This window comes from Mesorhizobium kowhaii, from assembly GCF_003253745.1.
Classification (GTDB): Bacteria; Pseudomonadota; Alphaproteobacteria; order Rhizobiales; family Rhizobiaceae; genus Mesorhizobium; species Mesorhizobium kowhaii.
Genome location: NZ_MZXV01000001.1, coordinates 1 through 55188, shown reverse-complemented (window position 1 = coordinate 55188; position 55188 = coordinate 1). Strand labels below are relative to the sequence as shown.

General features: G+C 61.1%; 58 protein-coding genes and 4 pseudogenes. 44 read left to right on the top strand and 18 right to left on the bottom strand.

Annotated features, from left to right (window positions below):
• Nucleotides 1-39: 39 nt before the first annotated feature.
• Together B5V02_RS00325 and rffA are read right to left on the bottom strand one after the other, a co-directional pair.
• A complete protein-coding gene (locus tag B5V02_RS00325) occupies nucleotides 40-2100 on the bottom strand; it encodes a hypothetical protein (RefSeq protein ID WP_111542301.1) in 2061 nt (686 codons plus the stop codon).
• 12 nt (nucleotides 2101-2112) lie between these two features.
• On the bottom strand, nucleotides 2113-3258 hold the full coding sequence (gene rffA / locus B5V02_RS00320; protein ID WP_111542300.1) for a dTDP-4-amino-4,6-dideoxygalactose transaminase: 1146 nt from the start codon (nucleotides 3256-3258) through the stop codon (nucleotides 2113-2115).
• Between the two features lie 249 nt (nucleotides 3259-3507).
• On the opposite strand from rffA, the gene B5V02_RS00315 reads away from it, so the two are divergent.
• Nucleotides 3508-4494, top strand: coding sequence for a glycosyltransferase family 2 protein (locus B5V02_RS00315; RefSeq protein WP_111542299.1), 987 nt, complete (start codon nucleotides 3508-3510; stop codon nucleotides 4492-4494).
• Nucleotides 4495-4584: 90 nt separating this feature from the next.
• On the opposite strand, the gene B5V02_RS00305 is transcribed toward B5V02_RS00315, so the two are convergent.
• Nucleotides 4585-5607 carry a class I SAM-dependent methyltransferase gene (locus tag B5V02_RS00305; RefSeq protein ID WP_167458308.1) on the bottom strand — a complete coding sequence of 341 codons (1023 nt, stop codon included), beginning with the start codon at nucleotides 5605-5607 and terminating at the stop codon, nucleotides 4585-4587.
• A gap of 83 nt (nucleotides 5608-5690) precedes the next feature.
• Here B5V02_RS00305 and B5V02_RS00300 point away from each other — a divergent pair, with 83 nt between their 5' ends.
• The 5 genes from B5V02_RS00300 (at nucleotide 5691) to B5V02_RS00280 (ending at nucleotide 9614) form a co-directional block, all read left to right on the top strand.
• Complete coding sequence (locus tag B5V02_RS00300; protein WP_111542297.1) at nucleotides 5691-6302, top strand: class I SAM-dependent methyltransferase; 612 nt, start codon at nucleotides 5691-5693, stop codon at nucleotides 6300-6302.
• On the top strand, nucleotides 6299-6964 hold the full coding sequence (locus tag B5V02_RS00295) for an acetyltransferase (RefSeq protein ID WP_111542296.1): 666 nt from the start codon (nucleotides 6299-6301) through the stop codon (nucleotides 6962-6964). Before B5V02_RS00300 ends, B5V02_RS00295 begins: the two co-directional genes overlap by 4 nt.
• Nucleotides 6965-6968: 4 nt before the next feature.
• Entirely contained in the window at nucleotides 6969-7871 is a 903-nt protein-coding gene (locus tag B5V02_RS00290; RefSeq protein WP_111542295.1) for a glycoside hydrolase family protein, read from the top strand.
• 129 nt (nucleotides 7872-8000) lie between these two features.
• On the top strand, nucleotides 8001-8756 hold the full coding sequence (locus tag B5V02_RS00285) for a class I SAM-dependent methyltransferase (RefSeq protein ID WP_245445555.1): 756 nt from the start codon (nucleotides 8001-8003) through the stop codon (nucleotides 8754-8756).
• A gap of 90 nt (nucleotides 8757-8846) precedes the next feature.
• Complete coding sequence (locus tag B5V02_RS00280) at nucleotides 8847-9614, top strand: WbqC family protein (protein ID WP_111542293.1); 768 nt, start codon at nucleotides 8847-8849, stop codon at nucleotides 9612-9614.
• A 71-nt stretch (nucleotides 9615-9685) separates the two neighbouring features.
• Here B5V02_RS00280 and B5V02_RS00275 read toward each other — a convergent pair whose 3' ends face one another.
• Nucleotides 9686-10069: a DMT family transporter gene (locus B5V02_RS00275; RefSeq protein WP_111542292.1), complete on the bottom strand. Its 384-nt coding sequence runs from the start codon at nucleotides 10067-10069 to the stop codon at nucleotides 9686-9688.
• Between the two features lie 405 nt (nucleotides 10070-10474).
• Entirely contained in the window at nucleotides 10475-10678 is a 204-nt protein-coding gene (locus tag B5V02_RS41275) for a plasmid partitioning protein RepB C-terminal domain-containing protein (RefSeq protein ID WP_245445554.1), read from the bottom strand.
• Between the two features lie 30 nt (nucleotides 10679-10708).
• On the opposite strand from B5V02_RS41275, the pseudogene B5V02_RS40360 reads away from it, so the two are divergent.
• Nucleotides 10709-11959, top strand: a pseudogene (locus tag B5V02_RS40360) (chromosome partitioning protein ParB); the annotation flags it as partial.
• A 229-nt stretch (nucleotides 11960-12188) separates the two neighbouring features.
• Here B5V02_RS40360 and B5V02_RS00260 read toward each other — a convergent pair.
• Entirely contained in the window at nucleotides 12189-12470 is a 282-nt protein-coding gene (locus tag B5V02_RS00260) for an HU family DNA-binding protein (protein WP_111542337.1), read from the bottom strand.
• A gap of 872 nt (nucleotides 12471-13342) precedes the next feature.
• Between B5V02_RS00260 and B5V02_RS00250 the strand changes: the two genes are divergently transcribed.
• Nucleotides 13343-13654, top strand: coding sequence for a DUF736 domain-containing protein (locus B5V02_RS00250; RefSeq protein WP_111542289.1), 312 nt, complete (start codon nucleotides 13343-13345; stop codon nucleotides 13652-13654).
• Nucleotides 13655-13742: 88 nt separating this feature from the next.
• On the opposite strand, the gene B5V02_RS00245 is transcribed toward B5V02_RS00250, so the two are convergent.
• Complete coding sequence (locus tag B5V02_RS00245) at nucleotides 13743-14276, bottom strand: Ros/MucR family transcriptional regulator (protein ID WP_111542288.1); 534 nt, start codon at nucleotides 14274-14276, stop codon at nucleotides 13743-13745.
• A gap of 412 nt (nucleotides 14277-14688) precedes the next feature.
• Between B5V02_RS00245 and B5V02_RS00240 the strand changes: the two genes are divergently transcribed.
• From B5V02_RS00240 to B5V02_RS00110, 26 genes are all read left to right on the top strand, one after another.
• Nucleotides 14689-15894 (top strand): DUF932 domain-containing protein, encoded by a 1206-nt coding sequence (locus tag B5V02_RS00240; protein ID WP_208647014.1) that lies wholly within the window; start codon nucleotides 14689-14691, stop codon nucleotides 15892-15894.
• Nucleotides 15895-16222: 328 nt separating this feature from the next.
• The gene (locus tag B5V02_RS42170; protein WP_281004875.1) at nucleotides 16223-16345 is read left to right on the top strand and encodes a hypothetical protein; all 123 of its coding nucleotides are present in this window, start codon (nucleotides 16223-16225) and stop codon (nucleotides 16343-16345) included.
• A 249-nt stretch (nucleotides 16346-16594) separates the two neighbouring features.
• Nucleotides 16595-16855 (top strand): DNA -binding domain-containing protein, encoded by a 261-nt coding sequence (locus tag B5V02_RS00230; RefSeq protein ID WP_111542286.1) that lies wholly within the window; start codon nucleotides 16595-16597, stop codon nucleotides 16853-16855.
• A 124-nt stretch (nucleotides 16856-16979) separates the two neighbouring features.
• Nucleotides 16980-17189 (top strand): transcriptional regulator domain-containing protein, encoded by a 210-nt coding sequence (locus B5V02_RS00225; RefSeq protein ID WP_111542285.1) that lies wholly within the window; start codon nucleotides 16980-16982, stop codon nucleotides 17187-17189.
• A gap of 169 nt (nucleotides 17190-17358) precedes the next feature.
• On the top strand, nucleotides 17359-17745 hold the full coding sequence (locus tag B5V02_RS00220; RefSeq protein WP_342633840.1) for a DUF2285 domain-containing protein: 387 nt from the start codon (nucleotides 17359-17361) through the stop codon (nucleotides 17743-17745).
• Nucleotides 17746-17872: 127 nt separating this feature from the next.
• Nucleotides 17873-18154: a helix-turn-helix transcriptional regulator gene (locus B5V02_RS00215; RefSeq protein WP_111542284.1), complete on the top strand. Its 282-nt coding sequence runs from the start codon at nucleotides 17873-17875 to the stop codon at nucleotides 18152-18154.
• Nucleotides 18155-18250: 96 nt separating this feature from the next.
• Entirely contained in the window at nucleotides 18251-18769 is a 519-nt protein-coding gene (locus tag B5V02_RS00210) for a DUF2840 domain-containing protein (RefSeq protein WP_245445552.1), read from the top strand.
• Nucleotides 18766-19311, top strand: a complete 546-nt coding sequence (locus B5V02_RS00205) for a S26 family signal peptidase (RefSeq protein ID WP_111542282.1) — start codon at nucleotides 18766-18768, stop codon at nucleotides 19309-19311. The genes B5V02_RS00210 and B5V02_RS00205 overlap by 4 nt, the downstream gene beginning before the upstream one ends.
• Nucleotides 19312-19381: 70 nt before the next feature.
• On the top strand, nucleotides 19382-19717 hold the full coding sequence (locus B5V02_RS00200) for a DUF736 domain-containing protein (RefSeq protein WP_111542281.1): 336 nt from the start codon (nucleotides 19382-19384) through the stop codon (nucleotides 19715-19717).
• A gap of 3 nt (nucleotides 19718-19720) precedes the next feature.
• Nucleotides 19721-20491 (top strand): lytic transglycosylase domain-containing protein, encoded by a 771-nt coding sequence (locus tag B5V02_RS00195; protein WP_111542280.1) that lies wholly within the window; start codon nucleotides 19721-19723, stop codon nucleotides 20489-20491.
• A 243-nt stretch (nucleotides 20492-20734) separates the two neighbouring features.
• Nucleotides 20735-22474 carry a relaxase/mobilization nuclease domain-containing protein gene (locus B5V02_RS00190; protein ID WP_111542279.1) on the top strand — a complete coding sequence of 580 codons (1740 nt, stop codon included), beginning with the start codon at nucleotides 20735-20737 and terminating at the stop codon, nucleotides 22472-22474.
• A 21-nt stretch (nucleotides 22475-22495) separates the two neighbouring features.
• Nucleotides 22496-24484, top strand: a complete 1989-nt coding sequence (locus tag B5V02_RS00185) for a conjugal transfer protein TraG (RefSeq protein ID WP_111542278.1) — start codon at nucleotides 22496-22498, stop codon at nucleotides 24482-24484.
• Between the two features lie 5 nt (nucleotides 24485-24489).
• Nucleotides 24490-24933: a CopG family transcriptional regulator gene (locus B5V02_RS00180; protein ID WP_111542277.1), complete on the top strand. Its 444-nt coding sequence runs from the start codon at nucleotides 24490-24492 to the stop codon at nucleotides 24931-24933.
• 169 nt (nucleotides 24934-25102) lie between these two features.
• Nucleotides 25103-25378 (top strand): type II toxin-antitoxin system TacA family antitoxin, encoded by a 276-nt coding sequence (locus tag B5V02_RS00175; protein WP_111542276.1) that lies wholly within the window; start codon nucleotides 25103-25105, stop codon nucleotides 25376-25378.
• On the top strand, nucleotides 25375-25893 hold the full coding sequence (locus B5V02_RS00170; protein ID WP_111542275.1) for a GNAT family N-acetyltransferase: 519 nt from the start codon (nucleotides 25375-25377) through the stop codon (nucleotides 25891-25893). Before B5V02_RS00175 ends, B5V02_RS00170 begins: the two co-directional genes overlap by 4 nt.
• A 386-nt stretch (nucleotides 25894-26279) precedes the next feature.
• Nucleotides 26280-27263 carry a P-type conjugative transfer ATPase TrbB gene (gene trbB / locus B5V02_RS00160; protein WP_111542273.1) on the top strand — a complete coding sequence of 328 codons (984 nt, stop codon included), beginning with the start codon at nucleotides 26280-26282 and terminating at the stop codon, nucleotides 27261-27263.
• On the top strand, nucleotides 27260-27592 hold the full coding sequence (locus tag B5V02_RS00155; protein ID WP_111542272.1) for a TrbC/VirB2 family type IV secretion system protein: 333 nt from the start codon (nucleotides 27260-27262) through the stop codon (nucleotides 27590-27592). The genes trbB and B5V02_RS00155 overlap by 4 nt, the downstream gene beginning before the upstream one ends.
• A complete protein-coding gene (locus tag B5V02_RS00150) occupies nucleotides 27592-27873 on the top strand; it encodes a VirB3 family type IV secretion system protein (RefSeq protein WP_111542271.1) in 282 nt (93 codons plus the stop codon). Before B5V02_RS00155 ends, B5V02_RS00150 begins: the two co-directional genes overlap by 1 nt.
• A 10-nt stretch (nucleotides 27874-27883) precedes the next feature.
• Nucleotides 27884-30331 (top strand): conjugal transfer protein TrbE, encoded by a 2448-nt coding sequence (gene trbE / locus B5V02_RS00145; RefSeq protein ID WP_111542270.1) that lies wholly within the window; start codon nucleotides 27884-27886, stop codon nucleotides 30329-30331.
• Nucleotides 30328-31086, top strand: a complete 759-nt coding sequence (gene trbJ, locus B5V02_RS00140) for a P-type conjugative transfer protein TrbJ (protein ID WP_111542269.1) — start codon at nucleotides 30328-30330, stop codon at nucleotides 31084-31086. The genes trbE and trbJ overlap by 4 nt, the downstream gene beginning before the upstream one ends.
• A gap of 10 nt (nucleotides 31087-31096) precedes the next feature.
• Nucleotides 31097-31423: a putative entry exclusion protein TrbK-alt gene (trbK-alt, locus tag B5V02_RS00135; protein ID WP_111542268.1), complete on the top strand. Its 327-nt coding sequence runs from the start codon at nucleotides 31097-31099 to the stop codon at nucleotides 31421-31423.
• A 1-nt stretch (nucleotide 31424) separates the two neighbouring features.
• Nucleotides 31425-32771: a P-type conjugative transfer protein TrbL gene (gene trbL, locus B5V02_RS00130; protein ID WP_111542267.1), complete on the top strand. Its 1347-nt coding sequence runs from the start codon at nucleotides 31425-31427 to the stop codon at nucleotides 32769-32771.
• Between the two features lie 2 nt (nucleotides 32772-32773).
• Nucleotides 32774-33463 (top strand): conjugal transfer protein TrbF, encoded by a 690-nt coding sequence (gene trbF, locus B5V02_RS00125; protein ID WP_111542266.1) that lies wholly within the window; start codon nucleotides 32774-32776, stop codon nucleotides 33461-33463.
• On the top strand, nucleotides 33460-34515 hold the full coding sequence (gene trbG, locus B5V02_RS00120) for a P-type conjugative transfer protein TrbG (protein ID WP_111542265.1): 1056 nt from the start codon (nucleotides 33460-33462) through the stop codon (nucleotides 34513-34515). The genes trbF and trbG overlap by 4 nt, the downstream gene beginning before the upstream one ends.
• On the top strand, nucleotides 34512-35666 hold the full coding sequence (locus B5V02_RS00115) for a TraB/TrbI/VirB10 family type IV secretion system protein (RefSeq protein ID WP_111542264.1): 1155 nt from the start codon (nucleotides 34512-34514) through the stop codon (nucleotides 35664-35666). The genes trbG and B5V02_RS00115 overlap by 4 nt, the downstream gene beginning before the upstream one ends.
• A 1-nt stretch (nucleotide 35667) precedes the next feature.
• A complete protein-coding gene (locus B5V02_RS00110; protein ID WP_111542263.1) occupies nucleotides 35668-35892 on the top strand; it encodes a DUF2274 domain-containing protein in 225 nt (74 codons plus the stop codon).
• 82 nt (nucleotides 35893-35974) lie between these two features.
• Here B5V02_RS00110 and B5V02_RS00105 read toward each other — a convergent pair whose 3' ends face one another.
• A complete protein-coding gene (locus tag B5V02_RS00105; protein ID WP_111542262.1) occupies nucleotides 35975-36892 on the bottom strand; it encodes a LysR family transcriptional regulator in 918 nt (305 codons plus the stop codon).
• Between the two features lie 234 nt (nucleotides 36893-37126).
• On the opposite strand from B5V02_RS00105, the gene B5V02_RS00100 reads away from it, so the two are divergent.
• The 6 genes from B5V02_RS00100 (at nucleotide 37127) to B5V02_RS00075 (ending at nucleotide 41879) form a co-directional block, all read left to right on the top strand.
• Entirely contained in the window at nucleotides 37127-37345 is a 219-nt protein-coding gene (locus B5V02_RS00100) for a helix-turn-helix domain-containing protein (protein WP_111542261.1), read from the top strand.
• 354 nt (nucleotides 37346-37699) lie between these two features.
• Nucleotides 37700-38359: an ABC transporter permease subunit gene (locus B5V02_RS00095; RefSeq protein WP_111542260.1), complete on the top strand. Its 660-nt coding sequence runs from the start codon at nucleotides 37700-37702 to the stop codon at nucleotides 38357-38359.
• Nucleotides 38360-38369: 10 nt separating this feature from the next.
• Entirely contained in the window at nucleotides 38370-39119 is a 750-nt protein-coding gene (locus B5V02_RS00090) for an ABC transporter permease (protein ID WP_111542259.1), read from the top strand.
• Between the two features lie 92 nt (nucleotides 39120-39211).
• The gene (locus tag B5V02_RS00085) at nucleotides 39212-40018 is read left to right on the top strand and encodes a transporter substrate-binding domain-containing protein (RefSeq protein ID WP_245445551.1); all 807 of its coding nucleotides are present in this window, start codon (nucleotides 39212-39214) and stop codon (nucleotides 40016-40018) included.
• 81 nt (nucleotides 40019-40099) lie between these two features.
• Nucleotides 40100-41353: a CapA family protein gene (locus B5V02_RS00080; RefSeq protein WP_111542257.1), complete on the top strand. Its 1254-nt coding sequence runs from the start codon at nucleotides 40100-40102 to the stop codon at nucleotides 41351-41353.
• A 40-nt stretch (nucleotides 41354-41393) separates the two neighbouring features.
• A complete protein-coding gene (locus tag B5V02_RS00075; protein ID WP_111542256.1) occupies nucleotides 41394-41879 on the top strand; it encodes a helix-turn-helix domain-containing protein in 486 nt (161 codons plus the stop codon).
• A gap of 257 nt (nucleotides 41880-42136) precedes the next feature.
• Here the strand turns inward: B5V02_RS00075 and B5V02_RS00070 are convergent, their stop codons facing one another.
• The 6 genes from B5V02_RS00070 to B5V02_RS00045 all read right to left on the bottom strand — a co-directional run bounded on the left by B5V02_RS00070 (nucleotide 42137) and on the right by B5V02_RS00045 (nucleotide 45678).
• Nucleotides 42137-42640 (bottom strand): DoxX family protein, encoded by a 504-nt coding sequence (locus B5V02_RS00070; protein ID WP_111542335.1) that lies wholly within the window; start codon nucleotides 42638-42640, stop codon nucleotides 42137-42139.
• Nucleotides 42641-42691: 51 nt separating this feature from the next.
• Nucleotides 42692-43171 (bottom strand): tetratricopeptide repeat protein, encoded by a 480-nt coding sequence (locus tag B5V02_RS00065; protein WP_111542255.1) that lies wholly within the window; start codon nucleotides 43169-43171, stop codon nucleotides 42692-42694.
• Between the two features lie 28 nt (nucleotides 43172-43199).
• The gene (locus B5V02_RS00060; protein WP_111542254.1) at nucleotides 43200-44171 is read right to left on the bottom strand and encodes an MBL fold metallo-hydrolase; all 972 of its coding nucleotides are present in this window, start codon (nucleotides 44169-44171) and stop codon (nucleotides 43200-43202) included.
• A gap of 98 nt (nucleotides 44172-44269) precedes the next feature.
• Nucleotides 44270-44497, bottom strand: coding sequence for a DUF680 domain-containing protein (locus B5V02_RS00055; protein ID WP_111542253.1), 228 nt, complete (start codon nucleotides 44495-44497; stop codon nucleotides 44270-44272).
• Between the two features lie 55 nt (nucleotides 44498-44552).
• The gene (locus B5V02_RS00050; RefSeq protein WP_111542252.1) at nucleotides 44553-44798 is read right to left on the bottom strand and encodes a DUF680 domain-containing protein; all 246 of its coding nucleotides are present in this window, start codon (nucleotides 44796-44798) and stop codon (nucleotides 44553-44555) included.
• 397 nt (nucleotides 44799-45195) lie between these two features.
• Nucleotides 45196-45678: an anti-sigma factor family protein gene (locus B5V02_RS00045; protein WP_245445549.1), complete on the bottom strand. Its 483-nt coding sequence runs from the start codon at nucleotides 45676-45678 to the stop codon at nucleotides 45196-45198.
• Between the two features lie 23 nt (nucleotides 45679-45701).
• Between B5V02_RS00045 and B5V02_RS00040 the strand changes: the two are divergent.
• Nucleotides 45702-45866 (top strand): annotated as a pseudogene (locus tag B5V02_RS00040) (L-glyceraldehyde 3-phosphate reductase); the annotation flags it as partial.
• 366 nt (nucleotides 45867-46232) lie between these two features.
• On the opposite strand, the gene B5V02_RS00035 reads toward B5V02_RS00040, so the two are convergent.
• The 4 genes from B5V02_RS00035 to B5V02_RS00020 all read right to left on the bottom strand — a co-directional run bounded on the left by B5V02_RS00035 (nucleotide 46233) and on the right by B5V02_RS00020 (nucleotide 52148).
• Nucleotides 46233-47927, bottom strand: coding sequence for an adenylate/guanylate cyclase domain-containing protein (locus tag B5V02_RS00035; RefSeq protein ID WP_111542251.1), 1695 nt, complete (start codon nucleotides 47925-47927; stop codon nucleotides 46233-46235).
• A 788-nt stretch (nucleotides 47928-48715) separates the two neighbouring features.
• Nucleotides 48716-50116, bottom strand: a complete 1401-nt coding sequence (locus tag B5V02_RS00030) for a hypothetical protein (RefSeq protein ID WP_146605979.1) — start codon at nucleotides 50114-50116, stop codon at nucleotides 48716-48718.
• 1 nt (nucleotide 50117) lies between these two features.
• Nucleotides 50118-51326 carry an MFS transporter gene (locus tag B5V02_RS00025; protein ID WP_245445563.1) on the bottom strand — a complete coding sequence of 403 codons (1209 nt, stop codon included), beginning with the start codon at nucleotides 51324-51326 and terminating at the stop codon, nucleotides 50118-50120.
• A 96-nt stretch (nucleotides 51327-51422) separates the two neighbouring features.
• Complete coding sequence (locus tag B5V02_RS00020) at nucleotides 51423-52148, bottom strand: helix-turn-helix domain-containing protein (protein WP_245445548.1); 726 nt, start codon at nucleotides 52146-52148, stop codon at nucleotides 51423-51425.
• Nucleotides 52149-52590: 442 nt separating this feature from the next.
• Here B5V02_RS00020 and B5V02_RS00015 point away from each other — a divergent pair, with 442 nt between their 5' ends.
• From B5V02_RS00015 to B5V02_RS41265, 3 genes and pseudogenes are all read left to right on the top strand, one after another.
• Nucleotides 52591-53586, top strand: a complete 996-nt coding sequence (locus B5V02_RS00015) for a class I SAM-dependent methyltransferase (protein ID WP_111542248.1) — start codon at nucleotides 52591-52593, stop codon at nucleotides 53584-53586.
• Between the two features lie 109 nt (nucleotides 53587-53695).
• Nucleotides 53696-54481, top strand: a pseudogene (locus tag B5V02_RS41270) (LysR family transcriptional regulator); the annotation flags it as partial.
• Nucleotides 54482-54615: 134 nt separating this feature from the next.
• Nucleotides 54616-54807 (top strand): annotated as a pseudogene (locus B5V02_RS41265) (DUF1236 domain-containing protein); the annotation flags it as partial.
• Nucleotides 54808-55188: the final 381 nt, after the last annotated feature.

The following is a 55188-nucleotide window of genomic DNA, read 5'->3' as shown; positions in this document are numbered from 1 at the left end:
CCATGAAATTGTAGCTCGGTGACGCCTCGCGACACAACGTTATGGATTCGCGTTGTTCGACACGGCAGGCGGCAGGCTGAAGTCGCCAAGGCTAAGCGCCAACGTCTGGTCTTGCCATCCGGGATAGAGGACGGCGCTGAATGCCATGGGGAGTTGGGTTGGCTTTTCCAACTTTTGAATGCTCAGCAGGCAATCGGCAAAGGCGGACGGCAATGAAATCCCGGAAATGTTCTGCGTCGCGCGATAGTAGACCGAAACCAGCACCTCTATCCGCTGTTGCGGCTCGCCCGAGGTTGACAGCGCGATACTGCGATCGAACGGCTGCCACGCATCCCGCTTGGCGTAGTCGAGGGCGAGATCGAAGTCTCCCTTGCGGCATTGTGCGCCGCCCAAGGTAAGGAGCAAGCGATCCGCAGCCGCGCGAACGTTCCATTCCACCGCAACCGGCAGAGTCTGGCCGACCATGCTGTCCGGCTGCGCGGCGAGCAAGGGCTGGTATTGCGTCGGGATCGGGATTGGAAAAACCGTCCGTCCCGCTTCAGGAACAGAGACAACGGGTACTATCTGTCTGGAGCCGGCCCGCAGACCAACAAGTTCACGACGCAACGACGCTGTCTGCAATCCGATCAACCCGGCGTAGGTTGTCGCCAACGCTACGCCCAGCGCCACCGTCCAGGTCAGGAATCTCGGCAACGCGGGCCTTAATCGCCTTGCCTCCAAGACGGCATGGACGAGTGCCAGGATGACCAGAACCCAGAAGAATTCCAGTTGGAATACATGGCGCGCCGCGAATTGCAGTCCCGAGTAGCCAAGAAGCACACCAAAAACGACGACCAGCCCGATCGCCTCGCGCGGCCTGTATGCGCTTTGACGCCAGAAGAAGGCGAGCATGCCGACGATGCCTACATAGGGGAGCCAGGGATGACCAACCAAACTGTAAAGGCCGCGCAGCGAGCGATTGATTTCGGAATGTGTGTCTGCCTCACCGCCGGGATTTTGCTGTAGCCGTTGCAGATCCATGACGGCCGGAAAGCCGACAATCCAGGCAGCCGATTTCAGGGCGCGCGTCGCCATGTCGCCAGCAACGAATTTGAAGCGCTGCGCAACATATCCGGAAGAAGAGGTGATGGACTGCGACATTCCATAGATCGGGGTCGGCTCATTGTCGTCCCACCTGCCGGGGTCGGTGGAACGAAGGTCAGCGGCAATCGAGGACAAGGTGAATTCGTCCGAGTAAGCCGCACCGAACGAATAAGGGGCAGCGCCAAGCCCGAGATAGCGGCTGAAGGGATCTGCAGCACCCTTCATGAGCATCGCCCCCATGCCGCCGCCCTGGTTGCCTAAAAGCATCGGCCAGGCGCATAAAACAAGACATGCTGCGAAGACGATCGACGCGAGCGCGCGGCGCAGCCACATTCCGGGTCCGATAGCCAACAGCAGCAGGAACGGCCCGAGGGGTAACATGATGATGACGTCGGAGCGGAAGCCATAGCCGATTCCGACAACGGCGCCGGCAGCGGCGGCGTGGACGAGCGTCAACGCTTGGCGGTGCTGCCGCACCGCCGCCACGAGCAAGACAATCCCCCAGACCAAAAACGGCGCTTTGGCGAAATCTCTGGGGTACAGTAGCATGGTCAATGCCACCGGCGAGAATGCCAGGATGAGCCCACCCAGGACTGCCGACCAACGGGCAAAGAACAGTCGCAGCAACGCATAGCAGCCGGCCGTGTAGGCGCCGGCCAGCAGCGAAATCAAAGGCCATAGATTGTTGTAGTCTATCGAGGAAATCCGCCACAGAGCGGCCACCACGCTCATCAGATAGAGATGGGTCTGGGTAAAAATGCCGACCGGCCCGAGCGGCCCATCCTGGGGCAAGTCGGCACAGCTGAAGCTTGTCGACTGATCGCTCAGGAACACCAGCAGTTTGGGCAGCACTTGCGCCGGATGGCCAAAACCCCTGCCACAAGCCCAATAGACGATCTCGGGGGAAAAGAACTGATAGAAGAGGAGGTGGCCTGATGACAACAGGACGAGCGCGCCAAGAATGCCGCCCAACAACGCGAAGCCGCTGCCGAGCACGATATCTCCTCGATTCGGCATGCCGCTTGCTCCTCAGTTGTGAACGGTGCCCAGAACCGCTGCCACACGTTCCTGGGCGGCGATATCGAGGCCATGCCAGAGCGGCAATCTGATCAAGCGTTCCGCGGATTGCGTCGTAGCCCGCAGATCGCCATGAATGCGGCAGTAGCGTCGCCCCGCGGGCGATAAGTGGAGCGGAACGTAATGGAAAATGGCTGCAATGCCGTTTTGCCGGAACTTTGCGAGCACTCCTTGCCGATCCACTCCCTGCGGCATCAACACGTAGTAAAGATGGGCATTGTGTTCGCACTCGGCGGGAATGACAGGTCGGCGTAGCTGCCCGGTGCGCTCGAGTGGCGCCAACAACTCATGATAGCGGTTCCAGATGCGCAGCCGCTCGGCGGTGATCGATTCCGCATCCTCCAGTTGGGCGTAGAGAAAGGCCGCCAGCAGATCGCTGGGCAGATAGGACGAGCCGACCTCCTGCCAGGTGTATTTATCGACCTCGCCGCGGAAAAACCGGGTTCGGTCGGTGCCTTTTTCACGGATGATCTCGGCCCGCTGGCCAAGTCGACCGTCGTTGACCAGCAGAGCACCGCCTTCACCGGAAATAAGATTTTTGGTTTCATGAAAGCTCAGCGCTCCCAGATCGCCGATGCCACCGAGCGGACGGCCCTTGTAGCGCGCCATCGCACCCTGGGCGGCATCCTCGACCACTTTCAAACCGTGCCGGCGCGCGATATCAAGTATAGCGTCCATTTCGCAACCCACCCCGGCATAGTGGACGACCACGATCGCCCGCGTTCGCGGCGTTATCGCATCCTCGATCAGCCGCTCGTCGATGTTGAGGGTATCTTCGCGGATGTCGACGAAGACCGGCTGGGCGCCACGCAACACAAACGCATTCGCCGTCGACGCGAACGTGTATGACGGCATGATGATCTCATCACCAGCCGTGATGTCCAGAAGGAGAGCAGATATCTCAAGCGCCGCCGTGCACGAATGGGTCAACAATGCCTTGGCGCATCCCAGATGCTCCTCAAGCCAGGCATTGCAGCGCTTGGTAAAACCGCCATCACCAGACAAATGCTGAGCCGCTCTGGCCTCGGCGATGTAAAGCATCTCGCGACCAGTCAGGTGGGGACGGTTAAATGCTATGGGGAGTGATTTGGTGGTCATCAAAACCGAGTTCGAAGGACGGCCCGCGATTCTGCCAAGAACGGCGGTGCTCCAGTTTCGCGGGAACGAAGTATTCGCTATACTCGAAGGGTCACGCTTCCACCAGTGGCGCGTCAACCAGGGGCCGCTCCGAGATTCAAACGAACCTCGAACCAAGGAGGGGCAGGGTGACGACGCGACGTTTCCAAGAACAATCCGAGTTTAGAGTCATCGATCGCAGACTCATGGCATAATGGACACCGCTCCTTGATGAAGCTTTCCATCGTCAGCACACTCTACAAGTCCGAGGCTCACATCGATGAGTTCTGCGACCGGATATCGACCGTCGCGCATCGCTTGGTCGGAGACGATTTTGAGATCATTCTGGTGAACGATGGCTCGCCGGATCGCGGTCTGGATCTCGCGTTGGCCCGCAGCGCTGTCGATCGACACCTGACAATCATCGACCTGTCGCGGAATTTCGGCCACCATAAGGCCATCATGACCGGCCTGGCGCACGCAAAAGGCGAACGGGTCTTCCTCATCGATAGCGACCTTGAGGAAGAACCCGAATGGCTGCTGGCCTTTGCCGAGCAAATGTCGGAGCACGGGCTCGACGTGGTCTATGGGGTGCAGAAATCGCGCCGTGGCGGTCCCCTGGTGCGATGGACCGGCGCATTGTTCTTTACCATCAATAGCGCGTTGAGCGACCTCGAGCTGCCGCGCAACCTGGTGATAGCGCGCCTCATGACGCGTGCATATGTCACCGCCCTTGTCAGCCATCAGGATCATGAATTTCTTATCGCCCATCTGTTTCAGCTGACCGGCTTTCGACAGGCGCCGCAATTCGTTGTCAAACATGCCCAGTCCCCCACGACCTATTCGTTACGCCGTCGCATTCAAATGGCGGTGCGCTACTTGATGACGACGTCAACACGAATTCTATACATTGTTCTGTATTTCGGGATGTCGGTGTCCGTCCTTTCATTTCTGCTGATCCTTTTTTATATCGTGAGATACCTTGTATCAGGGATCGGTGTAACCGGATTTACCTCGCTGATCGTCTCTATCTGGTTTTTCGGCGGCATGACGATGCTCGTACTGGGCGTTCTCAGTGTTTACATCGCCAATATTCTGTCGGAGACGAAACGGCGGCCCTATACGATAATTCGAGACATCCATCACGGCCCCGGTGGGGTCGGCAACGATGCGCGAGAAAATCTTTCGTCCCCCGGCTCGCCCAGCGCCATCGACTAAAGCGCGTCGCGTATTCAGGCGCCGCGCTTTAAGTCTTTGTTTTTATGCATGTCGTTGCCCCAAAACCGGGCCACTTTTGGGCGATATACATTAGTCGTCGACAGATTCATGGACGGAATTCTGCACCGCGGTGCCCAGGGTCTTCTCCAGCCAGGCCACCACCGACACCCCTTCGGCAGCAGCCGCATCCAGCACCCTGTCGCGCAATTCGGGCGAAACCCCCTCCAGCTTGCCGAAATAGCGGGTTCGGTGTGAGCCGCCGCGCCGTCCAGGGAACTGGACGTCGAGATCGAGCGGCGGCTCGCCTTGGCCAACCACAAAGCTGATCAGATAGAAGGCCCCGTTCAATATCCATCGGCAGGTCACATCCCGCGCTGTGACCGGGATGCAGTCAAGCGGCGCACGATGGCGGAACAGGGGATTGGAGTTTTCGAGGATCCTGGCAAATTCGCTGTTCGCCAGCCAGGGTCCGATGCCTTCGTCACCGACGACCACCCGGCCGCCCGGCCGCACGACCCGCGTGATTTCCACCAAGGCCTTTGCTAGGTCTGGGAAAAGGTTCAGGCCGCCGAAATGATAGGCGGCGTCGAAGAATTGGTCTGCGAAAGGCAAATGCATCACGTCGGCGCAGAACAGCCGCACGCGCGAGGCGTCCTTTTGAGCGCGGCGCAAGCGATCCTGCCCTGTCAAAAGCATCTCGAGAGACAGATCGCCGGAAAATATTTCGATGGGCTGATCAAGCAGATGGACGGTATCGCGGCAATTCCCGCAGCCGATTTCGAGTAGCCTGTCACCCTTCCGAAGTCCAAGCTGGGCAATGATCTGGTTGCGGGTTTGCTCTTCGTCCGCTAGAAGCATGGCGAACATCGCCTCCATTCCCCGATCGTACTCGCTCGCCCTGTCACGGTAGTAGGCTTGGCTTTCGGAAGAGGCTTGCAATTGGCCTGAGCTGATGAGCAATTGCGGAATGCCGTCGACCAACGGGTAGCGCTCGCCTTGCTCGCCGAGCCATGCAGAACCGTCGGACGTTGTCGTCAACGGCTGGTGCGTCAATGGGGAAACAAAATCCAATTCCGGTATCATCCGCGTAGCCATCCAGTTGACGTAGAGCACGGTACACGGTTTCCTGCCGGTAGCGGTAGTCATGCCAACGGGCAACAACCACATATGACCTTACTAACGAAAAGAATGCGGTAATGCTCGTTGACGTCGCCCACTATTATGCAGCCAAGATGCGGGCGCACGGCCCCAGTCCCAAGGGTGTGGACTGGAATACGGAGGAAGGCCAGGCGCTGCGATTCGCGCAACTGACAGCGCTGATCGATCTGCCAGAAGGGTTCACGGTCAATGACTTGGGATGCGGCTACGGCGCCTTGTTTCCGTTCCTCGCCAGACGCTTCCCCGCCATCCAGTACCGTGGCTGCGATGTCGCGCCGGAAATGATCGAAGCAGCGGCGAAGCTTTTTGGCAATCACTCCAATGCGCACTTTACGGTCGGATCGGTGCCGCTGGAGGTCGCCGATTTCGGCTTTGCTAGCGGTATCTTCAATGTCAGGCTCACCCATCCGGACGAGGAATGGGCGGCCTATCTCGAGGCAACGCTGGACGTGCTCCATGCCACCAGCCGACGCGGTTTCGCCTTCAACTGTCTCACCTCCTATTCGGATCCCGACAAGCGAAGAGCCGATCTCTATTACGCCGATCCCCGGTATCTTTTCGACGTCTGTAAGACAAAATACGCGCAACGGGTGGCATTGCTGCACGACTACGGTCTCTACGAGTTTACCATCCTGGTCCGAAAGACATGAATCGCCCGATCATCATATTTGGGGCAGGGCCAATCGCTGAAGTCGCGCATTACTATTTCACGCACGATTCGCCGCATGACGTCGCCGCTTTCACCGTGGACAGAGCATTTCTGACCGCTGATCGACTGGCGGGGCTTCCCGTCGTGCCCTTCGACACCTTGGTCCGGGACTATCCGCCAGACGCATACGCGGCGTTTGTGGCGCTGAGCTACAGCCAATTGAATGAGGTTCGCCGCCAGAAATACCTGGCGGTCAAGGAGCTGGGCTATGAACTTGTCAGTTACGTCAGCTCGAAAGCCAGCCTGTTCAATGACGGCAAAATTGGCGAAAACTGCTTCATTCTCGAGCATAATACCATCCAGCCATTTGCATCCATCGGCAACAACGTGACGCTGTGGAGCGGCAATCATATCGGACATCATGCCCGCATTGCCGATCATTGCTTTCTCGCGTCGCAAATCGTGGTTTCGGGTGGGGTCGAGATCGGGGAGGCCTGCTTCGTGGGTGTCAACGCGACACTGCGCGATCATATCCGCATGGGCGAGAAGTGCGTGATCGGTGCCGGGGCGCTGATTCTGGGAGATGCGGCGGCCGGCGGCGTCTACCTCGGCAGTGCAACGGAACGGTCGAAAGTGCCGAGCTCCCGTCTCAGAAAGATATGACCCTATGCGGTGGGAGAAGCTCGGCCGCTTGTTCTGCCCGATGGGCGATGTCGAATGGATGCGCTCACACGCCACCATGCCCATGGCCGAGCACATTTCGGGTAATGTGTTCAAAATCTATTTTGGCTCCCGGGATGCGTTGCAACGCTCCCATACCAGCTATGTCGTCATCGACCTGTCGGCGCCCTCGCGCATCCTTGAGCTCGCTCGATCACCCGTCCTGGTGCCGGGCATTCTTGGCGAATTTGACGATAGCGGTGCGTTGGCGAGCTGGCTCACGGTCGTCGGACCGACCCGGTACCTTTACTACGTCGGCTGGAACCTGGGCGTGACCGTTCCCTTCCGCAACTCCGTAGGGCTCGCCACGGCCACATCCGAGGGCTCGTTTTCGCGGTTCGCCGCAGGCCCCCTAGTCGACCGCTCGATGACCGAGCCGCATTTTGTCGGAAGTTGCTGCGTGCTGAACGAGGCTGGCCTCTGGCACATGTGGTACGTGTCTTGCGTCGGCTGGACCCAGATGGCCGATGGACCACAGCATCGCTATCACATCAAATATGCGAGTTCGGACGACGGCATCAACTGGCGCCGCAACGGACGGGTTGCGATCGATTTCGCGAGCGAACAGGAATATGCGATATCCCGCCCGGCAGTTATGAGAGACGGCGCTCTATGGCGCATGTGGTATTCCTGTCGCGGCGACCGCTATCGCATTGGCTACGCCGAGTCCGGAGACGGCCTAAACTGGAGCCGGTTGGACCACGCGGTGGGCATAGCGAGTTCCGCATCGGGCTGGGATTCCGAAATGATCGAGTATCCATTTGTGTTCGATCACGGGGGACAACGCTATATGCTCTACAACGGCAATGGCTACGGGAAAACCGGCTTTGGCCTGGCCGCATTGGTGTAGCAAAGCTCGAGCCGAAACATGATTGTTTGCCCGCATTGCAGTCTGCAGCATGCATCCACGGACGCGGCCTGTCCGAACTGCGGTTTTTTCCCTGCGAGTGAGGATGGTTTCCCCGCCTGGGCCCCTGAAATGGCAAAAGCAGGCGGGGGATTCCACGAGACCTTTTTTTCCGAGCTCGCTACGCGCGAGGCCGGAAATTTCTGGTTCGAGGCCCGCAATGCCATCGTCGCTCGGACGCTGAAGCGTTTTTTTCCGCAGTTCCGGTCGTTCCTGGAGATTGGCTGTGGAACGGGATTCGTCCTGAGCGGCATCGCGCGTGCATTTCCCGACGTACGGCTTGTCGGAACCGAAATCTTCACGGCCGGCCTGGCTTTTGCCGCTGCCCGCGTGCCGTCGGCAAGCTTTGCTCAGATGGACGCGAGAAGACTACCCTATGCCGCGGAATTCGACGTGGTGGGGGCGTTCGACGTGATCGAGCACATCGACGAGGATGTCGAGGTGCTGGCCAATCTGAAACATGCCGTCAAGCCAGGAGGCGGCGTGATCGTTACCGTGCCGCAGCACAAATGGCTGTGGAGCGAACTCGACAAGCATTCGTTTCATTTCCGGCGCTATGAAATGAGGGAGTTGCATGAAAAAATCGAAGGGGCCGGGCTCGACATCGTCTACAGCACCTCGTTCGTCTCGCTTCTGTTGCCGCTGATGTTCCTGTCGCGGCGTCGCAACAGCGCCAGCCAACAGTTCGACGCCGGCAGGGAGTTGCGCATCGGATCGGCGGCCAACGCATCCTTGCGGGCGGTCATGGGGCTCGAAAGCCTGATTCTCGCGACGGGCCTCACCCTGCCAGCCGGCGGATCGCGCCTGGTGGTGGCAAGGCGACCCTGAACTGGTCTTGGCCGGCTGCGACGGTTCGAGTCAGAGCGCAGCACAGATCGTGCCTTGATTGCTGCCTCTGCCGCGATATACCAATGCCCGATGGTTTCGATAGAACATGGGATACCCGCGACAAAAGCGGACGGCGATCCGCGGCGCGTTTCCGACAAGCGGATCGCCATCCTGCAATCGGCCTATATTCCCTGGAAGGGCTATTTCGATATCATCGGCTCGGTCGATATTTTCGTCGTGTATGACGACGTGCAATATCCCCAGAAGAGCCACTGGCATAACCGCAATCTCATCAAGACGCAGCATGGTCCGAAATGGCTGACCGTACCGGTGTCGAAGGCGGACGGCTCGTTCCAGAACATCGATGCGTTGCAACTGCCCCTGCCGTTCCTCGACAAGCACTGGCAGTCGATAGCCAATGCTTACGCACGAGCCCCTTACTACAAGACCTTCGGCCCGAAACTCGAAGCGCTCTACAAGGCCGCTGCGGCCTTTACCCATCTCAGCGAGCTTAATCGGCACTTCCTTACCACCCTGGCGTCGCATCTGGGCTTCGATACGCAGTTCGTGCTTTCGCGCGAACTCGCCGCCGGCGGGGCGAAGACCGACCGACTGCTGGGCATCTGCCGTGAACTTGGCGCCACCAGTTACCTCAGCGGCCCGGCCGCCAGGGCCTATCTGGAGACCGACAAGTTCGATGCCGCCAATGTTCAGGTGGAGTGGATGGATTATTCCGGTTATCCGACCTATCCGCAACTGCACGGCAGCTTCGATCCGGCTGTGTCGGTCATCGACCTGCTGTTCAATGTGGGGGACAACGCTCGCGACTTCATGAAGGCTCCGCTTCCGCGCACCTGATGCATGTCGCCCAAAGAGCGTAGCGGCTTTGGGACAATGACGCTCCTGCCGAGCGCGCCCAAAACCGGCAGCTACGGCATCTGGGTCGCCGCCAGCAGCACGCCGACGACAATCAGGCCATTGCCGGCAAGGGTCTGCCAGCCAAATCGTTCGTGCAGGAAGATGATCGAACTGGCGAAGACCAGAGGATAGGACAACGCCGCGAACGGAAACCCGAGCGAGAGCGGAATTCTGGAAATCGCGGCGTACCAAAGCAGGCTGGAGACGACCAGGCAGAGGCCGCCTATCCAGACCCGCCAGTCCGCGAGGAGGCCGAGCAGATACGGCCAGCCCCTCTCGAAACTGAATGGCACCACTCCGTGTTGGGTCAGGCGCGACTTGATGACGATCTGAGCCGCGGTGAGCGACACCACAGCCACAAGAATAAGAACGATGCCGACGGCACGATTATCCACGCTGCTTCTCCATGGCCCACCCGCAAAAGCGCGTCGCGTTGAAACCTATTTTTCCAGGCGCGCCAGCAGCGAGGACGTGTCCCAACGCTTGCCGCCCATCGCCTGAAGATCCACAGTTCAAAGCTGCGAGTCAGCTTCCGGCCCAACTGGTAGGCTAATGGATGGCGACCCTTGGTGGAAGGCCGCCATTCGTCTCGTCGATTGGGAATGAGAAAGTGGCGCTGGACGTAGCAAACGTCGCGATCCAAGAAGAAGGAATATATGGGCGCTGAATTATTTCATCCGGTCGGGCAGGAGCTTGAGACCATCCGGTTCCGGCGCCTGGTCGAGATCAGGTGGGAGAAACGCGTGATCTGGAAAGACGAGTGAGGCGCAGCTCAGTCGTCAATCTCTTCGCCCTCATCGTCAGTTTATGGGATCTGTTTCCAAAATGCCTTGGAATTGCGCGAGTTGCTTTGGAAAATGATGAGCGAGGTGCCGTACAACCTTGGAGTTATCCATCAGCCGGTTGAGGTATCCCCGTACCGCTACGAGTTCGAGGCCCCACGAACCAAAGTGCTCAGCGGTGTTTCGAAACTCCTGGCTCAAGTCGGCCAACCCGGTCTCCATCGCCGCCAGTTGGGCGGCAGTGATGCCTTCAGGCAGGCCGAAGGCTGGAAATGAGCGGACGTTCATATCGACTATCCCCATGCACACGGGCTGCGCCGCACCTACCCGCAGCCGGTAGAACTGTCGGAAGAAAACGAAGCCGCCTATGCGGCGGCATCCGACGCGTTCAACTGGCTCACGGAGGAATGGGACAGCGCCGCGGAACTGCCGAATGATGTCGATCACCGCTTCGGTAATCTCGAAGCTGAGATCGAGCGCATCGACGCTCTGCGTCACGCCTATGATCCTGATGTTGTTTCGCGTGGCGGCGTATTCGTGGTGCTTTCCCATGACGGAACGGCCCGCATCGAACGTGGCTTCACCCGCGCTGAGGACGAGCAGCCGGAACCGAAAGTGGAAACGCGGCCAGACGGCGAGGACTACGCCGTCAACGACGATGGCGAGATCATCGAAGCCGGCAGCGGTTCGGATTCCGATGGCGGCAGCGACGAAGAAGCGGAGGACGGCGGCAAGCCGTTGTCGGACCTTCTCATTCGCGACTTGACCGCTCATCAGACGCTTGGGCTTCGCCTTGCGCTTGGCGAACAGCCGGACATCGCCCTGATCGCCGTCACCCATGCGCTTGCTGCGCAGACCTTCTATCAAGGTGCGGAAGCCCACTGCCTCGAAATCCGCCCGACCAGCGTCTATCTCGCGGCTCACGCGGACGGCATCGACGATACGGCGGCAGGCAAGGCACTGGCAGATCGACATGCGGAGTGGGCTGCGGACATGCCTCGCGAGGTAGTCGACTTGTGGGACTCCATCGCCTCACTCGACCACGCAAGTGTCATGGCGTTGTTCGCCCATTGCGTCTCGCTCACCGTCAATGCCGTAAAGCAGCCTTGGGAGCGCAAGCCTCGCGCCCACGAGACCGCGGACAGGCTGGCGTCAGCGGTCAACCTCGACATGAAGGCACATTGGACGCCGACTGTCCGCACGCATCTCGGGCGCATCACCAAGGCACATATCCTCGACGCCGTGCGCGAAGCTGCCAGCGAAGAGGCGGCAGACAGGCTGTTGGACCTGAAGAAGCAGCCAATGGCGGAAGCTGCCGAGCAGTTGCTCGCCGGAACCGGATGGCTTCCTACGGTCTTACGCACCGACCAACTTGCAATGTCTGCTGAACGGCAGGACGGCGCAGTAGATGCCAGATCGGCGGACGTTGCCGAACTAGAACCGAAACAGGTTCAGCCGAACACAGCCGAGGAAGCCGAGGCCTTCAACGTCGCCGCCGAGTGAGGCGCAATTGGCCGGAGCCGAGTGGCGGCTCCGGTCCACTTTTCCGTCAGCCCTGAGAATTTTCCGACCGCGCCGATGGCGCGGCCGGGGACCTCGACGACCTGACATCAGGAATCGCAGCAACGAGAAACCATCGAGAACACAGTGATGGTGGTAGCTGGGCGACCCATCGCTTCGAACGAAAGCGCCTCGTTGCTAGGCGACACGCATCGAAGTCCCATACGAATGATCAGCTGTTCACCGCATCCTTGAGGGCCTTTGCCGGCTGGAAGACGACCTTCTTCGAAGCCGCTATCTTGATCGTCGCACCAGTCGACGGATTGCGCCCCTCACGTGCCGGTTTGTTCTGTACCTTGAACTTGCCGAAGCCGTTGAGGCTGATTTCCTCGCCCTTGGCAGCGGCCTCCGCAATGCCCTTCAGCACATCTTCGACCACGGTTTTTGCTTGGGTCTTCGACAGGCCGTGCGCGTCTGCAAGGCGTTCGGCAATATCGATCGTGTTTACAGCCATCGTTTCCATCCCTTCTATGCTGGTTCAACGGCTGGCCTTATGCCACAGGCGATTCTGCCCTGTCATCGCCCCGACAAGCGGAATCGGCGCAAACCAACGCTCGAACCGGGAATTTCCGCCACTCTTATCGAGAGAAAGTCATGCAGCGCACTACGCACCACCTCGTCGTCAGACGCCTGGCGCGGAGGCGGACCTTTCCCGGCATGCCTCACCGTGCGACGGGGCTTCGTTTGGTGGGCCGTATCATTCGGCAATGCGATAGCGGATCAGGTGGGACGAGGTCATCCTCGAATTCGATCTCAACCGGGTTGGAATCGGGGCTGTCGGAGGCAGGAACCATCATAGTACCTGCCAGCTTGGTGGCCGCTGCCCTTGGCAGTCACCTTCCATGCCGCTTCGATTGCAATGGCGGTTCAACTGAAAGCTCTGGGAAGTGGAGCCATGTTTTCGTCGCCTGTTTTGGGCGTAGTGACCAACACCGCCCTGGCGGTGAGGCCTAGGTTCACGTCTTTGGCCAGAACGGAGTAGCGTTCACGGTGCAGGCGACAATGTGCGTGACCGATCGCCGTCGCCGTTATGGCGTTCCCTTCTGTCTGTTCATTCCAAGCCACGCCCACGGCGCCCTCGAATGGATTGGGTCTGACCGAAGACCGTCTTCGCTTCGCTCAGCCTCGATCGTCTTCCCGCAACGACGGCGCTCCGTTTTCTTCCCCTGTTCGCTGCGCGTCCATTCCTCGCGGTCCAAGAAAGCCTCGCGCCGCCGTCTTTCACTTCGTTTCAGCCCCTTCGGGATGCGGACCGATCGTCTCCGGTCTCACGACCACCATCGAGGCTGCGATGGGCGCGGCTCGAGAAAACAGAGGAACACCACAATGGCTACGATCGGCACTTTCTCCCGCACCGCGAACGGCTTCTCCGGGTCGGTCAAGACCCTCAACCTCAACGTCAAGACGGTGACGTTCGCCCCGGCCGACGGCGAAAATGAAAAGGGTCCCGATTTCCGCATCTTCGCCGGCGCCACCGAGTTCGGGGCGGCATGGAAGAAGACCTCGCGCGAGGGACGCGACTACCACTCCGTCAAGCTCGACGATCCCAGCTTCCCCGCTCCGATCTATGCGAGCCTGGTCGAGACCGACACCGAGGGCGACTTCTCGCTCATCTGGTCCCGCCGAGCCGCCGAGTGATCCGACTTAACACGAAGCCCCGCCGCACGGCGGGGCTTTCCCATGTTCAGATCCTACACAGCCTGGCACGTCCGCCAGGCGCAGCGCGCTAGGCTTTGGCTGGTGCCTTGCGCGTCTTCTTCAGCGGCGACTTGATGGCTGCCGCAGTCGTCGTCGCTGCTGCCGCACGAGCAGCCCGTTTTGGTTTTTCCGCCGCGGCAGGAGTGGGCGCAGCCGCCTTGCGCCCGAGCCCTATTGATTTCGCCAGGGCCGAACGGGTGGCCGCATAGTTTGGCGCTACCATCGGATAGTCCTTCGGAAGGTTCCATTTCTGCCGGTACTCGTCGGGGCTCAGATTATAGTGGACTCCGATATGCCGTTTCAGCGATTTGAATTGTTTTCCGTCTTCCAGACAGATGATGAAGTCTGGCGTCACCGACTTCCTGATCGAGACTGCCGGTTCCTGCTTGACCACAGGTTCCGTCACCGGCGTGCCGAGCCCTTTCAGAGCAGCATGAATATCGCCGATCAGTTTCGGCAATTCGCCGACCGGCAGTGGATTGTTCGACACATAGGCGGCGACAATGTCGGCCGCTATCGACACGGTATCCGATTGGCTGAGTTGTTCGGGAGCAGTGGTCATACAGTTTTCCTCTTATTGTATCGGACGCATTTAGCGAGTTTGATTCCCCATGCCGCCGACGACAAATAGTGCTTTTCTGTGTAAAATCCACATCTCGTTCCAACATTATAAGAGTAAGCTTCGCTTTCATCGTTCTGATCGACTGCGGATAACCTTGTCGATCCGTTGGGAAGCGAGGGACTTCCCCTCGCTTCCCCGCCATTGCCGCCTGTGCAGAGCAGGGCCGCCGGCTCGCAAAGCGGCCGACTGCAGCAACAGGGGCCACCAATCTCAATCCGCCCCGCTCGACCGTGCAGCCCGGCTCCGCGCGCCGACATTGGCCCCCATCACTCCCGCGCGCTCACGCGCCCCCGGAAGGCATGCGGGGGGACATGCCTTCGGCAATGACGGAAAAGGAGTGAACACAATGAACATGACCACCATCATCAACAGCGAGAACAGCACCCAGCAGCACGCGATTTCCAGCGGCTTTCGCGTGGATATCTCGCGCGGCGAGAGGATCGCACGGGTTTCCTCGGAATGGTTTTCGCGTCCCGATGACGAGCGCTATTTGAGCCTCACCGAGCTTTTTGATGCCGTGAAGCAGAGAGCGGACCACGCTACCGCCCGCACCGTCGAGAGCCGTGCGGTTCGCGTCGAAGCTACCCGCGACAATGCAAAGCGGTTTTCGCTTATCGTCCCCGGGCAGGAGCAACCGATTGCGCCCACGCATTGGAGTTTTGGCCGGCTTTGCAGTCTTGTCAGCGCACCGGCAACCTACATGCGCCAGCTTCCTGCGCCTCTGGCAGGCATCAATTTGCAGCATGGCCTTTTGAGCCATCGGGCGGAGTTGATGAAGACCCTTGAGACGGAAGACGGACGCGTTGAGCTTCGCGCCGTCACTGGTCCGGACTATGGCCGCATCTGGGATCATGAGCTTGTCGCCGCCGTCATGAAGATAGCGGGTAACGGAACCGGCGACACCATGTGGAAGGTGCCGGGCGTTCTCGACTGGGCGACCATGACCCACAATCCATTCGTGGACGTGACCAAGGACACCACCACGCTTTACGCCAGCGACCGCGACGTGTTTCTGTTTCTGGTGGACGACACACATCCAATCGAAGCCGGACGGCTCCCAAATGGAGAACCGGATTTGTATTTCCGGGGTTTCTATTGCTGGAATTCGGAAGTCGGCAGCAAGACGCTGGGCATTGCGAGTTTCTATCTCCGCGCTGTTTGCATGAACCGGAATCTTTGGGGCGTCGAGGGCTTCGAGGAAATCACGATCCGGCATTCGAAGTTTGCAGCACTTCGTTTTGCTCATGAGGCAGCGCCCGCTTTGACGAGCTTTGCGAACTCAAGCCCCGCGCCGTTCATCGCCGGCATCAAGGCCGCGCGTGAGAAGATCGTCGCCCGTAGCGACGAAGACCGCGAAAGCTTCCTGCGCAAGCGCGGGTTTTCCAAGAGCGAAACGGGGAAGATTATCGAGACTGTGTTGCAGGAGGAAGGCCGGCCGCCCGAAAGCATCTTTGATTTCGTGCAGGGCATGACCGCGCATGCCCGCACCAAGGCGCATCAGGATAGCCGACTGGAGCTCGAAGGCAGGGCGAAGGCCTTGTTGGAAAAGGCGGCATGAGGAAACGAAAGGCCGCGCAGCGAACATCTCGCCGCGCGGCCTATCAGGTCCGCCGTATCAACGAGACCGTCATAGCACAACAATATCTAGCGACCAGATCATCGGGGTCGGCGCGTGCGCCTGTTTGAAACACGGCGGCCGCTCGCCGGGCTCTGCCCGGCTCGCGATGCGACTGCTGTCAATTGAGCACGGCAACAAGAGATTCGTTTGGATTTCAGAGGTCTGATTTCGCCCTTGGGCAGATCAATTAAATGGAAATCCAAATAACCAGAAAATCCGGTTATCTGGTGAATGCAGCCACTTGTGCTTCCACGACTTTTGGTGTGCCGTGCTTAAACCACTCCTCGATCCCGATGTCGCTGACGTTGCGCCGGATGCCCCGATCCTGACCGGCTATGACGAGGAGCGGCTGCCGTGCCCGCTGGATGACGGCGAACGGCTATCTGCCTGAGCGTTCAGATCATGGTTTGCTGAATCAGCACACCGGTTTGCCGACTCTCCAACTACCCAACGTCTGTATCGGCCTGGATGCTAGTTGCTGGTGCGGGTATCGGGAGAGGATTTGGCGCATTGCAAGGCGATTGGACCGACGATGCCGAGACAGCATCGCGTAGTGCTCGCTTAGCCTCCTCCACTGGCGGCATTCCGCCTTTAAGAGTTGCGCTTTACGTTTGGGCTTGTGGCGAACGGAGGGCAGACCATGATTGAGCCTTTTGACGAAACCGCGCCGACCGGGGACGAGTTCACTGACTATGATCGCACGCACGTCAAGCTCTACATGCGTTTGTTTGACGCCGACGCCGACGGCGCCGATTGGCGCGAGGTGGTCAAGGTCCTCTTCGGGATTGATCCAACAAAGGAGCCCCAGCGTGCCCGACGCGTCCATGATAGCCACCTGACGCGGGCACGCTGGATGACGCGCACCGGCTACCGCCATCTTCTGCGCCGGAATGACCCCTAGTGAACATTGCCCCGCCAGCGATGCCGAAAACGCATCACGCGATGCCTCCTCAGGAGCTTTCGCCAACCGCTGCAGTCCGGAATCGATTCGAGCACCACTTGTCGTTTTCGTGAGGAGCCGAACGATGAAGCTGAACACCTCGCGTTGGCGGGACAATAACAGCTACGACTTCTTCGACACCTTGCCAATCGAGGGTCTCGCCTGGGAATGTTTGCGCCGCTCAGTTTCTTATCAGCGGCACTATCTGGCTCTCGTTGTTTCTGGAGCTGAGAGGCAACCATTCCCGGCGGAAGAACAAGAACACTGGGGGTTGCGATTTCCCGGCTCGGCCTGACTTGTCAGCCTTGTCGCAAGAGGTTTTCTGGTCGCCTCTGGTCGATCCTGCGGTGCTGACTCTCACCTCGTCTCCGGATTACCTTTCATTGGAGCGTTCTGCGGCAATCGAGGGATTCGGCAGGCATCGTGAGAGTCCGCAAGGATCTTATGCTGTCCATGACAAGGGAATGGCCACACAGTTTCTCCTCCTTCCTGGCAGCGACGAGACCCGTTCCCTGGCAGCCTTGATACCGCTGGATTCTCAAATGCTTGGGCGCGTCGAGGCTCTCGTCCGATTCTGGCGTGGCTATCACAAGCGGCCTGTACCGCCGGATACGCGCATCACAATTCAGCAACGGCGCCGCCTGCGCCTGATGATGCAGGCCGCCGATGGCCGCAAGAACGGCGCCAGCTACCGCGAGATCGCGACCGCTTTCTACGGGATAGACCGTGTTGGCACCAATCCATGGAAGACCTCGTCCCTGCGCGACACCGTGATTGGTCTCGTCAAAGGCGGTTCAGCCATGATCGGCGGCGGCTATCTGCAACTCCTGCGGCACCGCAGGCGGCCCTAGCGCTCGGGGTGGAAATATTACGCCCCCCAATCTTCCCCATCCTCTGCGAAGCCGCCTTTCCGCCACCGTGATCGCCGTCCGCCGCTGAGCGCCAGCGGTTCCCTTTAGCCCCACGGAGGCCCCATCCATGAGACCAGATCTAGCCGTTTTGCCGCCGCGCTTTCTTCGCACCAAGGAAGCTGCCGAGTTCCTCAGCCTGTCGTCGCGCACGCTCGAGAAGCATCGCACCTACGGCACCGGTCCCGCCTACCGCAAGCTGGGCGGCCGTGTCGTCTATGCCGTTGACGATCTGCAGGCCTGGGCCGAGCGCGGGACGGTGACTTCGACTTCGGATCCGCGCGGCTCCGTGCTTCCCGCCAAGCGCCATTTGCCGGTGCCGCCGACGCAGCCTGGACGGCCCGGACGTTAAGCTGCCGATCCGGCAAGAAGACGCGGGCGGATCACGCAATGGATCAGTTTTTACCCTCCGACTCGACTGAATGCCGACAAGAGCAGGAAACAGATGATGACCGATACCACGGCCTTGGGTTCAGCCGGGTCTTCGCGCGGCGCGTTGCAGAGCGACAGCCTTACCCGTGTCGAGTTGACATGGATCGCGAAGAAAACCGAGTTCTGGATTCGCTTCGGCTCGGTCGATCGAGAGGAGATCCTCGATCGACACCGGCGTGTCCTTTGGTTTCGACCGGGCGCTGTCTTTGCTTTCGTGCGCTGGGCCTCGAATGACTTCGGCACGATCATTTCGCGCCTCGATATCGTGCACACCATCGACTCGGGCCAGACCTACCAGACGCTGCCTTTCGTGCGCCCCGGTGGCAACATCCTGCTTACAGTGCAAGGTTGGGGGAGTGTCGAGCGTGTGCTGGCGATAATGGACGCCATCGAACGTCTCGGAATTGATCCCGAAGCAGTCTCGCCCGAGCATTGGCGGCACGTCCACCACCGGGTGACGGCCGGTCAGGAGCCTCGAGCCTATACGCTCGACCTGCATTGCGCCTACCTGTTGCGGCGGCGGGTGCAGCCATGACGCGGTCAGCAATCGTCCTTGCGATGGCACTGGCCAGCACAGGTGTGCTCCTTCCAGGTCTCACCGCCCTGCCGCCGAAGTTCGCCTGGAATGCTTCGGCCAGTGTTCCGATCGGCCTCTACGGGATTGAAAGCGACGGCAAATTTTTGGCGGGCGACCTTGTCGCCGTCCGGCCGCCGGCACCGCTGGCAACATTTCTTGCCGAGCGGGCTTATCTGCCGAAAGGCGTGTTGCTGCTCAAACGCATCCTTGCGGTTTCTGGTCAGACGGTGTGCCGCAACAAGCTCGCTATTTCTGTCGATGGCCATGAAGTTGGTGCTGCGCTTGATCGAGATCGCGCCGGCCGCGATCTGCCGAGCTGGCAGGGCTGTCGACCTGTTCCTGTCGGGGCCGCTTTCCTCATGAATAGGCAGGTCCGGGACAGCCTCGACGGCCGCTACTTCGGCCTCGTTTCAACCGATCACATCATTGGCCGCGCCGTCCCGCTGTGGACCGACGAGCAAGGCGACGGCCGCTTTCAATGGCGCGCGCAAGCGCGGTGAGCGTGCCACCGGCGGCCCCTCTCATGCCGTCCCAACATCACCGCCGATCATTCGCGAAAGGAGACAGGACATGCCACAGATTGGACAATTCATGCGCAATCAAACCGGCTACTTCGGGCGCATCAGGACACTCAGCCTCGACCTCGACATCGCAATCGTCGAGGCCAATGCGAGCGATACGGAAAACGCGCCCGACTTTCGCGTGCACGCCGGCAGCGAAGACGGCCCCGCGATTGGAGCCGCGTGGAAACGCTCCGGTGAAAAGGCCGGCGAGTTCGTATCGCTTCAGATAGACGACCCGACCTTCACGCGGCCCATCCGCGCCAATCTGTTCCAGAACGGTGACGACAAGACGTCCTGGTCGCTGCAGTGGTCGCGTCAACGCGACCGCACCGAGAAGAATTGAGCCATGTCCGCGCGCCGTCGGTCACCGAACCATTTGGCTCCGTCCGCGTTGCTTCGCGTGGGTCGGCGCAATGCTTGCGTTCTGCTCGCCAGGCTCTGCCTCGCATGCGCCATTCCCGCGATTGCGCAGGCGCAGGGCCCGATGGTCGGCACACCGTCGGCGCGCAATTACGAGGCCCATATCGCGGAAGCGGCGAGGCGCTTCCGGCTTCCGCTCGCCTGGATCCGTGCCGTCCTTGTCGCGGAAAGTGCCGGCGATCGACGCGCCACCTCCCGAAAAGGCGCCATGGGCCTGATGCAGATTGTGCCGGAAACCTGGTCCGAATTGCGGATTCGGTATGGGCTCGGCAGCGACCCCTACGATCCGCACGACAACATCATAGCGGGCTCGGCCTACATTCGCGAGCTCTTGGATCGCTACGGATCGCCCGGGTGGATTGCTGCTTATAATGCGGGCCCCGGGCGCTACGAGGAATCGTTACAGGGGCGGCGGCTGCCTCGGGAAACGCGCGCCTATGTTACAGCAGTTTCATCCGCCATTGGCGGCGACACCGCGACGAGAGCTACCGGCCAGGCACGACCCGCGTCATCGGGATGGAGGAAAGCACCGCTCTTCGTCGTGCAGCCGCAAGGCAAGCCCGCAGCTGATTCCCCGCCTGTCGAGGACCCGCGTGATGGCGTGCCGAGAGCGCAGGCTGTGCGCGATCCGTCCAACGTCGCACCTCGCTCGGCCGGCCTGTTCGTGGCCAAAGCGGACGACAGGACTGAGCCATGAGCCGGTTTGGTGCTTTTCGTAGCAACGGTGGTTCTTGCGCGCAATGGCGGGTGCAAGGGGTGGAGGCAGCGAACACGACCGAGGGATGGCAGGATAAAAGGGCGCACATTGCGCGTCGGTTGTGTGGTTGTTCTTATTCGATTTTCTGGCGCGTTCCGCACATTGCAAGACACCGTCGCAATGTGTGCGGAATGTACAAGCCTTTGTATTTGTTTTCTCTTTTCCACATTGTGGGATCGCGCCATGGCCGATGAGCGCGAGTTTCGCATTCGGCCCGGCCGCATTCGCTCGACCCGCACCCAGCAGGCCCGCCCCTTCATCGCTCAGGCGTTGGCCGCAGCGAAAAAAGCTGGCGGGGGGATCTCGCGCTCGGGCCGGATCGTTGCCGGCAATCGCTCTCGCTTTGGACACGGTCGGCGCGCCAGCATCCAGGCCAACCGCTTCATCACTTCGCGGTCGCGGGGCGCGGTCATCAAGGCCCGCGTCGTTCGTCATTCTGCGCGCGCGACCCCGCTTGGCGCCCATCTCATGTACCTGCGGCGCGACGGCGTGACCCGGGACGGAGAGAAGGCGCGACTTTTCGGGCAGGGGACGGACAATGCCGATGGCGGGGCCTTCGCCGCACGCACGCAGGACGACCGGCATCATTTCCGCTTTATCGTCTCGCCCGACGACGCCCTCGAAATGGCGGACCTGAAATCCTTCACCCGAGATCTGGCCGGGCAGATGGAGAAGGATCTCGGAACACGGCTCGACTGGGTCGCGGTAGATCACTGGAACACCGAGCATCCGCATGTCCATCTGATCGTTCGCGGGGTTCGCGACGACGGCCAGGATCTGGTCATCTCGCGCGACTACATCAAGGAAGGTATGCGCGATCGAGCCCGCGACCTGATCACCCAGGAACTGGGGCCGCGCAGCGATCTCGACATCCGCCGCTCGCTCGAAAGCCAGATCCAGTCCGAACGTTGGACGCAGCTCGACCGCCAGCTGCTTCGCGACAGTCGCGATACCGCCGGCATCGATCTCGCTCCATGTCCTCACAGGCAACCGGATGAGTATCACACGCTGAAGGTCGGCCGCCTGCGCAAGCTCGAAGCCCTTGGTCTTGCCGATCAGATTGGGCCAGGCCAATGGGTGATTGACGACAAGGCCGAGACGACGCTGCGCGAACTCGGCGAGCGTGGCGACATCATCAAGCGCATGCACCGCGCGCTGACTGAGCACGGCATCGAGCGCGGCTCAGCCGGTTTCGTTGTGGCGGCGGAAAGTCTTGATACGCCCATTATCGGGCGGCTGATCGAACGCGGGCTCGATGACGAACTGAGTGGCACGGCCTATGCAGTGGTCGACGGCGTCGATGGACGCACCCATCACATCAAACTTTCCAATCTGGAGGCGGCTGGCGACAGCGCAGTGGGATCGATAGTCGAACTGCGCGGATTCGATGATGCGCGCGGCCTCCGCCGCTCAGCGCTGGCGGTGCGCTCCGATCTTGGCGTGGATCAGCAGGTTATGGCATCGGGTGCGACATGGCTCGACCGCCAGGCAATCGCTCGCGAGCCTGCCGCTCTGTCCGAGGCTGGCTTCGGCGCCGAGGTCCGCGACGCCTTAAACCGCCGCGCCGAACACCTTGTCAATCAAGGGCTGGCAGAGCGGCAGGGAAGGCGCATCGTATTCGCCCGTAACCTGCTCGATACGCTGCGCCGCACGGAACTGGACATGGTTGCCGACAGGCTCGCGGCCGACACCGGACAACCTTTCAACCGCGTCGCCAGCGGAGGCTATGTTGCCGGCACCTATCGCCAGCGTTTCACGCTCGCCTCTGGCCGTTTCGCCATGATCGACGACGGCCTCGGTTTCCAGCTCGTTCCGTGGACACCCTCTCTCGAAAAGCATCTCGGCCGGCATGTCTCCGGGATCGCGCGCGACGCCGGAGGTGTCGACTGGAGCTTCGGCCGCAAGAGAGGCCCTGGCCTCTGAACCGCAAGATAGGAGCCTGCGATGTCCGCTACGAAAATTCTCTGGGGTCAGATCCTCACTGTCTTCCTGATCGTCCTGTCGACGACCTGGGCGGCGACGCAATGGACCGCATGGAAACTCGGTTTCCAGACGGGGCTCGGCACGCCCTGGTTCGAGATCGCCGGACTGCCCGTCTACTATCCCCCCGCCTTGTTCTGGTGGTGGTACTTCTACGATGCCTATGCACCGGGTATCTTCGTGAAAGGCGGATTGATTGCCGTATCGGGAGGCTTCCTGTCGATCATTGTCGCGATCGGGATGTCGGTGTGGCGGGCGCGGGAAGTCAAGAACGTCCAAACCTACGGTTCGGCGCGATGGGCCGATAGACGGGAGGTCGAGGCGGCTGGTCTTCTCGGCACCGATGGCGTGGTGCTCGGCCGCTACGATCGCCACTATCTCCGCCACGACGGGCCCGAGCATGTGCTGTGCTTTGCCCCGACCCGATCCGGCAAGGGCGTCGGCCTGGTGGTGCCTTCGCTGTTTACCTGGCCGGGCTCCGCGATAGTCCACGACATCAAGGGCGAGAACTGGCAGCTCACAGCCGGCTTCCGCGCTCTGCACGGTCGCGTTCTGCTCTTCGATCCGACCAATTCGAAATCGTCCGCCTACAATCCCTTGCTGGAAGTTCGCCGCGGCGAATGGGAAGTCCGCGATGTTCAGAACATTGCGGACATTCTCGTCGACCCGGAGGGGAGTCTGGAGAAGCGGAACCACTGGGAAAAGACCAGCCACGCGCTGCTGGTCGGCGCGATCCTGCATGTCCTCTATGCCGAGAAGGACAAGACACTGGCCGGCGTCGCCGCGTTCCTCTCCGATCCGAAGCGGCCGATCGAGTCCACATTGGCCGCAATGATGAAGACGGCGCACCTCGGTGAGGCAGGCCCGCACCCGGTCATCGCCAGTGCCGCGCGCGAACTGCTGAACAAGTCCGACAATGAGCGTTCGGGTGTGCTCTCCACCGCGATGTCCTTCCTGGGCCTCTACCGCGATCCCGTTGTCGCTGAGGTGACCACGCGCTGCGACTGGCGGATCGCCGACATCGTAGGCGGCAAGCGACCGGCAACGCTCTATCTCGTCGTGCCGCCTTCCGACATCAATCGGACCAAACCGCTCATTCGCCTTATTCTCAATCAGATCGGACGGCGTCTGACCGAGGACCTGCATACAAAGACAGGTCGTCACCGGCTGCTGCTGATGCTGGACGAGTTTCCGGCTCTCGGCCGCCTCGACTTTTTCGAGAGTGCGCTCGCCTTCATGGCCGGCTACGGGCTGAAAAGCTTTCTCATTGCGCAGTCGCTCAACCAGATCGAGAAGGCGTACGGTCCGAACAATTCTATCCTCGACAACTGTCATGTTCGTGTCAGCTTCGCGACGAACGATGAAAGGACCGCCAAACGCGTATCTGACGCGCTAGGCACCGCAACCGAGATGCGGGCGATGAAGAACTATGCCGGCCACCGGCTCTCCCCTTGGCTTGGACATCTCATGGTGTCGCGGCAGGAAACAGCCCGCCAACTGCTGACCCCTGGCGAGATCATGCAGCTTCCACCGACCGACGAGATCGTCATGGTGTCGGGGACGTCGCCGATCAGGGCGAAGAAGGCGCGCTACTACGAGGATGTCCGCTTCCGTGAACGCGTCATGTCGCCACCTGATCTGGCCCGGTCCGAACAAGCCCATCTTGACGACTGGAGCCATCTGCCGATCCTGACTCGCCCTGAGCTTACCGAAACGGCCGGCACGTCTCGGCAGGAGGATGGTGACCCAACGGAATCAGAGCGACGCCTGCAACCCGAACTCAATCGTGCGCGACCAGTCGACAAAACGGCTCCGATCGATAATGAGTTCGAGATCGATCCGGTCGACGATAGCGACGACGAAGAAGCCATCCGCAATCGGCGCCTGGCGCGCCTCATGCAGGGGGTGGCGCGGCAGGTTTCCCTCGACCCTGATGACGGCATGGAGCTGTAGGCGCCATGACAGTCCGCAAGAAGAAAGTGCAGATTTCTGTCTATCTCGATCAGACCATCATGACGATGCTTTCGGACTATGCGGCTCGGCGCGATCAACCTCAGTCGATGATTGCTGAAGCTGCGATCGCTTCGTTCCTGTCGCCGGATGCGGATGAGCGCCGCGAGGCGGCGATCGCCAAACGCCTCGACCAGGTCGATCGCCGCCTGGCCCGGCAGGAGCGCGATATCGGCGTCGCGGTTGAGACTCTGGCGGTGTTCGTCCGCTTCTGGCTCGCGACCACGCCTGCCTTGCCAGAGCCCGCCGCCCAGGCCGCACGTGCCAAAGCGGCCGAACGCTATGAAGCCTTCGTCACCGCCTTGGGGAGACGACTGGCGAAGGGGCCGAAACTACGGCAGGAGATTTCCGAGGACATCAATCCGATGGGGGACGAAAAAACGCCGTCCTGACTGTGCGGCTCGACAAGGCCTCTTTAAACCGAGATCCAAGGAGTGGCTTGAAGATCGGCCCGGGTGGGATGGATTCGCAGGTGGCAAAGCATGCTGGTCTAGTATCGAGAAAGGAATATATTGTACGGATTGAATCCGTACCATATATTGGGGATAAAGGAGAATAGCTATGCCCCGCAATGTCAGCGATAACGGTCGAATCGATGTTCGGATTCCGCCCGAAGCAAAAGCCATGATCGCACGTGCAGCGGCTTTGTCGAATGTCGGCCTAACTGAGTTTGTCACGCGCTCCGCGCTGCGTGACGCCCAAGCTGCAATCGAACGTGCCGAACATCTCGCACTGTCAGAACGCGACAGCCTGCGCGTTCTCGACCTGCTCGAAAACCTGCCGGCACCCACCGACCGTCTTATCCGTGCCGCCAAGGCCGGTCAGACTCTCGCGTGAGCTCCATCGTCTGGCAGGAAACGCCGATCGGCAAACAGCATGACCGCGCCGCCTTCAATTGTGGCGACGCTGATCTCAATATCTATCTGCAGCGCTTTGCGCGTCAAAACCACGAGAGCGGCGGTGCCAAAACCTTCGTCGCCGGCGTGGCGGAAGATCCTTCGCACGTCCTCGGATACTATTCCCTCAGCCCCGCCTCAATCGACTACGCCCGGACCCCTGCAGTCGCCAGACGTGGCCTCGGTCGCTACGACGTACCGGTCTTTCGCCTGGGTCGCCTTGCAGTGGATCTCACGGTACAAGGCCGCGGCCTCGGCGGCGGATTGCTGCTCGCCGCCGGGAAACGCTGTATGGCAGTTGCGCAGGAAGTCGGCGGCGTTGCCTTGCTTATCGACGCCAAAAGCGACCAAGCAGCACGCTGGTACGAGGGCTATGGTGCGGCCCGTCTTGATGACGCGCCGCTGGCCCTGGTCTTGCCCCTTGTCACGATCGCAAAGGCAATAGCAGCGATCTAGGTGCTGCGGCCAACTCCTGCCTGACATCGCCAGCCCAATGCGTAGCGATGATGCCGCATGCTCGCTGCAGCCAGGGACGTGATCACGCCATCTCTGGCGGGCCTGCGGGCTCACAATGCCTTCGCTGATCATTGCGGCAGTCTCACCGCAGAAGCCAAAGCCGCGATCCGCCCCTCCATCGACGAGCGAGTCGCGGCCTCGGATGGTATTGTGAATACCCCAGCCCCTGCGCTGCAGCACTGAGGGCCGGCGCACCGCCGTTCTCCTGTATTTGCACGCTACGGTACGACGACAACTGAAAGCTGTTGAATCGGCCTGCTTTCTGGCTCTTTTGATCATCCCCAACCGGGGACCGTCTGGCTGTTCCCGACCGAAACGGGGACACGATGACAAGCTCGCAAAACAATACGGAAGGCCGCGCGCGCAGTTCGCGCATGCTGCGCACCGCGCTTGGCCCCGCCATCACCAGGTTCCTGGATGACCCGGCCATCGTCGAAGTGATGCTGAACCCGGACGGCCGGATCTGGGTGGATCGGCTCGCGGAAGGTCTGGCCGAGACAGGGGAGACGCTTTCAGCCGCCGATGGCGAGCGCATCGTGCGCCTGGTCGCCCATCATATCGGCGCTGAAGTGCACGGTCGCTCGCCTCGCGTCTCGGCGGAATTGCCAGAGACCGGAGAGCGCTTCGAAGGGCTGCTGCCGCCCGTCGTCGCCGCGCCAGCTTTCGCAATCCGAAAGCCCGCCGTCGCAGTCTTCACGCTCAAGGACTACGTGGCGGCAGGCATCATGAGCGACGACCAGGCAGCGACGCTGCGCGCCGCCGTCGCCAGCCGTGCCAACATTCTCGTCGCCGGCGGCACATCTACCGGCAAGACGACGCTCACCAATGCCTTGCTGGCCGAGGTCGCGAGAGGGTCGGATCGCGTCGTCATCATCGAGGACACACGCGAGCTTCAGTGCGCGGCACCCAACCTTGTCGCTATGCGGACCAAGGACGGCGTCGCTACGCTTTCTGACCTGGTTCGCTCCTCCCTGCGCCTGCGGCCCGACCGCATCCCGATCGGCGAGGTCCGTGGGCCGGAGGCCCTCGACCTGCTCAAAGCGTGGGGTACAGGTCACCCCGGCGGCATCGGCACCATCCATGCCGGCTCCGGTATCGGCGCGCTGCGCCGTCTCGAGCAACTCATCCAGGAAGCCGTCGTCACCGTTCCGCGTGCGCTGATTGCCGAAACCATCGACCTCGTGGCGGTGCTTGCCGGACGCGGCTCGGCGCGGCGACTGGCGGAACTCGCGCGCGTCGCAGGTCTCGGGCCCGACGGCGACTATCGCATCATCCAGGCCAACCCCACCGACATAGGAGAGAGTTCATGATCCCCATCCTTTCACGCGGCTACCGCCAAATCGGTGCAGCGGCCACTACCCTTGTTGTCAGTCTTATCGTTGCCCCGGCGGCCCATGCATCCGGCTCGTCGATGCCGTGGGAACAGCCGCTGGAAAAAATCCTTCAGTCGATCGAGGGCCCCGTCTCCAAGATCATTGCCGTCATCATCATCATCGTGACGGGCCTGACGCTTGCCTTCGGCGATACTTCGGGAGGCTTTCGGCGGCTGATCCAGATCGTCTTTGGTCTGTCGATCGCCTTCGCGGCGTCAAGCTTCTTCCTGTCGTTCTTTTCGTTCGGCGGCGGAGCATTGATCTGATGGCAACCGCTTTCGAACAACTCGACACGGTGCCGGGCTGGGTCGTCCCCGTTCACAGGGCGCTGACCGAGCACATCCTGCTCGGCGGCGCGCCGCGCTCCATTGCGATCCTGAACGGCACACTCGCCGGCGCGATCGGCCTCGGCCTGCGCCTGTGGCTGGTCGGTCTCACCATCTGGGCGCTCGGGCATGTCACGGCGGTTTGGGCCGCGAAACGCGATCCGCTCTTTTTCGAGGTCGGCCGCCGGCATCTGCGCATCCCCGGTCATCTGTCAGTTTGAGGACGCGGTCATGATGAACCTTGCCGAATTTCGTCGCACCGCCAGCCGCCTGGCCGACTATCTGCCTTGGGTTGCCCTCGTTGCACCGGGCGTTGTGATCAACAAGGACGGGAGCTTCCAGCGCACCGCAAAGTTCCGCGGGCCAGATCTCGATTCCGCCGTCGCGGCCGAGCTGGTTGCGGTCGCTGCGCGCATCAACAACGCCTTCCGTCGCCTCGGCTCGGGTTGGAGCATCTTCGTCGAGGCGCAGCGGCACGAGGCGGCGACCTATCCCGAGAGCCAGTTTCCCGACCCGGCGTCTGGCCTGGTCGACGCCGAACGCAAGGCCGACTTCGAGGAGGAAGGTGTCCATTTCGTATCGAGCTATTTCCTCACCTTCCTCTATCTGCCGCCAGCCGAGGAGGCCGCGCGTACGGAAGGGTGGCTCTACGAGGGACGCGAACGGTCCGGCGTCGATCCGCATGAGGTCCTGCGCGCCTTTGTCGACCGCACCGAGCGCGTGCTCTCGCTGCTCGATGGCTTCATGCCGGAATGTCGTTCGCTCGACGACGGCGAGACGCTGACTTACCTGCACTCGACTGTCTCGACAAAGCGTCATCGCGTAAACGTTCCGGAGACGCCAGTTTATCTCGATGCGCTGCTCACCGACGAGCCACTGACAGGTGGGCTCGAGCCACGCCTTGGTGACCAGCATCTTCGGCTCCTGACCATTGTCGGTTTCCCTACCGCGACGACGCCGGGTCTGCTCGACGAGCTGAACCGGTTGGCCTTTCCCTACCGCTGGTCGACCCGTGCGATCCTGCTCGACAAGGTCGACGCCACGAAGCTGCTGACGAAAATCCGGCGCCAGTGGTTTGCCAAGCGCAAGAGCATCGCAGCGATCCTGAAGGAGGTGATGACCAACGAGGCGTCCGTGCTGATGGACACGGACGCCTCCAACAAAGCGGCCGACGCCGACTTGGCCTTACAGGAACTCGGCGCCGACATGTCGGGCATGGCCTACGTCACCGCCACCATCGCGGTCTGGGATGCCGATCCGCGAGCAGCAGACGAGAAGCTGCGTCTTGCCGAGAAAGTCATCCAGGGTCGTGACTTCACGGCCATGATCGAAACCGTCAACGCCGTCGACGCCTGGTTGGGCTCATTGCCCGGACATGCCTACGCCAATGTCCGCCAGCCGCCCATCTCCACACTCAATCTCGCCCACATGATTCCCCTCTCTGCCATGTGGGCGGGGCCGGAACGGGACGAGCATTTCGGTAGCCCCCCCTTGCTTTACGGCAAGACCGAAGGCTCGACCCCGTTCCGGTTGTCCCTGCACGTCGGTGATGTCGGCCACACACTCGTCGTCGGCCCCACCGGCGCGGGCAAGTCGGTGCTGCTTGCGCTGATGGCCCTGCAATTCCGCCGCTACCCAGGCTCGCAGGTCTTCGCCTTCGACTTCGGCGGCTCGATCCGCGCCGCCACGCTGTCCATGGGCGGTGACTGGCACGATCTCGGCGGCGAACTCACCGAAGGTGCGCAGGCCTCCGTCTCCCTGCAGCCGCTCGCCCGCGTCCACGACACCTATGAGCGCGCCTGGGCGGCGGACTGGATCGTAGCGATCCTTGCCCGCGAGGGCATCCCCATCACCCCTGACGTCAAGGAGCATATCTGGACCGCGCTGACATCGCTTGCCTCCGCACCGGTCGCGGAGCGCACCATCACCGGCCTGGCTGTCCTGCTGCAGGCGAACGATCTAAAACGGGCCCTGCGGCCATACTGCATCGGTGGCCCTTATGGCCGGTTGCTTGATGCCGAGGCCGAACATCTTGGCGCGGCATCCGTTCAGGCGTTCGAGATCGAGGGCCTGGTTGGAACCGGGGCCGCGCCAGCCGTCCTGACCTACCTGTTTCATCGCATCGGTGATCGCCTCGACGGACGGCCGACGCTGCTCATCATCGATGAAGGTTGGCTGGCGCTCGACGACGAGGGCTTCGCCGGCCAGCTGCGCGAGTGGCTGAAGACACTGCGCAAGAAGAACGCCAGCGTCATCTTCGCTACTCAGTCCTTGTCCGACATTGACGGCTCGGAAGTCGCCCCGGCGATCATCGAGAGTTGTCCAACCCGACTGCTCTTGCCGAACGAGCGCGCGATCGAGCCGCAGATCACCGCCATCTACCGCCGCTTCGGCCTCAACGACCGCCAGATAGAGATCCTGGCGCGCGCGACCCCCAAGCGCGACTACTATTGCCAGTCCCGGCGCGGCAACCGCCTCTTTGAGCTCGGCCTATCGGAAATCGGCCTGGCGCTCTGCGCCGCATCTTCCAAGACGGACCAGGCGCTCATCGCCAGCGTTGTGGCGGAGCATGGCCGCGACGACTTCCTCGCGGCCTGGCTGCGCGCGCGAAACGCAGGCTGGGCCGCTGACCTCATTCCCAACTTCATCCCCCAAGCCGAAAAGGAGCCTCAATCATGAAACGCCGTCTTTACCGCTCGCGCGCCCTCGTGCTCGCTGCCGCCTTGCTTGCTCCGCCCCTCGCGGTCTCGCCATTGGTGTCGACGTCTGCGCATGCGTTCATCGTGTTTGATCCATCGAACTACACGCAGAATGTGCTGACGGCGGCGCGATCGCTCCAGCAGATCACCAATCAGATCACCTCGCTGCAAAACCAGGCCCAGATGCTGATCAACCAGGCCCGCAATCTCGCGAGCTTGCCCTTCTCTTCGCTGCAGCAGTTGCAGCAATCGGTGCAGCGCACGCAGCAACTCCTCAACCAGGCGCAGAACATCGCCTTCGACGTCCGACAGGTCGACCAGATGTTCCAGCAGAAATATGGCAACGTCTCGCTCTCCGCGTCGGATGAAGCGCTCGTTGCTGATGCGCGCTCGCGCTGGCGCAACACGGTTGGCAGTCTTCAGGACGCCATGCGCGTGCAGGCAGGCGTCGTTGGAAACATCGAGACCAATCGAACGCAAATGTCGGCGCTGGTCAGTTCGAGCCAATCAGCGACAGGCGCGCTGCAGGCGACGCAAGCCGGCAACCAACTCCTTGCGCTACAGGCTCAGCAACTCGCCGACCTCACTGCCGTTGTCGCCGCCAACGGCCGCGCGCAAGCCTTGACCGATGCGGAACGGGCCGCCGCCGCCGAACAGGGGCGCGAACAGCGCCGCCGCTTCCTGACCCCCGGCTCCGGCTATCAGGCCGCCAATGCCCAGATGTTCAACCGCTGAGGTCGAAGCCATGGATGGCAAGATCCTCGCCCGCATCGTCGCCGTCATCTTGGTCGCGGTCGCCGTCACGGCGACCGCGCTGGAGATAACCCGGAAGCAGGAAAAGCCCGCGGGCGCGGCATCGTACGTGCCGGCAGCCTCGGCGCCGGACCCGCTCCGCGAGGGTCTTCGCCATTGCCAGAGCCTCGGCGAGGCTGCCTTGCGTGACGGCGATTGCTTGCGCTTGTGGGCTGACGAACGCGACCGGTTTCTCGGCTTCAGGGCGCCAGCCACAAACGCGTCGCCCGCGCCGATCGATCCGCAGTCACCAAACGCGTCCACGCCGGAGGCGCGATAGCATGGGCAGCACCGGCATCATCGACCAGTTTCTCGGCACCTTCACCCGTTATATCGATAGCGGCTTCGGCCTGCTCGGCGGCGAGGTCGCGTTCATCGCCACCACGCTGATCGTCATTGACGTGACGCTCGCCGCTCTCTTCTGGAGCTGGGGCGCCGACGACGACATCATTGCCCGGCTGGTCAAGAAGACGCTGTTCGTCGGCGTCTTCGCCTATCTGATTTCCAACTGGAACAGTCTTGCCCGCATCGTCTTCGAGAGCTTTTCCGGTCTCGGCCTGAAAGCGAGCGGCACGGGTTTTTCGGTTCAGGACCTGCTGCGTCCTGGCAAGGTGGCGCAAACCGGTCTCGACGCGGGACGACCGCTGCTCGAATCCATCTCGGGTCTGATGGGCTGGGTCTCCTTCTTCGAAAACTTCATTCAGATCGTCTGCCTGCTCTTTGCCTGGGCCCTGGTCCTGCTCGCCTTTTTCATTCTGGCCGTGCAGCTCTTTGTCACCCTGATCGAATTCAAGCTGTCAACGCTGGCCGGTTTTGTGCTGATCCCCTTCGGCCTCTTCGGCAAGACCGCTTTTATGGCCGAACGCGTGCTCGGCAATGTCATCTCATCGGGTATCAAGGTGCTGGTGCTGGCCGTCGTCATCGGCATAGGCTCGACGCTGTTCGGCGAGTTCACTCAAGGGTTCGGCGGCGAAAACCCCACCATCGATCAAGCCATGGCGATCGTTCTGGCTGCCCTGTCACTCCTGGGTCTCGGCATCTTCGGGCCGGGCATTGCCAATGGCATCGTCTCCGGTGGACCGCAGCTCGGTGCCGGCGCCGCTGTCGGCACCGGCCTTGCGGCAGGCGGAACGGTGCTTGCCACCGGCGGTGCCGCAAGCCTGGCGGCACGCGGCGGGTCGGCTGCGCTGTCCGCGGGCAGCTCCATAGCGCGTGGCGGGTCGAGTGCAGGCTTGTCTGGCCAAGGTGGCGCCGCAGCTGCCGCTTCTGGCTTGGGCGGCGTTGCAAGCGCGGGTGTTTCGCAGACGGGCTCGCCGCTCAGGCGCGCCGCCGCGCGCGCCAGTGAATCCATGCAGTCGTCCTCGGCCGCTGGTCCACAGTCCGCCACCGCGGGGACCGGTGAAACCGCGACAGCGGGAACGGTCGCAGGCAATGCCGAACGCGCAGGCGAACCCTCAGTCGGCCGTGCGGGCAGGGCGGACGGCGCGGCACAAAATGCCCCTGACTGGGCCAAACGCATGCAGCGGTCCCAGCGCGTGTCGCACGGCGTCCAGACCGCTGCCCACGCAGTCCGAGCTGGCGATGCCCATGGCAGCGGCAGTTCCGTTTCTCTCTCCGAAGGCAATTGACCATGAACATCTTTCGACGGCCCGCCGTCCACTACAGCAAGACACCCCAACCCGAGACTCCGTACCAGAAGGCGGCGCAGGTCTGGGACGAACGCATCGGCTCTGCTCGCGTGCAGGCCAAAAACTGGCGATACATGGCCTTCGGATCGCTGATCCTCTCGGCAGGCCTGGCTGCGGCGCTTGTATCGCAGACGGCGCGGGGAACCGTGGTCCCATGGGTGGTGCAGGTCGACACGCTCGGACAGGCGCAGACGCTTGCGCCCGCGACCACGGACTACAAGCCGACCGATCCGCAAATTGCGTGGCATCTCGCCCGCTTCATCGAGCAAGTCCGCTCAGTTCCGGCCGATCCGATCGTCGTGCGTCAAAACTGGCTGCGCGCCTATGAATGGACCACTGACGAGGGCGCCGCGGCGCTCAACGATTATGCCCGCATCAATGACCCCTTCTCCAAGGTCGGCAAGCAGCAGGTCTCGGTGGACGTCTCGTCGGTCATTCGCGCCTCTGCCGATTCCTTCCGCGTCGCCTGGACCGAGCGTCACTACGAAAACGGCCAGCTCTCCACCACAGAGCGATGGACCGCCATCCTGACAACCGTGATCCAGCCGCCGCGCGACGCTGACCGGCTACGGGCCAATCCGCTTGGCATCTACGTCAATGCCATCAACTGGTCGCGGGAGATGAATCAATGATCGTGCCTTCGCATGGTGTCGCAACACGCGCGTCTGGGTGGTCCGCCTTTGCCGCGGTGTTGCTTTCAGGCTCCGTTCTTGCCGGCTGCGCCACACCCCGGAAACCGCCGCAAATTGCCTACGATGCCTACGTACCGCCTCTGCCTGCCGCCCCGGCAGCGGCCTCCGATGAGAGGCCAAAACCGCTGCACATTCCACCGGGGTGGGTCCCGGCACATGGTGGTGCAGCCGGCAGCACGCCGGCGGCGCGCGTCGAGAACGCCAACGCGGCGGCGCGTGTCCAGCCGCGCCGTGAGGGCTACTACAACGCCATTCAGATATATCCCTGGAGCGACGGCGCGCTCTATCAGGTCTATGCTGCTCCCGGACAGATAACCGACATTGCGCTTGAGCCCGGGGAGAGCCTGACTGGCGACGGTCCGATCGCGGCGGGCGATACCGCGCGCTGGATCATCGGCGACACCGAAAGCGGATCTGGCGTCACCAGACGCGTCCATGTGCTGGTCAAACCTTCGCGCGCCGACATCACCACCAATCTCGTCATCACCACCGACCGGCGCAGCTATATGATCGAGCTGCAATCGGGCGATAAGCCGTACATGCCCGCCGTGGCGTGGGCCTATCCCGCGCTCCCGGCTGGACAGGCGCGGGCGATCCCCGCGACGCCGGCGATGCCCGACGTCACCGCCCGCAATTACCGCTACGGTCTCACCGGCGACACGGCCCCCTGGAGGCCCATCAGTGTCTATGACGACGGCAGGCGCGTCTATGTCGAGTTTCCGCGCGGGATCGTGCAAGGCGAGATGCCGCCCATCTTCGTCATCGGCCCGGACGGCGAGGCTGAGATAGCCAACAGCCGCGTCTACCAGAACACCCTGATCGTTGACCGGATATTCGGTGCTGCCGAGTTACGCCTTGGCAGCGGCAAGCGGCAACAGACCGTCAGGATCGTCCGCACCGATGGGACGGGGAGGGCCTCTCGGATGCCAAGCTTCAGCGCAACCTCGAACCTCACAAACGCACCCCGGCAAAGGGGAGGGGAGGAGTCATGAACGAGAACGAAACCGCTGCTGCCCCGATGCAGCTTCGCGCTGAGCCGCCGCGTGTCACGCGCCTGTCGCGCAAGGTGCTCGCCGGCATCAGCCTGGTTGCATCCTTAGGCGTCGGCGGCGCGCTGGTCTATGCGCTTCAGACCGGCGATACGGGCTCGCATGGCGACGAGCTCTACTCGACTTCCAACAGGCAGCCCGCCGATGGGCTGGCCAGCCTGCCGCGCGACTACACTGGTCCCGTTCTTGGGCCGCCGCTGCCTGGCGATCTAGGCCGGCCGATGCTTGATGCACAGAACAAGGGACAGCCCGTCGTGCCGCCGACCATCGCGACACCCATGGTTGATGAGGCCGAACAACGCCGGCGGGCCGAAGAAGAGGCGGCCCGAACCTCGCGCGTTTTCTTCCAGACGGGACAGGCAAGCGCGGGGCTGACGGAAACGGCTGGAGGAGATGCACCGGGGAACGCTGCCGCCCCTGACCTCGCGGGTCAGTCCGGACAGTCAGCCACGCAAGATCGTCAACTCGCCTTCCTCAACGCCACTGCTGACCGGCGCACAGTGGCGCCGGATCGCGTTACGCCGCCGGCGTCGCCCTATGTCCTCCAGGCAGGGGCCGTCATTCCGGCAGCGCTCATCACAGGCATCCGTTCCGATCTGCCCGGCCAGATCACCGCGCAGGTGACCGAAAATGTCTATGACAGTCCGACGGGTCGCTCGCTGCTGATCCCGCAAGGCACGCGGGTCATTGGCCAGTACGACAATGGGGTCGGCTTTGGCCAGCGGCGCGTGCTGCTTGTCTGGAGCAGGCTCGTCTTTCCAAACGGCCGTTCCATTGTTCTTGAACGCCAGCCTGGCACTGACGACCAAGGCTATGCCGGCCTGGAGGACGGCGTCGACTATCATTGGGCAGAGTTGTTCAAGGCGGCTGCGCTCACCACCATTCTCAGCGTCGGCGCGGAGGCCGGCTCGGCTGACCAGGAAAGCGATATCGTGCGCGCGCTGCGCGGCGGCGCTTCCGACAGCATCAGCCAGGTCGGCCAGCAGATCGTCCAGCGCCAACTGAACATCGCACCAACGCTGACGATACGGCCGGGCTTTAATGTGCGTGTTGTCGTTACGCGCGATCTCGTGCTCGAACCCTATCGAGGCTGAAATGGCCAAGCTGAAACTCGGTCCGATTGCAGACGACAAGCCGGTTAAAGTCACGGTGGAACTACCGGCGCTGCTGCACCGCGATCTGTCCAGATATGCTGAGATCCTTGGGCGCGACTCGGGTCAGTCATCCACCGATCCTCTTCGCCTGATCGTGCCGATGCTGGAGCGCTTCATTGCGACGGATCGCGGCTTTGCCAAGGCCAAGCAAGAGCGCAAGACCTGAATGCAGCCAAACCACAAAGTGTGCGACGACCTGCGCAGCAATTGAACCTTCGTGAAGGAACAACCGGTGGTTCCTTGGAACGCTATGCGATCCCGGCCGCCGTCGGAGCAAAGGCGGACACTATCGCTTCAAGTGAAACGTTCAGTGCGTTGGTGAAGGTCCTGCCCTTCTGCCAGATAGCGACGTAGTGATAGATCGCGGAGGGTTCCACCGGCTTTGCTTTCAGGTGAAAGGCCGCATACTCACGCGCAATGATTTCATTGGTTATCGAGATGCCAAGGCCAGCGGAAACATAGCCCGCTTCGTGACCGTTGCAGTCGAATTCGACCAGTATGTCAGGCTCGACACCAGCGAAGCGCAGCGCATTGAAGTTCATCTGATGGGCGGCAAATTGAGGATCGATGTCGACGATCGTTTCTCCCGCGAGGTCATGAGCCTCGATGCACGACTGTCTCGAAAAACGATGATCGGGATGAAAGATGCATACGTTGCGCGCCGAGCCCAGCGGCGCCCATTCAAACAGGCCTGGATCGAGAGGCAGCCTTGAGATTCCGAGATCCGCCCGCCCGGCCAGGATGTGCTCTCCGATCTGATCGTAGCTTCCCGAAATCGATCGAACAGTCGAGGCAGTCTTCGAACGAATTGTCGCTACAACCCGGGGCAAGGTCACAAAGCCGAAGACGGAAGGCGCAGCAATGGCGATCCGTTGCTTTTCGTCGTTCTTCATCGCGAAGATCGACGACTCCAGTCGATCCAGGGACGTTATAGCGAGATCGACGTTTCGCAGCAGTTCCCAGGCTTCCTGCAACGGAACGATGCGGTTCGAGGACCTTTTGAAGAGTGTGATGCCAAGCGTTGCCTCGAGTTGCTTCACATGTTGACTGACCGCCGGCTGGCTTATCCCGAGGGCCACCGCCGCTCGCCTTGTCGAACCGGTTCGAAGCACCTCGCGGAAAACCTGCAACTGTCGGAGCTTCAGGCCGCCTTGCAGCAACTCCATCCTGTCCGATCCCTCTTTTGAAAGCGGCTTGTGTCAACCCCGAAGTGGATTGAATGGGCAGACCGGGGCAGAGACCGCGTATATGCGGCCGGCCTGGAAATGAAGTGGCGCGCAATCTCTGAGATGACACCTTCTCGGAGCTTGGTACCGAGGCGATGCACATCCTCCTCAGATCGGCCGTTTACATACTATAGTTGATAAACTCGGAGTATGTAAGCCGCGATCTTCCGGCGCATGGATATGCGCAAATTGGTCGGCCGGAACTTCGCCCGCCTGCGTCGAGAGAAGGGTCTGACCCAGGAAGAAGTTGAGGCGCGTTCCGGCTTCAGCCAGCAATATCTCAGCGGCCTAGAAAGGGGCCGGAGGAATCCGACTGTGATCACCCTTTATGAACTGGCTCAAGCTCTCGGCGTGGGCCACATCGAATTGGTCAAGCCTGATGATCATCTCTGATTGACACCTGCCGCGCGGGTCACGTGACCAGTCGGAATGGGTCGTGGCGAAATCAGCCGTTCACCCGAACTTTCAGAGCCTAGAGCGCCGAGACTGTCGCAGAACGGGGCTCAATTCTACCAAACCTAGTCTTGCCGACCGCCCAGATAGAGGGCGTGTATAATCATTCGTTATGGCAAAAATTTTCAAAATTATAGATTGAGCGAAAAGAGATAGCCGATAGGTTAGGTCAAATCCGGGAATTTATTGCCGGCTATCTCTAAGTCAATTTCGCAATCGTACGGTACCCACCAAAGGTATTGCGCGGAAAATCGCGCCGTACATTGCGAAATTGCAAACCGATGGATGAATCCAATGGGCGGTTTTGCTTTTCAGTTTGCTGCCGCCTTTGTGGTTACCCTGAGCCTTGCGCTTGTCAGCGGTTCTTTGGGAACAGTATTTGGCCTGCTGCTGGCCGTCTCCAAAAGCGCGGCGGCCCCTCGGCTAAGCAGGGTTGTGACGGCCTACACGACTGTGGTCCGTGGTGTTCCAGAACTTGTCATTATCCTGCTCATCTACTTTGGAGGCACCACGTTCGCCAGCATGGTCGCCGGCCGCTATGTGGAGGTGAATGCGTTCACCGCAGGGGTGATCGCGCTCTCGGTCGTGTTCAGCGGCTATGCGACCGAAGTGTTCCGGGGGGCGATTGCCGCCGTGCCCACGGGGCAGACGGAAGCGGCGAAGTCGCTTGGGCTGAATGCCTGGCAGCGTTGGGCCTTCATCATCGGTCCGCAGATGCTGCGGCTGGCGCTGCCAGCCTATGGCAATCTCTGGATTTCGCTCTTCAAAGATACCGCGTTGGTGTCAATCGTCGGCCTGACCGACATCATGCGCGTTGCCTATGTCGGCGCCGGATCGCTGCGTGCGCCGCTGACCTTCTATCTCGCGGCCTCAGCGCTTTATCTCACCCTCACGACAGTGACGCTGGTGTCTATCCGGTTCGCAGAGCGGCGTTACCCCGCTTTCGGTCGCTAGGGGACCTGCCGTGAACCTCCAGTTGATGCTTGATGCGGTGGCGGTGCTCTCCTCAGGCGTGGGGCTCACCTTGACGCTGACCGCGCTGTCGCTGATTGCGGGATTTCTTTTGTCGGTGCCGCTGGCGTTCATCCGCGCCTTCGCGCGTCCCAGCCTGTCGCTCGCGGTGTTGGGCTACACCTATGTCTTTCGCGGCACACCCATGCTCGTTCAGCTCTTCCTGCTCTATTATGGTCTAAGCCAGATCGAGGCTGTGCGGGCCAGCGTCTTTTGGGTGATCCTTCGCGACCCTTTCTGGTGCGCCCTGCTGACATTCTCGCTGAACAGCGCGGCGCATACCACCGAGATCCTGTGTCGAGGTCTGCAGTCCGTGCCCAAGGGTCTAACGGAGGCCGCCGCGGCTCTCGGCTTGAAACGCCTACAGACCGCTCGCCTTGTTACCTTTCCGATCGCGTTCAGGATTTCGCTTCCGGCTTACGGGAATGAAGTCGTGGGCATGATCAAGGGCTCGTCCCTGGCGAGCACCGTAACGCTTCTCGAGATCACCGGCATGGCGAGGCAGATGGTGTCGGCTACCTTCGCCCCCTTCGAAATCTTCATCGTCGCCGGCGCAATTTATCTGTCGCTTACGTCGGTCACGGTGAAAGCAATTCAGTTTCTGGAAGGGCGGCTCTCGACCGACGGTCCTCCTGGCACACGACGCAGGCTGCGACCAAAGCCGGCGCTGTGCGAACCCGAGATCACGACACCCACGCCGTGACCGTGCAGCTTTCGCTGCATTCCCACCAACCAAAACGAAAGAGGTGCCTTATGCGCATACCCTTTGCCACGGCTGTTTTGCTCGCATCATTCATGTCAGTCTTCCCTGTCAGGGCCGAGGGCGAGCGCCCGCTATCGATCGCCACCGAAGGCGCCTCGCCGCCATGGGACGGCACCGATGCGAATGGCGAGCTCTATGGCTACGACGTCGATGTCGGACGCGAGCTGTGTCGCCGCATCAACATCAAATGCAGCTTTGTCGCGCAGGACTGGGACGGCATCATTCCGGCCCTGGTCGTCGGCAAGTTCGACGTCATCATGTCCGGCATGGCGATCACCGAGAAACGCAAGCAGTCGATCGCATTCTCAGTCCCCTACGCCGGCGGTTTCAACCAGTTCGTCGTGCGCAAGGAACTAGGGCTTGATGCCGGCGATACCAAACAAAAGGTCAACCTCTCCACAGTCGGGGATAAGGAAAGGGCGGCCATCGAGCACGTCAAGTCGACGCTCAGCGGCAAGGCAATCGGCGTCCTGCGCTCATCGAACTCGGAGGCTGTTCTGAAGGATCTCTTCGGGGATGTCGTGACCATTCGCAGCTACGACAGCCTGGACAATCTGAAGCTCGACCTTGCCGCCGGGCGCGTCGACGGCGGGCTTGCCGACTTTTTCACATGGAGGGATTTCCTGGAGACGCCGGCTGGGTCGATCGCGGTGTTCTTCGGACCGGAACTGAAGGGTGGTCTCTGGGGACCTGGCGTCGGCGCCGGCATGCGCAAAGACGATACCGCGTTGCTCGCCAAGTTCAACGCGGCCATCGATGCGGCCGCCAAGGATGGGACGCTCACGGCGCTAAGTATCAAATGGTTCAAGACCGACATCGCACCAGCCATTGCGAAATAACGGCGCCACCGGCTTCGACACATCGTGTGGCGCAGGCCGCGTGCCGGCGCCCGACATCCCAAATCCCAAAAGGCGAGCTCCATGAAAGACCATTTTTGCGCGGTTGTAACCGGCCAGTCCCTGATCACGCACGACATCCGCAATATCCAGGACGAACGGTTCGCCGAAATTGTCCGCTTCTTGGGGCAGGGCGACCTCGTATTCACCAACTTCGAGTCGACGATCCTCGGCAAGCACGGCGGTTGGCCGACCAAGGGCAGGTACTTCGGCTATTCCAAGGCCGAAGTGTTGGACGCGTTGCAGGCAATCGGCTTCAACGCGCTTGCACTGGCGAACAACCACGCTTTCGATCTCGGCCCGAGCGGCGTGTTTAATACCCTGGAAGAGGTGGAAGCGCGCGGATTCCTGCATGCAGGGATTGGGGCGGACGAGGCGGACGCGGCCAGACCGGGGCGCCGCCGGCTTGGGGCGCGCGAGGTCGCGCTGCTTGCCATCGATGCAGGGCCAGGCCCGGCCAACATGTATGCCGATAACGCTACCCTGTTTCGTCCTGCGCGTGCTGGCGTCAACCACCTGAAGACCGTTCGAAAATTTGGGGTGCCGGACGGACATTTCCGCAGACTGGCGAGGCTTGGCGAACACCTCCAAAGCTCGCCCTACGAACTCGCCAACTATGCGCAACCGGAGGACCCGCCGGAGGTGGCGAGCGGCAAGGAGATCAATTTTTACGGCACGGTGTTTGCGCAAGCTGCCAGCTTCGGTCGCCTAGTCGAGGTCGACTCTCAGAGCGCGGGCGTCCATTTGTCCGCCATCCGGCAGGCAGCGGCGCAAGGCGATTTCGTCGTCGCTTACCTGCACCATCACCATTGGGAACCAGGTTGGCAGGACGTGCCGCGTTGGGTGCGGACCTTTGCCCGGGCCTGCATCGATGCCGGCGCAGACCTCTTCGTCAGCCACGGCGCGCCCGTGCTCCAAGCTCTGGAGATCTACAATGGCGCGCCGATCTTCTATGGCCTCGGGAACTTCCTTTTCCACGTCCACCCCAACGAAAACGAATGGGACCCGCCGGAAGTCTGGCAAAGCATCGTCGCAGCGTGCCGTTATGACGTGAGCGGAAAACTTGAAGGGATTGACCTCCTGCCCGTTGTGATCGGCGCGGACGCGCAGTCTATCGGATCGGCAACGGGCAGGCTGGTTCCAACGGCCGCAACGGGGGGAGCAGGGCGAGATATCCTTGAGGGGTTTGCAACCCGTTCGCGGCTTTTCGGTACTGATATCGCGGTCTCCGGGTCGACCGGCCGCATAACTGTGCCCGTCGCGCGAAAATACGGCTGACACGCGTTCCGCGACAACTCTCTCTCCCTGGGACTGGTAAATGCACCATCGAAATGCCTTGCCGGAATCGAAACGACCCCGCGTCCCGCGAGTATGGCCAAAGCCGAAAATCGAGACCAGTCCTCATCCCGCCGATCTTCACGTCGGCCGACAGGTCGCAGTGGCTCGTGTGCAGTCGGACATATCGCAGGCACAGCTTGCCCGATCGATAGGCATCAGCTTTCAACAGCTCCAGAAATACGAGAACGCAAAGAACCGCGTTAGTGCGTCCATGCTCTACGAGATCGCCAGATCGCTAGGAGTTCCCGTCAGCCGATTCTTCGAAGGTCTCCCGGGCAATCGGACCAGCCCTGACGGTCCGCCTCTTCCAGTCGATGAGCGCATCGATTTCATTGCCAGCGCCGAAGGCCGGCGTCTGATTGAGGGACTGGTGCAACTGCATCCGCGGGTGCGCGGCCGAGTGTCCGCCCTGATCGCCGTCCTAGGGGAGGAATTGCTAGTCCTCGACGCGAATAAGGATAGCTAGATGGCCGGCGAATTTGCACCGGCCAAACCCAAGACCGCTTGATAGCCCGTAGTCGGGGCCGGACGAGCTTGATGCGTGAAGCGTCGCCTGCTTCGCGCCTCATCTCGGTCGGCAGGGGCAGTCCTGTCCGCGCCGATAAGCGGACGTCGACGAACGACACGCCACGAGCGGCTTGCGCCATTAGGGGTCACCCGAGTTAGTTTGTGCGGCGCCGTCGAGCGGGCGAGTGGATATGAGACCCGGCGTATGGGCCGATTTTAGAATGGGAGTTTGATATCGCCCGCCGACAAAGGCCGACCCACGGCTATGAGCGCGGCAACCGTCTCTCTGTCCCGTTGCCGACGCGTCACCAAGCCAGTCACCACGCGGTCGAGCGAGATCGCGCCGGCGCCGGCTATGGCGAGGGCGAACATGCCGCCGGCTATGGCGAGATCCTTTTCGAAATGCAGCAATTCGTTCTGGCTGGCGAAATTGGTGTGGAACAGGGCGGCGGTTGCCAGACAGAACAATCCAAGCGAGACCGCGCCCAGACGCGTCAGCAGGCCGAGGCCGACCGACAGGCCAGCTCCCAACTGCAGCGCTATGGTGGTGATGAGAAGCAGCGAGCTGACGCCGAGCGCGGCCATGGCTTTTGCGGCACCTTCGAAGTGGCTCGCCAGCTCAAGGCCTTCATGCACGAAGAGTAGCGAGAGCAGCAGGCGACCCGTCAGCAGGGTCAAGTCGCTGAGGTGTAATTTCGAGGCGATTTGTGTCGTTGTCACGATGGGCTCCAAACAAGAGAGAGGGCAGGCGCCTTGCCGCGCCTGCCTAGTTTACTTTGTCACTTTGGTGTCGATGGCTTTTTGCAGGTCCGCGCGTTCCTCGCAGCCTGCCGGGCAGAGCTGCGTCAGCGACGCCAGCTGCTGCCTGGCCTTGGCCATGTCGCCGGTCTCGACATAGAGCTCTCCGAGATATTCGCGCGCGGCCTTGTGATCAGGCTTCAGTTCGAGCGCCTTGGTGTAGTAGGTCAGCGCGGTTTTGTAGTCGCCGGTCTTGCGTAGCGTGAAGCCGAGCAGATTATAGACGTCGGCCTGCTGCGTATCCTGCGCCAGGTCGCGAAGGTCCGCCAGCGCTCCCTTATAGTCCTTGGCGTCGATCTTCGCCTTGACCGCCGTGAGGTCCGGTGCATCGTCGCCTTCGATGTTGTCGACGGCATAGGCCGGCACGGTGATGGCGACCGGAACCGCGGTCAGCACGGCAACGGCGCCGAGCAGCCCGAACAGCGCGTGCTTGCCGAAAAGGGGATGTTTCATTGTCTTTCTCGCTTTCCTGATTTCCCGCTCAGATCTGCACCGGGGTGAAGCCGTACGCCTTGCCGTCCTTGACGAAGGTGCCGGTGCTCGGGAACGGGAAGTGCGAGCCCGAGATCCGGATGTTGTCGGCAATCACGCGATTGATCAACTTGTGCCGCGTGGTGATCGCCGTCGGCCCGTCCTGGTCGTAGCTGCCTTGCCACTCCGGATGCGGCGCCAGCAGCGCCGGCACATACATCGTGTCGGCCGAAATCATGATCTGATCCTTGCCGGAGTTCGCCAGGTAGACCGAGTGGCCGGGCGTATGGCCCGGCGCTGCGATGATCTGGATGCCGGGCGCGACCTCGGCGCCGTCCTCGACCAGCTTCCAGTTCTTCCATTTCGGGAAGTTTTCGGCGATGCGCTTGCCCGCCGGCTTGCGCCCTTCGGGCAGCTTTGCTAGCCGGCCGGGATCGGTCCACCAATTGTATTCCGTGGCGTTAACGATCAGCTCGGCGTTCGGGAAAACCGGCGCACTGGTGCCCTTTTCCATCAGGCCCCAGACATGGTCGGGGTGGAAATGCGAGATCATGATCGTGTCGATTGTCTTGTAGTCGATGCCGGCGGCGGCCATGTTGGCCGGCAGATGGGTGGCATTGGTCTGCCATTGGCCGACACCGGAACCGGCGTCCATCATGATCAGCCGGCCGTTCATCTTGAGGACGACGACGGTGAGCGGGATGGGCATGAAGTCTGTCGTCAGTCCGGCCTTGGCCAAGGCTGCCTTGGTGTCCTCGACCGAGACATCCTTGATGAAGGCGGGGTCGTGTGGCTTGCGCCAGATGCCGTCATAGATGGCGGTGATCTCGATATCGCCGACCTTGTATTTGTAGAAGCCGACGGCCGGCTCGACCGGCGTTTCGGCGAAGGCAGGACGGGTGAATTCCAGCTTGCCGGCGAGGCCGAAAGCGGCAGCGGCAGCGGCGGACCCAAGCAACGTGCGACGTGTCATGTTGAACATGATGATCTCCTGTGTGAAGCGGTGTGGGTGGGGTGGCGGACAGCCAGGCCTGGCCCTCCGTCCTGATTGCGGACCTGTTGGTCCTGACCCGAGGAGACTCAGCTACCCCAGACGCCCTGGCCGTACTGAGCCGGCACGCTGGCATCGGCGTCACCCTGTGCCTTTTCGAACTTTCGGATCGAGCCGGTGTGCGAGGTGTCGATTTTTGAAACCGAATGGTTGGCGACCGCCTGGCTGGAAGTGTTCGAGTCGTAGTGGTCGCTGCCGGCGAAGGCCGTGCCAGTGGCAACGAGGATGGCGGCAGCGGTAAGGACGATCTTTTTCATGTCGATGGTTCCTGTTTGCGAGTGGTGAGAGAAGTTGTTCGCAGGTCGGGCGCGTTCAGCGGCCCCAGAGGCCGTCGTTGTTGTGCCGGGTGATGATGTCCTGAACCGACCCCTGGCTCGGCCCGGTCGTCACCTTGGTGTCGACGCCGCCCTGGCGCGAGGTGTAGGGAATGGAAGCAGTGGCATTCGTGTCGACAGTAGCGACCGGCTGATTGGAATTGTTGGCGCCATGATCGCTGCCGGCAAAGGCAGCGCTTGAGGCAAGCAGCATGGCAGCCACGCTGAGAGCGAGCTTGGTCATTTCGGTAGGTCCTTGTTTCGTTTCTTGTTGCGTGCCGGGAAATTGGCCCCGCTAACAACAAGACTCGGGAGGGCTTCCCTTTATTCCCTGGTGGCGCGAAATTCTTTTGGAAGTCCCGAAATCAGGGCTGGCGGCCGCCTGGAACTGGGCTAGCCCGCGCTGCACCAGAGATGGCAGCGCCAATGAAGGAAGGAATGATGGGAAACTACGGACGCGCTCGGGGGCCCGCGTGCGGGTTTGCCCCTTGGTCAAGCCAATAGGTCAAAGCGAGCACGCGCGTCGCGTCCGAAGTCGGCACGATGCGGCCGTCATGGCCCGTCAGCCCCCGCAGGATGGATCTGCGGCCAATGGGGGCATCGACTTCGACGGCGGCTGCCGACGCCTGGAAAGACTGAAATCAACCGGTCACGACGGCGGCGCGGAAGCGCGCAACGAAATCGTCGAGCTCCGGCCGCTCCATGTCGGAAATCGCCCAATAGGAGAAGGCGCCGTCGCTCCATTGCGCCAGCGAGAAGCCGCCCTCGGAGAGATCGAAGGGGTCGGTCATCGCACCAGCATTTTGCGGCTCGGCGACAAGGGTGATCAGATGTTCGCGGTGGCGATACACCAGCGCCGGCACCGCCCGACCGCCGATGACCTCGACCCTGCCACCGATGAGCGCAAATCCGTCCTTCGCCATGTCTGGCGCCGGCGGCGAAAGGCCGAGCCTTGCGTCGAGCCATGGCTTTACCGTGTGCCGGTCCGACGAGACGACATCCACCGGGCTCGTTGCCAGCAGGCCGCGTTGGTGGCCGCTGGCCACCCCTGCGGCAAAGTTATCGGTTGCGCCAGGCTGCATCGCCCATTGCGTCGCACCGCTCGCCAGTACCGCACTGATCATGATCGACGCCACCATGGCGCGCCAAGGGCCGGGTGACCTCGGCGCTGATCGGCGCCAGCCGGCCGGAACAGGTCGAGGATTGCGTCGGTGCGCTGAAGGTGCTCGATTTCAGAGAGGCTGAACTCGCCGAGATCGAATACGCGCGCGAGTCCGACATCAATCTGTGGGCGGCTTCGGCAGAGCGGTGACGACAGGTTTCAAATCCCTATCGCTCGGCTTTGCAGGTCGCTGGTGCCGCTTGTAGAATTAGAAGTTGTAGCTCGACCGATGTCCGCTTCAGGTCAATTCGCGACCCTTGTCCAGGTAGGTTGAACACCTGCAATCTTCGTCGTGGAGCCAGAAGCCGCCAGTCTGCTTCCGCCCGTTGCTGCCCTTCCACGGAACGACTATGGAGGTCCGGATCGGGTGCAAGACTGTCGTTCGTCTCGTCCATCGGAAATGAGCAGGTCGCGCCAACGGCGGACATACTGATGGCGCTAGCGGCAGTGCGCTAGGGTGACAATAATGCGGGCCATCGCATTATTGTAAGATTGGCTGATTTCCAGACGGCAATCTCATGCGACCAGTTCATTTATAGCGCTGACGATTCGCACGGCCAGCTGTTCCGCGCGGCCGCGCACGTTTACTTCGCGCACAGGAAACCCGCTCATTTCGACGCCGGCAGTGGCAGCGACGATGTCGGACACAACGAGTTGACAGCCATAATCTTTGGTTAGCTCCTGAAGGCGCGCGGCGACATGTACCGAGTCGCCGATTGCTGTCAGGACGAAGCGATCCCGGTAGCCAAGCTCGCCCAGGATCACGTTGCCGGCGTGGAGCCCGACGCCGATTGCAATTGGCTCCGGCAACTCGTCAGCCAATGTTCGATTCAGGTCGGCGAGACGGCTATGAATAAGTTGCGCCGCAACCAACGCTTGGGAGCAAGCCTCACGCGGCCCGGCTTGTATGCCGAAGATCGCCATCATGCCGTCGCCGAGGAATTGGTTGGGCATGCCGCCGGTATTGACTACCGCGCCTGCCACGGCATCGAAGAAGTGGTTCAGCAGGAACACCACGTCATAAGGGAGCCGCTTCTCGACCAAGGCCGTTGACTTGCGGATATCCACAAACATGATCGCGACGAAACGTTCAATGTCCGATGCCTCGCGAGCGTCACGTAGTGGCGTGTCGGTTGCGCCGATCTCTGGCGGCAGCAGCGGAAGCACCGCGACATCACTGCGGGGGCGCAGTTGACACGCCAGACGCACACTCGGACCAGCGTGCAATCGATCCAACAACGCTTGCTCGGAAGCGCTAGGCGGCGACAATGTATCGACCCCACGCAGGACGCGGACGCGGCATGTCGTACAGCGACCTCGTCCGCCGCAAATTGCGGCGTGCGGAATGCTGGCGTGGCGGCTGGCATCGAGCACCGCATAACCCACTGGCACGCGAACGACACGGCCGCCAGGATATGCGATGTTGATCAGGCCACGGCGGCGCTCAACCAGCCAGCGCGTCGTCCGCGCGACGAAGACGAGCGCCAGGAGCACAACATAAATCCAGTAGAGCTGGACTTCGAGATTCCAGCTCGGTCCGTTCACGCTTGGATCGAGCACATGACCGTCGCGCTCGGTCAACTGCAGCCATTCTGGGTGCAGTTGCCACTGTGCGAGTACTTGGCGCGTGCCCTGCCAAATCCCGAGCAAAGCGAGCACCGGCAGGAGTGTTGCGAATGTAAGCAACACCGGGGCAAACTTACGATACGCGGATCGCGCACGTAGCCAGTAATGCACGCCGAGGCAACCATGCGTCCAAGCGACCAGGAGCACGGTGACTTGCCGCCACCCCCAGAACGGGACAAAGGAAAAATAGACGGTGAGCACTGCGTCGTAACGGCGCGTCACATTGAACGCTGAATATACATACCGCCCGGCCGCAAAGTGATGCAACAAGAGGGGTAGAATGGAGAAACCGAGAACAAGCCGTACTAATTCGCCGGCACCCAAACGGAAGCTTCGGCGCGCATACAGGGCATAGAGCGCGAGAGTAAAATGGATGGCGAACGCGCCGTAGAGAACGACGGTCCCCGGCACACTGTGCCAGACGAAATCATGAATTCGAGTACCCCATTGCATTGCCTCGAACGAAACATTGCCGAGCGCGTGCATGCTAAGGTGCAGCGTGAGATAGGAGAGCATGATGAGACCGGCTGCGAGGCGGAGCCGCCGGATCGTCATCTGGTCGCGAAATATGTTGGAATCTATCATCTAGCAAATCTTGGTTAGTCCCGAGATTTTCTCTCCAGATTTTTTGCACAGCAAAGGCAGTCGGTAAGGCTCTCCCGTTAGCAGCGATTGTTCTGCAAACGCTGATGATGACGCTGCAAGAACGGCTAATGCCAAAACTATCCTCATTCTGCCCCATCGTTGTGTCGCTCGCGCGGCGCGCTCGGATTGGCGAGCGTACAGTTGACGCCCGCCGCCGGACCGGGAGCGGAATTAGCAATCTCACATCTAGTGAGGCCTGATAAGGTGACCCCTGTTACCGGCTAAAAATTCCCTTTTTCCCTGAAATATTTTTGTCGCGAAGTTTTCCAAGGAAAAGCCGCCCGAAGATGGCTCTTCAATTCAAAGCTGTGATCATGCTTTGGTCTCCACCGCAGCCCGCTCCAGTGCAAGCCTGATATCACGCGCATTGACACGGTCCGGTCCATTGCGGCTCGTGCAATAGCGTTCCCCTCTCAGGGCGTGTCCGAGCCGATGCAGCTCCATTTCTTCCAGCCATCAGCGGCGTGAATCATCTGTCGAGCGCCAAATCGGAATGTCTCAGTTGGGTCAGATCGCGTCAAGCGACGCTCGCAACTGAGCGAATGCGATGGGTCGATACACGACCGTCCTGATGGCGATCCCGTAGGTCCGCAACTGGCGCGAAGCAGGTGGCACCAATGGTCGTTGCAAGGTCGGCTTTGTGGCCCAACCGTACTGAAAGCTGCCATTCCGCTTCCGGCCCGAACCAGCCGCCCATAGTCTCGCGCTGAGCGGGAGCATGCTTCGGGTCAGGAAAAAGCCCATTCATCATTGGTCGGGGCGATCAACCTCTCGCGCAGTCGCCTGTGAAGTTCCTGCCACGACGGGTCCGTCACGAAGCTGCTCATGCTCCCACAAGCCTTGGAGAAGGGAAGTTCGCCGAAGCGGTCGACGAGCCCGCTTATCCCGCCGGTCCTGCCCTCCAGTAATCGCTTAAAGGGATCATCATCACACTCTATCACCCGATGTCCCCAAGCTCCCGGCACATCGTCCGTCGCGAGAGCCTGTCGAAGATCCTCGTCCACGCCCGCCGCCTGGAGCGCCCGGCAGACGACGTAGCGCATCAAGGGATAGTAGAGCGGCTGATAACTGCCTCCAAGCGCACGCACGCCAGGCAGGATCGACAAGACCAGGAACATCAGGAGGAGATTCGGGATGAGACTGCGGTTTGCCAGCCGCTCAAGGATGTCCGGGGCTGTAAAGCGGGCCACCTTCACACCGGTCGCTGGATTGACGAGTTCTCCGGCGATCAACCGCAACGGAAGGCGTTTACCATTCTCATAGAACCAGAAAAAATCGGTACCGCGCGCGAGCCAGCCACTCCAGGGGCCGGCGGCCAGCTTATCGAGCTGCGCAATGATATTGGAAGCGAGCTTGGGGTCTTCCAACAGTCGCGCTCGTAGCCAGGAGTCTTCGTCCGACAGATGGTCCGCCACCAGGTCGGCAATATCCTCGTCGTCGATCTGCAGGAAGGCAAAGCTGGCTCCGAACAGTCTTGGCCAAAGCATGAGATTAGCTGCCTTGATGGCATGCGCCGGCCGCTCGAACTGCGTCTTGGGCAGAAGAATGCGGAGCAGCGTGAGCGCGTCTCCCTCGTGGTTCGGCTCCGTCGGCGTCAGCTCGAATTGATAGGATGCCGGCCCGGTCAGAAGGCTGTACCCGATCATCCGGCTTCGGCTGAGGCCAAAGACGTTGATCGGCTTGCCGTCGACCGTGAACCAGCCTGGCCCCTTGCGCGGCTTTTCAACGAGGCTCACCGTCGAAACGGCATAGGAGACGTAGGACGAGCAGCCATGCGCCGACAAGCCAAGGAGGCTCAGGATATGCGTATAATACGCCTCGGGCTCCAACAGGAGAAACAGGTGTGGGCCGGTCTGCAACACACGGCGCTTCTCGAAGTCCGAGCAGATTTGGGAAACTGCCTTGATCGGCAATCCGTTTCGCTTTCCCGCATTCCTGATCGTATCAAGCAACTTGGTAAGGGCGCGACGGCGAATTTCCGGCTCGGCTTTCTGAAGAGGTGCCTCGAACAGGCGGGAAGCATAGTCGCGGACCGGGCGGGAATAATAGGGCCGCATCCAGGGGTAGAGCGTCGCCAGCGACCCGAGGACTGCCTGTTTTGCGTCTGCATCTGCTGTTAGCTCGTCCACCTCACGATTCACCCTTTCGCTGTCCGGTACCGAGGCTCAATACGGGAATGCTGATGAGGAGCACCGCGCCGAAGCTGAAGAAAACCGTCGACGGAAATACACTGTCGCCCAAAACGGTCGAGGTGCTGAAAATGAGGAATCCAAGCGCGACCGCGAGACTGTGCATGGCGCCCTTGGCCCTGCCCAACACAGTATCTCGGACACACGACTGCAATGTGACCTCAATGCTCACCCGACCCAGATTGTAAAGGCATCCGAGTGTGGCGAAGACAATCAGCGTCCAGGGCGCGCGCAAAGCGATCAACGACATCAGCGCGAGCGCGGTTGAGCCCAGAAGCATGAGATGAAGCATAGGAGCCCTTACGGCTCGTGTCAGCCTGACGAAAAGAATCGCTCCAATCAGCGAGCCTGCCGACCACGCCGCCTCAAGGTGGCCGAAATCCGCGGCCGGGCCTTTTTGTTCTTCGAAGATGAAGCTTGAACCCATGACCGTGACCAGCACCGCGGCTCCGTAGAGAAACGCATATGCTGCAAAGAGACGAAGCAGGCGCCGATCAACGGCAGGCGCAGAGCCATTTGGCCTTGTGACGCCTCGCGGGACCGGGCGCAGCCGCATCGAGGAGAGCGAGCCCGATGACATCAGAAAGAACAGCGCAAGGGCTGCAAACGCGAGGGCAGGCGAGTGCCCACTCAGCAAAGGCCCGGCAAGCAATGCTGCTCCCAGACTCCCGAACTGCATGACGAAGAAGACGCTCGAATTTGCCATCGCAAGATCGGTGCCGCGCGCCACGAGCGGAATCATTGCTTGCGCAGCGGTCAACGCGGCACGATCGCAAATCGAGAACAGGACCCCTGACAGGCACAGCGTCGGCAATACGTCCAGATAGAGGAGCGAGAAGGCGGTGGCGAGCATGACGGCAAAGCGACCGACGTCTGCCGCTATGTTCAGACGTCGGCGATCAAACCGATCCGCCGTTAGGCCGGCGAGAGGGCTCGCGATGAATTCGGCAACACTGACGATGGCAAGCAAAGTCGCCACGCCGGCGCTTCCGTAGCCTGCTTCGACAAGAGCCCAGGCGCAGGCGATGTAATAGCCGTTTCGCCCGATAGAAGCCGCAAAGGTGCTGGCCAGGAACCCAAGGAAAACACGTGGTCGAGCGCCCAGTCTCCTGTCACAACAAATGCGGATAGCGTTTGACACGGGCGGCACATCCAATGGCCGCTCTTCGTATCCGGTTTCGGGAATCCCGCTTAACATTCATGCCCGGTTTTTCAGATACTTGCTGAAATAGGCAAACGTACTGATTCAAATTCTGCACCGGCGGCGGAACTCGGTCGGACAGACGCCGAAAGCCCGCTTGAAAGCGATCGTGAAATGGCTTGAGCTGCCGAAGCCGCATTCCATTGCGATCTCCGTCGCCGACCTGTTGGTCGATCGCAGCATATCGGCTGAACGTTCCAGACGACGCTTCGCGATGAACGCATGCGGCGTCATGCCCGTCGACTGCTTGAAGGCCCTGCCAAAATGGAAACGGCTCACGCCGACTTCCTTTGCCAGGTCGCCCAAAGTGGGCATTTCGTCCGGTGACGATTCGATCATCGCGACCGCACGTTTGAGATCGAACGACGACAAACCGCCTTTCGCCGGCTCATGATGGCTGCCTTTCAGCCTGACCATTTGGACAAGCAACTGCATGGCCTGGCACTCGACCATTGTCACGCTGATCGGGTCGGGCTGCTTGAGCTCAATAATAATCCGCTGCAAGGCCATCTCGACGGTCGTGTCGCGAAATCCGATCGAAGCGGGCAGGTCGCCCGAGCGGTGGCGCACCATTCCTCCGAACGCTTCGTCTGCGAACCCTTTTTCAATTGCGACGAGCACGTAAGCGGCCGTCGGGTCGCCCTCATCCCACCCCGTCCAATCACAGCCTGAAGGCATGTGGATTACCGAACCAGCGCGCCGCGGCGAGAAGGAGATGCGACGCCCATCGACGAAGTCTTCTCCGCGGCTCGCCACTCCCCTCAGATTCATCAGGAATATATGGCCTGGAAAGGAGATGCCCGTTTCCTGGCGCGCTAGACCAGTCCTCCTGATCAAGTCTGCCCGCACGTTTCCCCAACTCTCATGTTGGTGCGCAAACGTCTGATGCTGTGAGCGCCGTAACTTGTTGGGGTCGAGGCAAAGAGTATCCACGCAGAGAGCAACCTCTGTACCAAAAGCAGCCCGCCCGCTCCCTTGGTTGTGCATAACCATGGGTTGCTGGACAAATCAAAAATAACTCAGGATTGGTAGAAGATGTCACTTTAGTAAAAAAACGGCAATCGAATGAAAGCCGCCCGTATTGTGCCAGCCTACCAGTGCCTCGCCGAAGACTCGAACTAGCTTGAAACATTAGGCTGCTCTTAAATTAGCGGCGTTTCTGCATCGAGCTCTTGGCATCTCACCAAAGCAACGGTGTGGGAGGCATATTCCGATGCGTGGTCTCGACGATTTCCTGGCCGAGTGCGATCATGGTCCGCGGATTAACGAACTGGCCGGCTTCTTCGCGGCGACCGCCGCGGGTAAGAGCGGCATGCCGGTCCGTAGGCCTCTGGCCGATGCCCGCCTTCTGCCGGCCGATGAACTCCTTCGCGATCTCGTTCGCCTCCACGCCAGCCGGCAGGGTTTTTTCGACCAGCACTATCACGGCAGCATTCCCTACAGATTGGAAGAGGAGTGCCGGATGGCCTACGCAGTGCTGAAATATGCCCGGCTGCGTGGCGCTCCGCTATCGCTATACAGCCTTGGAACAGCCGAAGGCACGATGGCCAGGACGCTGTCGGAATTCTCTGCCGGGCAAATCCTTTCGCTATCGTGCAGCCCGAACCCTGAGAACTACAAATCGTTCATGGCTTACGGTGATCCGCCCCGCGCCGAGTTCTTTGTTGGCCCGTTCCATTGGTTGACCAAGGACGCGCTTGGATCTGATCGCCGGTTGACGAAATTCACTCAAGGCTTCGACTTGATCCTGGAGGACACGACCTTCCAGATGTATTCGCCGAACAGACCCAAACAGATCGAGTTCGTGACCCAAAACCTCAAGCAGGGGGGTATCTTCGTCTTCGTCGAGAAATTTCGGGCGGCCGACGAAGGCGACTACCAGCGTCGCGAGGACCAGAAGGATTATGGGTTCAAGGCGCGGTACTTCCCGCACGACGAAATCGAAAGAAAAAAGACTGCCGTCCTCGGGACCATGTTCAACAATGAGGTGACGCTGGAAGAGATGGCCCGCGCCGTGGGTGCGCACTTCAACCATTGCATCATGACGTGGAATAGCGGCAATTTCTGTAGCCTTGCGGCGAGCAACAGCAAGGACAATCTCGATCTCTACGTTTCACAGATGCCGGGGCCCGCCATTCCGAACGAGTATGTCTACGAGGTTAGCGTTCCTCAAAACTCGACGATCGCAGTGACAGAAGGTCCGGTGTGACGCCTCGATGGCATGGAGCGCCCGAGCGCGGCGATTTTCAGATGACGATCCGATCGCATTGCCTTGAAGAAGGGATCATCGGCGACGGTGTCCAAGAAGTTCAAGCGACATGACGCGCAATGGCAACGCTCTTCAGTTACTGACATACGCCTTCGCTGCCATGGATCACGGCAGTCTGCGTCAGGCGGCAAGAGCGCTGAGGGTCCAGGAGTCCTCGGTCAGTCGCAACGTGGTCAAGCTCGAACAGGTTTTGGAGATGCAGCTGTTCGAGCGCACCGTGCGCGGCGTTCGCTTGACCGAGACCGGCCGCGCCTGGATCGAAATTGTACGGGCTCACTACGAAGGCCTGCTGGATGCCTTCGCTGAACGGGTCCGCGATAACAAAGATGCAAAGACGCTCAGGATTGGGTTGTGCTGGGTGACAGCAGGTGCGTTTCTCAAGCGCCTCATCTGTCGGTTCAACAGGCTGTATCCAGACGTAAGGCTGACCATCGAGGATGTTCCAGCTAGCCAGCGCCTATCAGCCATACGCAGGCGGCGTTTCGACGTTGTATTCACGCACGATATTGGCACCGTCAAATCCTGCTGCAGCGAGGTGTTTTGGCAGGAGCGTCTTTTCGTGCTCCTACCGGCGACCCATTCACTCGCCGAGAAGCCGGTGCTGGCATGGTCCGACCTTGCGGATATGTGTCTGCTCGTTCCGGTTGGGCTCGAAGGACCGCCGCTGGATCTGTGCTTGCTCGAACGCATTGCGGCCGATGGAGGCCCGGCCGTTCAGACGTGTCGCGCCAACCAGACGACGGTCCTCTTCAATGTGCAGCTCGGTCAAGGCGTCACGTTGGCCGACGAAAGCTATGCCCGGACAGTCGCCACCGATAGCGCCCTTTGGAGGCCGCTCGCCGGTGAAAACAGCGTCAGCTCAATCAGGGGTACTGGCTCGGATCGAACCCAAAGCGCGCGGTCCTGCGTCTGGTGGGGCTCGCCAAGAACATGGCGGCGGCTAGCCAAGCCCCGCGACCCGCTTAGCAGGTGTCCAATGTCGATTTCGACATTTCGGTCGGCATTGAGGTTCCCCGGCACAAGATTCGGTTGCATCGTCTGCCGGCGGGTATCGTCAAGATTGTACCAGCCTACGAAACCTACGAGTATTTCGTATTGGCCGACGGTCGGATCGTCATCGTCGATCCGGACACGTTGAAGATGGTCCTTATCCTGACCTGACCTTGCAGTGCCCATCGCACTGAAAAGGCTCGCCACATCCACGTGGCGGGCCTTTCCACAAGATCTGCCGATGAATCAGATGTTGTCGGACGGAACCAGAAAAGGCCTTTCCGCGTCATAGACGCAGATTCCTGTGCAGCTACGGAGTTGACATCGATGTTAAGGCTCCTTCTTGTCGTCGCCGCGGCACTCGCCCTCGCATGCGGCGGGACGGAGGCGGCCAAGCTGGACCTTGGTCGGCTACAAACCAATGGGCGAGATCACGCGCGACGACGCGCGGGCTGTGCATAAATATTGGCTTGACCGAGTTGCGCCCGACAAAGGGCGACCGGACCGTTCGGCATCGACAGGCAACCGAAACATGGGCAACCTGCGAACCCT

Excerpts from the sequence above, each read along its gene's own strand:
- B5V02_RS00295 (WP_111542296.1), top strand. The coding sequence starts at position 6,299 with ATGAATCGCCCGATCATCATATTTGGGGCAGGGCCAATCGCTGAAGTC.
- B5V02_RS00105 (WP_111542262.1), bottom strand. The coding sequence starts at position 36,892 with ATGGAGTTGCTGCAAGGCGGCCTGAAGCTCCGACAGTTGCAGGTTTTC.
- B5V02_RS41275 (WP_245445554.1), bottom strand. The coding sequence starts at position 10,678 with ATGGAGACCGGGTTGGCCGACTTGAGCCAGGAGTTTCGAAACACCGCT.
- B5V02_RS00210 (WP_245445552.1), top strand. The coding sequence starts at position 18,251 with ATGACCGATACCACGGCCTTGGGTTCAGCCGGGTCTTCGCGCGGCGCG.
- trbE (WP_111542270.1), top strand. The coding sequence starts at position 27,884 with ATGATGAACCTTGCCGAATTTCGTCGCACCGCCAGCCGCCTGGCCGAC.
- B5V02_RS00315 (WP_111542299.1), top strand. The coding sequence starts at position 3,508 with ATGAAGCTTTCCATCGTCAGCACACTCTACAAGTCCGAGGCTCACATC.
- B5V02_RS00175 (WP_111542276.1), top strand. The coding sequence starts at position 25,103 with ATGCCCCGCAATGTCAGCGATAACGGTCGAATCGATGTTCGGATTCCG.
- trbF (WP_111542266.1), top strand. The coding sequence starts at position 32,774 with ATGAACATCTTTCGACGGCCCGCCGTCCACTACAGCAAGACACCCCAA.
- B5V02_RS00195 (WP_111542280.1), top strand. The coding sequence starts at position 19,721 with ATGTCCGCGCGCCGTCGGTCACCGAACCATTTGGCTCCGTCCGCGTTG.
- B5V02_RS00225 (WP_111542285.1), top strand. The coding sequence starts at position 16,980 with ATGAAGCTGAACACCTCGCGTTGGCGGGACAATAACAGCTACGACTTC.
- B5V02_RS00180 (WP_111542277.1), top strand. The coding sequence starts at position 24,490 with ATGACAGTCCGCAAGAAGAAAGTGCAGATTTCTGTCTATCTCGATCAG.
- B5V02_RS00100 (WP_111542261.1), top strand. The coding sequence starts at position 37,127 with ATGGATATGCGCAAATTGGTCGGCCGGAACTTCGCCCGCCTGCGTCGA.
- B5V02_RS00185 (WP_111542278.1), top strand. The coding sequence starts at position 22,496 with ATGTCCGCTACGAAAATTCTCTGGGGTCAGATCCTCACTGTCTTCCTG.
- B5V02_RS00285 (WP_245445555.1), top strand. The coding sequence starts at position 8,001 with ATGGCAAAAGCAGGCGGGGGATTCCACGAGACCTTTTTTTCCGAGCTC.
- trbG (WP_111542265.1), top strand. The coding sequence starts at position 33,460 with ATGATCGTGCCTTCGCATGGTGTCGCAACACGCGCGTCTGGGTGGTCC.
- B5V02_RS00220 (WP_342633840.1), top strand. The coding sequence starts at position 17,359 with ATGGCCACACAGTTTCTCCTCCTTCCTGGCAGCGACGAGACCCGTTCC.
- trbJ (WP_111542269.1), top strand. The coding sequence starts at position 30,328 with ATGAAACGCCGTCTTTACCGCTCGCGCGCCCTCGTGCTCGCTGCCGCC.
- B5V02_RS00190 (WP_111542279.1), top strand. The coding sequence starts at position 20,735 with ATGGCCGATGAGCGCGAGTTTCGCATTCGGCCCGGCCGCATTCGCTCG.
- B5V02_RS00085 (WP_245445551.1), top strand. The coding sequence starts at position 39,212 with ATGTCAGTCTTCCCTGTCAGGGCCGAGGGCGAGCGCCCGCTATCGATC.
- B5V02_RS00075 (WP_111542256.1), top strand. The coding sequence starts at position 41,394 with ATGCACCATCGAAATGCCTTGCCGGAATCGAAACGACCCCGCGTCCCG.
- B5V02_RS00290 (WP_111542295.1), top strand. The coding sequence starts at position 6,969 with ATGCGGTGGGAGAAGCTCGGCCGCTTGTTCTGCCCGATGGGCGATGTC.
- B5V02_RS00230 (WP_111542286.1), top strand. The coding sequence starts at position 16,595 with ATGATTGAGCCTTTTGACGAAACCGCGCCGACCGGGGACGAGTTCACT.
- B5V02_RS00215 (WP_111542284.1), top strand. The coding sequence starts at position 17,873 with ATGAGACCAGATCTAGCCGTTTTGCCGCCGCGCTTTCTTCGCACCAAG.
- B5V02_RS00110 (WP_111542263.1), top strand. The coding sequence starts at position 35,668 with ATGGCCAAGCTGAAACTCGGTCCGATTGCAGACGACAAGCCGGTTAAA.
- trbK-alt (WP_111542268.1), top strand. The coding sequence starts at position 31,097 with ATGGATGGCAAGATCCTCGCCCGCATCGTCGCCGTCATCTTGGTCGCG.
- B5V02_RS00055 (WP_111542253.1), bottom strand. The coding sequence starts at position 44,497 with ATGAAAAAGATCGTCCTTACCGCTGCCGCCATCCTCGTTGCCACTGGC.
- B5V02_RS00020 (WP_245445548.1), bottom strand. The coding sequence starts at position 52,148 with ATGAATCTGAGGGGAGTGGCGAGCCGCGGAGAAGACTTCGTCGATGGG.
- B5V02_RS00015 (WP_111542248.1), top strand. The coding sequence starts at position 52,591 with ATGCGTGGTCTCGACGATTTCCTGGCCGAGTGCGATCATGGTCCGCGG.
- trbB (WP_111542273.1), top strand. The coding sequence starts at position 26,280 with ATGACAAGCTCGCAAAACAATACGGAAGGCCGCGCGCGCAGTTCGCGC.
- B5V02_RS00045 (WP_245445549.1), bottom strand. The coding sequence starts at position 45,678 with ATGATCAGTGCGGTACTGGCGAGCGGTGCGACGCAATGGGCGATGCAG.
- B5V02_RS00250 (WP_111542289.1), top strand. The coding sequence starts at position 13,343 with ATGGCTACGATCGGCACTTTCTCCCGCACCGCGAACGGCTTCTCCGGG.
- rffA (WP_111542300.1), bottom strand. The coding sequence starts at position 3,258 with ATGACCACCAAATCACTCCCCATAGCATTTAACCGTCCCCACCTGACT.
- B5V02_RS00115 (WP_111542264.1), top strand. The coding sequence starts at position 34,512 with ATGAACGAGAACGAAACCGCTGCTGCCCCGATGCAGCTTCGCGCTGAG.
- B5V02_RS00260 (WP_111542337.1), bottom strand. The coding sequence starts at position 12,470 with ATGGCTGTAAACACGATCGATATTGCCGAACGCCTTGCAGACGCGCAC.
- B5V02_RS00150 (WP_111542271.1), top strand. The coding sequence starts at position 27,592 with ATGGCAACCGCTTTCGAACAACTCGACACGGTGCCGGGCTGGGTCGTC.
- B5V02_RS00245 (WP_111542288.1), bottom strand. The coding sequence starts at position 14,276 with ATGACCACTGCTCCCGAACAACTCAGCCAATCGGATACCGTGTCGATA.
- B5V02_RS00050 (WP_111542252.1), bottom strand. The coding sequence starts at position 44,798 with ATGACCAAGCTCGCTCTCAGCGTGGCTGCCATGCTGCTTGCCTCAAGC.
- B5V02_RS00240 (WP_208647014.1), top strand. The coding sequence starts at position 14,689 with ATGACCACCATCATCAACAGCGAGAACAGCACCCAGCAGCACGCGATT.
- B5V02_RS00280 (WP_111542293.1), top strand. The coding sequence starts at position 8,847 with ATGGTTTCGATAGAACATGGGATACCCGCGACAAAAGCGGACGGCGAT.
- B5V02_RS00080 (WP_111542257.1), top strand. The coding sequence starts at position 40,100 with ATGAAAGACCATTTTTGCGCGGTTGTAACCGGCCAGTCCCTGATCACG.
- B5V02_RS00205 (WP_111542282.1), top strand. The coding sequence starts at position 18,766 with ATGACGCGGTCAGCAATCGTCCTTGCGATGGCACTGGCCAGCACAGGT.
- B5V02_RS00200 (WP_111542281.1), top strand. The coding sequence starts at position 19,382 with ATGCCACAGATTGGACAATTCATGCGCAATCAAACCGGCTACTTCGGG.
- B5V02_RS00300 (WP_111542297.1), top strand. The coding sequence starts at position 5,691 with ATGCTCGTTGACGTCGCCCACTATTATGCAGCCAAGATGCGGGCGCAC.
- B5V02_RS00155 (WP_111542272.1), top strand. The coding sequence starts at position 27,260 with ATGATCCCCATCCTTTCACGCGGCTACCGCCAAATCGGTGCAGCGGCC.
- B5V02_RS00095 (WP_111542260.1), top strand. The coding sequence starts at position 37,700 with ATGGGCGGTTTTGCTTTTCAGTTTGCTGCCGCCTTTGTGGTTACCCTG.
- trbL (WP_111542267.1), top strand. The coding sequence starts at position 31,425 with ATGGGCAGCACCGGCATCATCGACCAGTTTCTCGGCACCTTCACCCGT.
- B5V02_RS00325 (WP_111542301.1), bottom strand. The coding sequence starts at position 2,100 with ATGCCGAATCGAGGAGATATCGTGCTCGGCAGCGGCTTCGCGTTGTTG.
- B5V02_RS00035 (WP_111542251.1), bottom strand. The coding sequence starts at position 47,927 with ATGATAGATTCCAACATATTTCGCGACCAGATGACGATCCGGCGGCTC.
- B5V02_RS00065 (WP_111542255.1), bottom strand. The coding sequence starts at position 43,171 with ATGAAACATCCCCTTTTCGGCAAGCACGCGCTGTTCGGGCTGCTCGGC.
- B5V02_RS00060 (WP_111542254.1), bottom strand. The coding sequence starts at position 44,171 with ATGTTCAACATGACACGTCGCACGTTGCTTGGGTCCGCCGCTGCCGCT.